The following is a 53,917-nucleotide window of genomic DNA, read 5'->3' as shown; positions in this document are numbered from 1 at the left end:
AAAACAACTGTGGGAGCCAGCCTGCTGGCGATGGCGTGTCAGACACCTTGATGTCGACTGACACACCATCGCCAGCAGGCTGGCTCCCACAGGTTTACGGCGTAAGGCTTAGGACTGCTTTTCGAACTTCAGGTCCCACACGCCATGCCCCAGTCGTTCGCCGCGGCGTTCGAACTTGGTGATCGGCCGTTCGGCCGGGCGCGGTACGCACTTGCCGTCTTCGGCCAGGTTGCGATAACCCGGAGCAACGTTCATCACTTCCAGCATGTACTCGGCGTACGGTTCCCAGTCGGTGGCCATGTGCAGCACACCGCCGACTTTCAACTTGCTGCGCACCAGTTCAGCGAACGACGCCTGAACGATACGACGCTTGTGGTGACGGCTCTTGTGCCACGGGTCCGGGAAAAAAAGCATCAGGCGATCGAGGCTGTTATCGGCCACGCAGCGATTGAGCACTTCGATCGCGTCGCAATCATAGACCCGCAGGTTGGTCAGGCCCTGAGTCAGCACGCCATTGAGCAGTGCACCGACACCCGGACGGTGCACTTCCACGCCAATGAAATCCTGCTCCGGCGAAGCGGCGGCCATTTCCAGCAACGAATGGCCCATGCCGAAACCGATTTCCAGCGAGCGCGGTGCCGAGCGACCAAACACCTGGTCGAAGTCCACCGGCGCATCGGCCAGTGGCAGCACAAACAGCGGCGTGCCCTGCTCCAGACCTTTTTGCTGGCCTTCGGTCATGCGCCCGGCGCGCATCACGAAACTCTTGATGCGGCGGTGTTGGCGCTCATCGCCTTCTTCCGTCTGGACTGGCGTGTCGTTTGATTCAGTCATCAATGGCTCTTACTTGATCAGACCATCCAGCGGCGAAGAGGCGCTGGCATAGAGTTTTTTCGGCATGCGGCCGGCGAGGTAGGCCAGGCGGCCTGCGACGATCGCGTGTTTCATGGCTTCGGCCATCATGATCGGCTGCTGGGCGTGGGCGATGGCCGAGTTCATCAGCACAGCATCACAGCCCAGTTCCATGGCGATGGTGGCGTCGGAGGCTGTACCGACACCGGCATCCACCAATACCGGGATCTTGGCTTCTTCAAGGATGATCTGCAGGTTGTACGGGTTGCAGATCCCCAGGCCCGAACCGATCAGACCGGCCAGCGGCATGACCGCGATGCAGCCGATTTCCGCCAATTGCCGGGCGATGATCGGGTCATCACTGGTGTAGACCATCACGTCAAAGCCTTCCTTGACCAGCGTTTCGGCGGCCTTGAGGGTTTCGATCACGTTGGGGAACAGGGTTTTCTGATCCGCCAGTACTTCCAGCTTCACCAAATTGTGGCCATCGAGCAGCTCGCGGGCCAGGCGGCAGGTGCGCACGGCCTCGATAGCGTCGTAGCAACCGGCGGTGTTCGGCAGGAAGGTGTAGCGATCCGGCGACAGCACTTCAAGCAGGTTCGGCTCACCCTCGATCTGCCCGAGGTTCGTGCGGCGTACGGCGAAGGTGACGATTTCCGCGCCCGAGGCTTCGATGGCCAGGCGGGTTTCTTCCATGTCTCGATATTTGCCGGTGCCTACCAGCAAACGCGACTGGTAAGTACGACCGGCCAGGACGAAAGGCTTGTCGCTACGAACGATGCTCATGAGAAATCCTCTGTAGGGTTGAGGTTCTTGCAGAATAATTCTGTGCCCTTACGGGCCGGGCGACTAGCCGCCGCCGATGGCGTGAACCACTTCGACTGAATCGCCGTCGTTCAGCGTGGTGTCAGCGTGCTGGCTGCGCGGGACGATATCCAGATTGAGCTCGACCGCCACCCGGCGTCCGGTCAGTTCCAGACGGGTCAGCAGGGCCGCAACGGTTTCACCGTCGGGCAGTTCAAGGGATTCGCCGTTCAACTGAATGCGCATGCCGAATGCCGCCATCATTTTTAGGGGGTGGCATTCTAGCCCGATCAGTCTGACTGACCCAAGCCATTCGTCTGTAATGGGACTTTGTAGGAGCGAGCTCGCTCGCGATGGACTTGAAATCGCCTCGGGGGGGGCAGGATTTCAACGTTATCGTTGACGTCCATCGCGAGCAAGCTCGCTCCTACAGGCAGGTCAGGTCAGGTCAGGTCAGACGCCAGGCGGCCAGGCCCAGGCAGAACCAGCCCGCCAGGAACGCCAGGCCACCGAAGGGGGTGATAATCCCGAGCTTGCTGATGCCGGTCATGGTCAGCACGTACAGACTGCCGGAAAACAGCAGGATGCCGATGGCAAAGGATGCACCCGCCCAAGTGATCAAGCGACCTGGAATTTGCGTGGCCAGCAGCGCTACGCCAAACAAGGCCAGGGTGTGCACCAGTTGATAAGTGACGCCGGTATGGAAAATCGCCAGGTATTCGGGCGTCAGGCGGTTTTTCAGGCCGTGGGCGGCGAACGCACCAAGGGCCACGCCGGTGAAGCCGAAAAAAGCGGCCAGCATCAGAAAGCCACGCAGCATGAAGAACTCCAGTCAGCCTCGATCAACAGGGTCTGTATAATGGCCCGCTCAACGGGTTCGGCCAAGCCATCTCTATGCTGCGTTTAATTTTCCGTCGTTTCACGAAGGCCCTGCTCTGGTTCGCGGCGGGCAGCGTCTTGCTGGTGCTGATTTTTCGCGTGGTGCCACCACCGGGAACGACGCTGATGGTCGAACGCAAGGTCGAATCCTGGTTCGACGGCGAGCCCATCGACCTGCAACGCACCTGGAAGCCTTGGGATGAAATCTCCGACGACCTGAAGGTCGCGGTGATTGCGGGCGAGGATCAGAAATTCCCGGAGCATTGGGGTTTTGACCTCGGCGCCATCCGCGCCGCTCTGGCCCACAACGAGCTGGGCGGCTCGGTTCGCGGCGCCAGTACCTTGAGTCAGCAAGTGTCGAAGAACCTGTTTTTATGGTCCGGCCGCAGTTGGCTGCGCAAAGGTCTGGAAGCCTGGTTTACCGGGCTGATCGAAGTGTTCTGGCCCAAGCAGCGGATTCTTGAGGTGTACCTGAACAGCGTCGAGTGGGATGACGGCGTGTTTGGCGCGGAAGCAGCGGCCCGGCATCACTTTGGTATCAGTGCCAAGTCATTGTCCCGGCAGCAAGCGAGCTATCTGGCAGCCGTACTGCCCAACCCGCGGGTTTGGAGTGCGAGCCATCCGACTTCTTATGTCTCGCGGCGGGCCGGGTGGATTCGGCAGCAGATGAGCCAACTAGGTGGCGACAGCTATCTACTGGGCCTCAACGATTCGCGCCGGGCGCCTTGGGCCCAGTAGCCAACCTAAATGCCGAATACACCAAAAAAACTGTGGGAGCGAACCTGCTCGCGATGACGGTCTGACAGTCAACTTGGATGTTGAATATTCAGGCCTCATCGCGAGCAGGCTCGCTCCCACAGGATCTATGATCGGGGCGTTTTTTATTGCCGGTTTGCCGATTAAGCGGCGATCGACAACTTGAGCTTGTTCATCGCGCTCTTCTCGAGCTGACGAATACGCTCGGCCGACACGTTGTACTTCTGCGCCAGGTCGTGCAGCGTGGCTTTCTCTTCAGCCAACCAGCGCTGATAGAGGATGTCACGGCTGCGGTCGTCCAGCACTTCCAGCGCTTCGTGCAGGTTGTGGTTGGAGTTGTCGCTCCAGTCGGCGTCTTCCAGTTGACGGGCCGGGTCATACCGGTGGTCTTCCAGGTAGTTGGCCGGCGACTGGAAAGCACTGTCGTCGTCCGCTTCCGCGGCCGGGTCGAAGGCCATGTCATGGCCGGTCAGGCGACTTTCCATCTCGCGCACTTCACGTGGCTCTACGCCGAGGCTTTCCGCCACACGGTGGACTTCCTCGTTGTTCAGCCAGGCCAGGCGTTTCTTCTGGCTGCGCAGGTTGAAGAACAACTTGCGCTGAGCCTTGGTGGTCGCGACTTTCACGATGCGCCAGTTGCGCAGGATGAACTCGTGAATTTCGGCCTTGATCCAGTGCACGGCGAACGACACCAGGCGCACACCCATTTCCGGGTTGAAGCGTTTCACAGCCTTCATCAGGCCGACGTTGCCTTCCTGGATCAGGTCAGCCTGAGCCAGGCCGTAGCCGGAATAGCTACGGGCGATATGTACGACAAAACGCAGGTGGGCGAGCACCATCTGCCGAGCCGCCCCCAAATCCTGCTCATAATAGAGACTCTCGGCCAGTTCACGCTCCTGCTCCGGCGTCAGCAATGGAATGCTGTTCACGGTGTGCACGTAGGCCTCCAGGTTCGCACCCGGGACCAGAGCATATGCAGGTTGCAAAGAATTGGTCATACGAAAAAACCTCCCACTTACAAACTCGTGCAGTTCAGCACTGCGAAAATTGACCGGAAACCGAAAGACAAGTTCCCAAAAACGCTGAAAGGTCAATACGAGCAAATTGATACTACTTAGGCGCAAGCTCCCTCAGGTGGCGTGCGACTGCAATCCATGCACCGATATACCCTAACAGCACCGCGCCAAGCAAGAGAGACAGACCGTCGGCTACCGGCACGCCGGCCAGCGCAAAATTACTGCCGTACAAACCGGCCAGCCCCACCACTGCCTCGTTCAGCCAGTTCAGGCCAAACGCCAATACACCCCAGGAAAGTATCCCCGCACCAAAGCCATACAGCGCGCCCATGTACAGAAAGGGTCTGCGTACATAGCTGTCAGTACCGCCCACGAGTTTAATCACTTCTATCTCTGTGCGGCGGTTTTCAATATGAAGACGAATGGTATTGCCTATCACCAAAAGTAATGCAGAAACCAGAAGCACGGTCAGGCCGAAGACAAAACGGTCGCCCAGCTTGAGGATGGCGGCCAGACGCTCGACCCAGACTAGATCAAGTTGCGCCTGCTGTACCTTCGGCAGCTCGGAAAGTTTTTGTCTTAATGCTTCAAGCGCGGGCTTGTCGACTTCGTTCGGGGTCACCAGCACCACGCCCGGCAGCGGGTTTTCCGGCAATTCTTTAAGCGCCTCGCCCAGACCGGACTGCTGCTGGAATTCTTCCAGCGCCTGATCGCGACCCACATATTGCGCATCCGCGACTCCGGGCATGCCCTGAATCTGCTCGCGCAGCGATTCGCCCTCGGCAGGGCTGGCCTCGATTTGCAGGTACAGCGAAATCTGCGCCGCACGCTGCCAGGAACCGCCCAGTCGCTCGACGTTACTCAGCAAAAGTGACAGACCCATCGGCAAGCTCAGGGCAACGGCCATCACCATGCAGGTGAAAAAGCTGCCGATGGGCTGCTTGCCCAAACGGCGCAGGCTGTCCATCAGGCTGGCGCGATGGCTTTCAATCCAGGCGCGGAACAGCGTCGCGAAGTCCGGGCCGTCATCATCGTCGCGTTTTTTCTTCTGCGGTTGCGGGTCGGCGGCCTTGGGGGCCACGCGCTCGGAAACCTTGGGGCTACGTGTCGCACTCATTCGCCAGCCTCCCCGTCGCCGATCAGGCGGCCGCGTTGCAGGGTCAGCATGCGATGGCGCATGCGGGCGATCAGCGCCAGGTCGTGACTGGCGATCAGCACGCTGGTGCCCAGACGGTTAATGTCTTCGAATACGCCCATGATCTCGGCCGCCAGGCGCGGATCGAGGTTACCCGTGGGCTCATCCGCCAGCAGCAAAGCGGGACGGTGAACGATGGCGCGGGCAATGCCGACGCGCTGCTGCTGACCGGTGGACAGGTCGCCGGGGTACAAATCGGTCTTGTCCGAGAGTGCCACGCGCTCCAGCGCCGAATCCACGCGCTTGACGATCTCGGCCTTGGACAGCCCGAGAATCTGCAATGGCAGCGCGACGTTGTTGAACACCGTGCGATCGAACAGCAGCTGATGGTTTTGAAACACCACGCCGATCTGCCGGCGCAGGTAAGGGATCTGTGCGTTGCTGATGGTGGCAAGGTCTTGCCCGGCCAGCAGCAATTTGCCCGTGGTGGGACGCTCCATCGCCAGCAGCAGGCGCAATAAGGTACTTTTACCGGCGCCGGAGTGGCCGGTTACAAACAAAAATTCGCCACGACGGACTCGAAAGCTCAGCTCATGCAAGCCGACGTGACCGTTCGGATAGCGTTTACCGACCTGTTCGAAACGAATCATGAACGCTCCCGTTCGGCAAACAGTGCCTGGACAAAGGGGTCTGCTTCAAAAGTACGCAAATCGTCGATGCCTTCACCGACGCCGATGTAGCGGATCGGCAGGCCAAATTGCTTGGCCAGGGCGAAAATCACCCCGCCCTTGGCAGTGCCGTCGAGCTTGGTCAGCGCCAGGCCGGTCAGTTCGACGGTCTGGTTGAATTGTTTGGCCTGGTTGATCGCGTTCTGACCCGTGCCGGCGTCAAGCACCAACAGCACCTCGTGAGGCGCATCGGCGTCGAGCTTGCTGATAACCCGGCGAACCTTTTTCAGTTCTTCCATCAGGTTGTCTTTGGTGTGCAGGCGACCGGCGGTGTCGGCGATCAACACGTCAATGCCACGGGCCTTGGCGGCTTGCACGGCATCGAAGATAACCGAAGCCGAGTCGGCACCGGTGTGCTGGGCGATCACCGGGATCTTGTTGCGCTCGCCCCAGACCTGCAATTGCTCGACCGCCGCGGCGCGGAAGGTGTCCCCCGCCGCCAGCATGACTTTTTTGCCTTCAAGCTGCAGTTTCTTCGCCAGCTTGCCGATGGTGGTGGTCTTGCCGGCGCCGTTGACGCCCACCACCAGAATCACGAACGGCTTGTTCTGCGAATTGATTTTCAGCGGTTGCTCGACAGGCTTGAGCATGGCCGCCAGCTCGGCTTGCAGAGATTTGTACAGCGCGTCGGAATCGGCCAGCTCTTTGCGCGCGACCTTCTGGGTCAGGCGCTGGATGATCACCGAGGTCGCTTCCACACCCACGTCAGCGGTCAGAAGACGGGTTTCGATGTCTTCGAGCAACTCGTCATCGATGGTTTTACGACCCAGAAACAGGCTGGCCATGCCTTCGCCGATGCTGGCGCTGGTCTTGGACAGACCTTGCTTGAGGCGGGCGAAGAAACCGGCTTTGGTTTCTTCGGTGCGAGCAGGCTCTGGCGGGGTTTCGACAGGCGCAACAGGTGCGGTGACGGCAGGAGCAACAGGCGCGGCGACGACGGGAGGGATCACCAGTGCCGGAGCCGGAGCCGGATCTGGCGCTTGCACAACCGGAGCGGCCGGAGCAACAAATGCAGGAATCAAAGGCTCTGGAACAACAGGCGCAGGCTCGGCTTCAACAACCCGCTCAACCACCGGCGCCTGAATCGGCTCAGGCGCAAACGCGGTCGGTGCTGGAATCGGAGGGGTCACGTGCGGCGCCAGGTCATCGACCACCAGCGCCACCGGTTCTTCCGCCACCGGCAAGGTCAGCCAGGGCTCAACGGCCGGTGCCAGCGATGGCTCAACCACCACCTCGGGTTCAACTTCTGCCACCGGTTGCAGCACCGGCTCGGCATTGGGCAACACAATCGGCGCGAGCTCTGCTTCTATGACCGGCGCAGGCGCTAGCTCAGGAAGTGGCTGTGGCTGTTCGACGACGGGTTCCTGCGGCTTTTTGCGCAGCCATCCGAACAGGCTTTTCTTCTCACCAGCCGCAGCTGGGTTCTTCTTGTCGTCGTTGGAACCAAACATGGAGGACGGCTATCTCACGGTAGCGACGCGCCCAAGGACGCCTCGGCAAATAAATATTCGATGCAGAACAGACTGCAATTGACCCAGCTTGTTCACGCGCAACATTTTGTCGAGGCGCAAACAGCGCCTCAAAGGTCGACTAATACGAAGGACTGGAACGGCATCGTCGGCGAAAACGCAGAGTTTAGCTGACAAACTCAACGCCCGAGCCGCGAACCCAAACAACCTGCTGACCGATCAAAGGCCTGATAGGCGTGGCCGCCAGTAAAACGGATCAGTATCCTAGCACCCTCTCGCCCGCTGACGCTAAGAACAAGCGGGCAACCCAACAGGTTTAAAAACGAATGAATGCTCTAGCCCGCCGCGCTGCAGGCCTGCTGTTCAGCACAGTTTGTCTGCCACTTTCAGCCTTCGCTGCCGACCCGCAACCGACCCACGAATTCACCCTCGACAATGGCCTGAAGGTCGTCGTGCGCGAAGATCATCGTGCGCCGGTGGTGGTTTCCCAGGTCTGGTACAAGGTTGGCTCCAGCTACGAGACGCCGGGACAAACCGGTTTGTCCCACGCCCTTGAGCACATGATGTTCAAGGGCAGCGAGAAAGTCGGCCCCGGTGAAGCATCCTTGATCCTGCGCGACCTCGGCGCTGAAGAAAACGCCTTCACCAGCGACGACTTCACCGCCTACTACCAGGTCCTGGCCCGTGATCGCCTGGGCGTGGCTTTCGAACTCGAAGCGGACCGCATGGCCAACCTGCGCCTGCCGGCCGACGAGTTCGCCCGCGAGATCGAAGTCATTAAAGAAGAGCGCCGCCTGCGGACCGACGACAAACCGATGTCCAAGGCGTACGAGCGCTTCAAGGCCATGGCTTACCCGGCCAGCGGCTACCACACGCCGACCATCGGCTGGATGGCGGACCTGGACCGCATGAAAGTCGAAGAGCTGCGCCACTGGTACCAATCCTGGTACGTCCCGAACAACGCCACGCTGGTGGTGGTCGGCGACGTGACCCCGGACGAAGTCAAAACCCTGGCCCAGCGCTATTTCGGCCCGATCGCCAAGCGTGACGTGCCACCGGCAAAAATCCCTCTGGAACTGGCCGAGCCCGGCGAACGGCAGATCACCCTGCACGTTAAAACCCAGCTGCCGAGCCTGATGCTGGCCTTCAACGTGCCGAGCATCGCCACCGCCGAAGACAAGCGCCCGGTCAACGCCCTTCGCTTGATCTCGGCCCTGCTCGACGGCGGCTACAGCGCGCGCATCCCGACGCAACTGGAGCGCGGTGAAGAACTCGTCTCCGGCGGGTCGTCGAGCTACGACGCCTACACCCGTGGCGACAGCCTGTTCACCTTGTCGGCCACCCCCAACTCGCAGAAAGATAAGACCATCGAGCAGGCGGAAGCCGGTTTGTGGAAGCTGCTCGAACAATTGAAAACCACTGCGCCGTCCACTGAAGAGCTGGAGCGCGTGCGTGCGCAGGTCATCGCCGGCCTGGTCTACGAGCGCGACTCGATCACCAGCCAGGCCACGTCCATCGGCCAACTGGAAACCGTCGGCCTGTCGTGGAAGCTGATGGACACCGAACTCGCCGACCTCGAAAGCGTGACGCCGCAAGACATCCAGAACGCCGCCAAACTGTATTTCACCCGCGAACGTCTCAGTGTCGCCCATGTACTGCCGGAGGAGACGACTCATGAGTGAGCGCAAAAAACCACGCCTGGCCCTGATCGGCTTGTTGACTGTCGCACTGATCGGCGCGGGTGCCTTTTATCTGCTGCGTCCCGATGACTCGACGGCCAGCGAAGCCCTCGACAAAGCCAAGTCCAGCCAGAAGCTGCAATCGCTGACCGAACTCGACGGCAAAGCGCCAAGCCACCGCACGCTGGACGTGCAGACCTGGAACACCCCTGAAGGCGCCAAGGTGCTGTTCGTCGAAGCCCGTGAGCTGCCGATGTTCGACATGCGCCTGATCTTCGCCGCCGGCAGCAGCCAGGATGGCGATGCACCGGGCCTGGCCCTGCTGACCAACGCCATGCTCAACGAAGGCGTGGCCGGCAAAGATGTCGGCGCTATCGCCCAGGGCTTCGAAGGCTTGGGCGCAGACTTCAGCAATGGCGCGTTCAAAGACATGGCACTGGCCTCCCTGCGCAGCCTCAGCGCCCCGGACAAACGCGAACCGGCGCTGAAGCTGTTTTCGGAAGTCGTCGGCCATCCGACCTTCCCGGCCGACTCCTTCGCCCGCATCAAGAACCAGATGCTCGCCGGCTTCGAATACCAGAAACAGAACCCCGGCAAGCTGGCGAGCCTGGAGCTGATGAACCGCTTGTACGGCGACCACCCTTACGCGCGTTCCAGCGATGGCACGGCGAAGACCGTTCCGGCGATCACGCTGGCGCAGCTCAAGGCTTTCCACGAGAAAGCCTACGCCGCCGGCAACGTGGTGATTGCGCTGGTGGGCGACCTGTCCCGCGCTGAAGCCGAGGCTATCGCAGCGCAAGTCTCCGGCGCGCTGCCAAAAGGTCCTGCACTGGCGAAAATCCCGCAGCCGCAAGAGCCCCAGGCCAGCATCGGCCACATCGAGTTCCCGTCCAAACAGACCAACCTGATGATCGCGCAACTGGGCATCGACCGCGACGATCCGGACTACGCAGCCTTGTCCTTGGGTAACCAGATCCTCGGCGGCGGTGGTTTCGGTACCCGACTGATGAGCGAAGTGCGCGAAAAACGTGGCCTGGCTTACGGCGTGTACTCGGGTTTCACCCCGATGCAGGCACGCGGCCCGTTCATGATCAACCTGCAAACCCGCGCGGAAATGAGCGAAGGCACCCTGAAACTGGTGCAGGACGTGCTCGCCGACTACCTTAAAACCGGGCCGACCCAAAAAGAGCTCGACGACGCCAAGCGTGAACTGGCCGGCAGCTTCCCGCTGTCCACCGCCAGCAACGCCGACATCGTCGGTCAACTCGGCGCCATGGGTTTCTACAACCTGCCGCTGAGCTATCTGGATGACTTCATGCGTGAGTCCCAGAGCCTGACCGTCGAACAGGTCAAGGCCGCACTGAACAAACATTTGAGCACGGACAAAATGGTCATCGTCAGCGCTGGCCCGACCGTGCCGCAAAAGCCGTTACCGGCCCCATCTGATAAACCTGCCGAGCAGCCGCTCGGGGTTCCGGAGCATTAATGGCCACTCGTCCAAAGAAACCTGTTCACAACGTGCATAACGGCGTGAACCAGCTGCGCATCATCGGCGGTGAATGGGGCAGCCGAAAGCTGAGCTTCCCCGACGCACCGGGCCTGCGCCCGACGCCGGACCGCGTGCGTGAAACCCTGTTCAACTGGCTGGCGCCCTACATCGCCGGCGCCAAGGTCCTTGACCCGTTCGCCGGCAGCGGCGCGTTGTTTCTCGAGGCGTTGTCTCGGGGTGCAGCGATGGGCCAGGCGCTGGACGCCAGCAACATTGCGGTCGCGAGCATCAAGGAACACCTGGGAACGCTGCGCTGCACCACCGGCCAGATCCAGACCGCCGACGCCCTGCGCTTCCTGGAAACCCAGGCCGCCAGCGCTTATGACGTGGTGTTCCTCGACCCGCCGTTCAACCAGGACCTGTTGCCGACTGTGTGCACCCTGCTTGAAGCGCGTCAATGGCTGGCTGACGAAGCCTGGATCTACACTGAAAGCGAAAACGCGCCATCGAGCCTTGGCCTGCCAGGCAACTGGCGCCTGCACCGCGAGCAGAAATCCGGGCGGGTGTATTACGCGTTGTGGCAACGTATGGCAGAGATCGCCGGTTAACCCACCGGCCTGAAAAGGTGCGCATAGGTTGCGCACCGCTGCATCGAGAGCAATCGTGTCCTTTCTGTCAGAACGTTTCACCCCCGCCTTCGGCCTCGGCAATCCACACCTGCAAACCTTGTGGGGACCGCTGTGGCGCACAACCACGCACATCGAACGCCAGCGCGAACGCTTGTGGCTGGACGATGGCGACTTTCTCGATCTGGACTGGCACGGCCCGCACAGCGCCGATGCACCGCTGGTGCTGGTGTTGCACGGCCTGACCGGTTCTTCGAATTCGCCTTACGTGGCCGGGGTGCAGAAAGCGCTCGGGGACCAGGGCTGGGCGAGCGTTGCCTTGAATTGGCGTGGCTGCTCGGGCGAGCCCAATCTGCTGCCGCGCAGCTACCATTCCGGGGCCAGTGAAGACCTGGCCGAAACCATCAGGCACCTTCGGGCCAAACGCCCGCTCGCACCGTTGTACGTCGTCGGGTATTCCCTGGGCGGCAATGTCTTGCTCAAGCATTTGGGTGAGACCGGCAGTGCGAGCGGCGTGCTCGGGGCGGTGGCGGTCTCGGTGCCGTTTCGTCTGGATCAGTGTGCCGACCGCATTGGCCAGGGCTTCTCGAAGGTCTATCAGGCGCACTTCATGCGCGAGATGCTGGCCTACATCAAGAACAAACAACGGCAGTTCCAGCACGATGGTCGCGAGGAAGGCCTCGCGGCACTGGCAGCCCTCGGCTCGCTGGAGAACATGCGGACCTTCTGGGATTTCGACGGCCGGGTGACAGCGCCGCTCAATGGCTTCATCGATGCCGAGGATTACTATCGCCGCGCCTCAAGCCGCTACTTCCTCGGCGAGATTCGCACACCGACCTTGATCATTCAGGCGGCTGACGATCCTTTTGTGTTCCCGCACAGCCTGCCGCAGGCGGACGAATTGTCGTCGTGCACTCAATTCGAATTGCAGGCCAAGGGCGGGCATGTCGGCTTCGTCGATGGCTCGTTCCGGCAGCCGGGTTACTACCTTGAACGACGCATCCCGCAGTGGCTGGCCGCCGTGGGCCGCGAGTAAGTCATGACCAACGATCAGGGCGAGTCGATCCGCTTCTGGCAAACCGCGCCCTTGGCCGGGGTCGAGTTGTTGTCGGCGCGCTACATCGAACACCGCTTCGCGCCCCACGTGCATGATGGTTTTGTGATCGGCATGATCATGGCCGGGGCCCAGCGGTATCGCTATCGCGGTGCCGAACACCTGGCGGGCAGCGGCACGCTGGTGTTGATCAACCCGGACGAACTGCACACCGGCCACAAAGGGACGGAGGATGGCTGGCTGTATCGGGCGTTTTACCCCGACAGCGGGCAGATTCTGGCGCTGCTGGACGAACTGGAATTGCCGACCGCCCACCTGCCCGCCTTTGGCGCCACGCTGTACCGCGACCCGGACCTGGTGAAGGGTTTTTGCCAATTGCATCGGTTGCTGGAAAGTCCGTCCACCGCCCTGCAACAGCAGACAGTCTGGCGGGAAATGATGCTCTCGCTGTTGCAGCGTCATGCGGCGGTCCCGGACGCCGGCAAGCCCGGCAAGGAGCACCGGGCGGTGACACTGGCCAAGGAATTGCTGCAAGCGAAATTGGCCGCGCCACCCTCACTGGAAGAATTGGCCGCAGCGGTGAACCTGTCACCCTTCCACTTCACCCGCGTGTTCCGCCGCGCCACCGGCATGCCGCCGCACACCTGGCTGATGCAGCAGCGCATCGCCCAGGCGCGGGCGTTGTTACAGGGCGGCTGCCTGCCGCTGGAAGTGGCCACGCAATTGGGTTTTGCCGACCAGAGTCATCTGAGCCGGCAGTTCAAACAGGTTTACGGGGTGGGGCCGGGTGCGTATCGCAGTGCGCGGCAACTGCCTGGATATTGAAGACAATGAAGATCTAAATGTGGGAGCGAGCCTGCTCGCGATAGCGGTGTAACAGTCAGCATCAATGCTGAATGCTATGACTTCATCGTGAGCAGGCTCACTCCTATAGGGGATGTGTGTTTACTCGCCGGTGGCGATGCCCCGCGCAGGATCGTTGATCCACTCGCTCCACGACCCGGCATACAGCGAAGCCAACGGATAACCCGCCAGACACAACGCAAACAGGTTGTGACAGGCCGTTACGCCAGAGCCGCAATACGCCACCAGATCCTCAGGTGAACGCTGCTCGAGCTTCGCGGCAAATCGCTGCTTGAGTTGCTCCGCCGGCAGAAAACGCCCGTCGCTGCCAAGGTTCTCGTTGAACGCCGCGCATTGCGCCCCCGGAATGTGCCCGGCAATCGGGTCAATTGGTTCCACTTCACCTTTGAAGCGTGGCAATGCGCGGGCATCGAGCAAAGTCAAAGCCGGCTGGCCAAGGCGTTGCTGAAGCTGTTCGGCGCTCAAAACCAGCGCCTTGTCTGGCGCTCCGCTAAAGGTCCCGCGCGTGATATCGCACGCATCCAGGCTCAGGGGTAAACCGGCCGCATGCCAGGCCTTGAGCCCGCCATCGAGGATGAACACGCCATCGCGCTTGCCCAGCCAGGCCAGCAACCACCAGGCCCGCGCCGCGAATGCACCCGGACCGTCGTCGTACAAAACCACTTCGCTGTCGTTGTTGATGCCCCAGGCTTGCAGTCGTTCGATCAAGTCCTGCGCTTCAGGCAACGGATGGCGGCCGGTCACGCCCTTGATCACTATCCCGCTTAGATCACGTTCAAGATCAGCAAAGCGAGCGCCCGCAATGTGGCCTTCGGCATAGCTGCGCTGCCCGTAATCCGGGTCTTCGAGGGCAAAACGACAATCCAGAATCACCAGCCCTGGCTGGTCCTTTTTCAGGTCCAGTGCTTGCGGGCTGATCAATTGCGCAATCGGCATAACGGGCTCCTGTGATGTCAGCGATGTCTGATCCTAATGCACTTCTTCCAGCGCTTGGGCCAGCGGCACGTAAAACTCTTCGTAAAGGGCATCGACCGCCGCGCGGGACTGATCCGTGACGAAACCGGCCTCAAGCACCAACACCTGATACACCCCGCGTTTAATCGCCTGTTCGCTCAGGTGATTGGAGTTTTCCCGGGTGGTGCACAGAAAACGTACCCAGGACGTGAGGATGATCCACGCATTGAGGGTCAAGGACTCGATCTGCACTTTGTCCATGCACAGGATGCCGGCTTCGACGAAGCCCGCGTAAATATGAGTGCCATGGATCAGGCAGCGCTGGGAAAAGCGCCGATAACGGGCGGCGAGTTCAGGATCGCTGTCGAGCAAGTGCTCCAGATCGCGATGTAAAAACCGGTAGCGCCACATCGCCGCCAGCAGTTCCTTAAGGTAGAAACGCTTGTCGTCCACCGTGGCCGGTCGCCCTTGAGGCGGGCGCAGGAAGCTGTCCACCAGGCTTTCGTACTCACTGAACAGCACGGCGATAATCGCCTGCTTGTTGGGGAAGTGGTAGTACAGGTTGCCCGGAGAAATCTCCATGTGGGCCGCAATGTGGTTGGTGCTGATGCTGCGCTCGCCCTGCTGATTAAACAGCTCAAGGCTGTTCTGCACGATGCGCTCGCTGGTTTTGATCCGAGGGGCCATGGCTTGGGCTTTAATTCAGAGTGCGTTGAGGGGCATCTTACGACCTATCCGCGGGCGGATAAAACAAGTGATCTCAGAATGTCATTTGACTTTATAGAGCATAGACTCTAAAAAGTTCCTCATTACAATAAATCCGGAGCCCACCATGACTGCTGACATTTCCTACCTTCAGAACCTGCAGCAGCCACTGGAAGAACTCCAAACCCTGTTCGACGCTCAGCGTGCCGCCTATGCCGCGAACCCGATGCCGCCCGCCGCCCAGCGCCAGCAATGGCTCAAGGCGTTGCGGGAGTTGCTGAACCAGGAACGCCAGGCCCTGATAGATGCCATCAGCCAGGATTTCAGCCACCGCAGTGCCGACGAAACACTACTCGCCGAGCTGATGCCCAGCCTGCACGGCATCCATTACGCCAGCCAGCACCTCAACGGCTGGATGAAAGCTTCGCGGCGCAAGGTCGGTCTCGCGTTTCAACCTGCTTCGGCCAAAGTTGTCTATCAACCCTTGGGCGTGGTCGGAGTGATCGTGCCGTGGAACTACCCGCTGTACCTGGCCATCGGGCCGTTGGTGGGCGCGTTGTCGGCGGGCAATCGGGTGATGCTCAAACTCAGCGAGTCGACCCCCGCCACTGGCGTGCGGCTAAAGGAATTGCTGGGCCGGATCTTTCCCGAAGATTTGGTGTGTGTGGTGCTCGGCGAGGCCGATATAGGCGTGGCGTTCTCCCGGCTGCGGTTCGATCACCTGTTGTTCACCGGCGCCACCAGCATCGGCAAACATGTGATGCGCGCGGCGGCCGAGAACCTGACCCCGGTGACCCTCGAACTGGGCGGCAAGTCCCCGGCCATCGTTTCCCGCGACGTGCCGCTCAAGGATGCCGCCGAACGCATCGCCTTCGGCAAGACGCTCAATGCCGGGCAAACCTGCGTCGCCCCGGACTACGTGCTGGTGCCGGAAGATCGTGTAGGCGCTTTCGTTGAAGCTTATCGCAAGGCAGTTCACGGGTTTTATCCGACATTGGCGGATAACCCGGACTACACCGCGATCATCAACGAACGACAGCTGGCCCGGCTCAACGGCTACATCAGCGACGCCACCAGCAAGGGCGCGCTGCTGATTCCTTTGTTCGATCAGGGCCAAGGGCGGCGCATGAGCCACAGCCTGCTGCTCAATGTCAGCGACGACATGACGGTGATGCAGGACGAAATCTTCGGCCCGCTGTTGCCAATCGTGCCGTACGCGGACCTGGACGAAGCGTTTGCCTACATCAACCAACGGCCTCGTCCGTTGGCGCTGTACTACTTCGGCTACGACAAGCGAGAGCAAAACCGTGTCCTCCACGAAACTCACTCCGGCGGCGTGTGCCTGAACGACACGCTGCTGCACGTCGCGCAGGACGACATGCCGTTCGGCGGCATCGGTGCCTCGGGCATGGGCCATTACCACGGTCACGAAGGTTTCCTGACATTCAGCAAGGCCAAGGGCGTGCTGATCAAACAGCGTTTCAACGCGGCGAAACTGATCTATCCGCCGTACGGCAAAGCCATTCAGAAAGTGATTCAGAAGCTGTTCATCCGCTAACCATCGTCACCCTCGGGTAATAACAATAATGAGCCCAAGCCTGTCCGATACACCCGCGCTGTCACGTCGCGGCCTGCTCAAATTCAGCCTCGGCGCGACGGCTTTCCTGGCGACGGCCGGATTGGGGGCGAGCCTCAGTGGCTGCTCGTCGAGCGCTGCAGCGAACGGATTTACGACCCTGCGCAGCGGTGATCTGCTGTTTCTGCGGGCGCTGATCCCGGTGATGCTGGACGGCGCTGTAGCGGCCGAAAAAATGCCGGCGGCGATCGATCAGACGCTGCACTGCCTGGATAACGGGCTCGATCATCTGTCTCCGGAAATGCTCAAGCTCACTCGGCAATTGTTCGATGTGCTGGGCATGGCCGTCACGCGCGGGCCACTGACGGGGATCTGGGGCAGTTGGGAAAATGCCAGCGCCGATGAGATCCGGCACTTTCTGGATCGCTGGGAAAACAGCTCATTGAGCCTGTTGCGCATGGGGCACAGCTCGCTGCAGCAACTGGTGATGATGGCCTGGTACAGCCGGGCGGAGTCTTGGGTGCATTGCGGGTATCCCGGACCGCCTACCGTTTAAGACTGTAGGAGCGAGCTTGCTCGCGATGGACGTCAACGATACCGCTGGCAACCTGACACCCCGCGGCGTTTTCAGATCCATCGCAAGCAAGCTTGCTCCTACAGGAACAGCATCCACCCTCACCTAAAAACAATAAGAGAACCTGAAGATGCCCGTACCCGACCTGTTCCGCGATGGCATGGCCCGTGGCTGGAAAACCCACAACGGCGCGCAACTGACCCAGGACCTGACCCTCGAAGCGGACGTGGCAATCATCGGCAGCGGCGCAGGGGGCGGCACGACCGCTGAAATCCTCAGCGCCGCCGGCTACAAGGTGTTGCTGATCGAGGAAGGCCCGCTCAAGACCAGCACCGACTTCAAGATGCTCGAAGACCAGGCGTACACCAGCCTCTATCAGGAAGGCATCGGCCGCATGAGCAAGGACGGCGCGATCACCATCCTGCAAGGCCGGGCGGTGGGCGGCACGACGCTGATCAACTGGACATCGAGTTTCCGCACCCCGTCACCGACGCTGGAACACTGGGCCACGGCGCACGATGTCAAAGGCCACAGCGCGGCCGAAATGGCGCCATGGTTCGAAAAAATGGAACAACGCCTGGGCGTCGCGCCCTGGATGATTCCGCCCAATGCCAACAACGACGTGATCCGCAAAGGTTGCGAACAACTCGGCTATAGCTGGCATGTGATCCCGCGAAACGTACGGGGCTGCTGGAACCTCGGTTACTGCGGCATGGGCTGCCCGACTAACGCCAAGCAGTCGATGATGGTCACAACCATTCCGGCGACGTTGGAAAAGGGCGGCGAACTGCTCTACCTGGCCCGCGCTGAAAAGCTGTCGATCAAGGACGGCAAGGTCACCGGATTACAATGCGTGGCGATGGACGAGCGCTGTGTGGCGCCCACGGGCAAGACCATCACGGTCAAGGCGCGGCATTTCGTGCTGGCCGGCGGCGGCATCAACAGCCCCGCGTTGCTCCTGCGCTCCGACGCGCCCGATCCGCACAAGCGACTGGGCAAACGCACGTTCCTGCATCTGGTCAACATGTCCGCCGGGCTGTTCGACGAAGTAATCAATCCGTTCTACGGCGCGCCGCAGTCCATCTATTCCGACCATTTCCAATGGCAGGACGGCACCACCGGCAAGATGTCCTACAAACTGGAAGTGCCGCCGTTGCACCCGGCGCTGGCCACCACCCTGCTCGGTGGTTTCGGGAAAGAAAACGCCCAGCACATGGAGAATCTGCCCCACACCCACGCAATGCTGGCATTGCTGCGCGACGGTTTTCACCCCGACAGCAACGGTGGCAGCGTCGAATTGCGCGGCGACGGCACACCAGTGCTCGATTATCAGGTCTCGCCTTACGCCTGGGACGGTTTACGCCGGGCGTTCCACAGCATGGCCGAGATCCAGTTCGCCGGCGGGGCCAGCGCCGTGATGCCGATGCACGCGGACGCGCGTTATGTGAAAACCTTGGCCGAAGCGCGCACGCTGATCGACGGCCTGAGCCTTGAGCTCTACCGCACGCGCCTGGGCAGCGCCCATGTGATGGGTGGCTGCGCAATGGGCGAAGACCCGAAAAACGCCGTGACCGACAGCCTCGGCCGGCATCACCAACTCAGCAATCTGTCGATCCATGACGGCTCGCTGTTCCCCACCAGCATTGGCGCAAATCCACAATTGTCGGTCTACGGCCTGACAGCGCAACTCGCCACTTCCCTGGCAGAACGTTTGAAAAACGCATGAAAAGGGAGAATATTCCTATCGTCTATAGTGCTTTCTTACCCAACAGGCGACTTGGCCGACCGGGACGGCTGCGATACCATCCGACTCCCCAACGGACTCCCGCCAGGACGACGCGATGAACCGAGTGTTGTACCCAGGTACCTTCGACCCTATTACCAAGGGCCATGGCGATCTGGTCGAACGCGCCTCGCGCCTGTTCGACCATGTGATCATCGCTGTCGCCGCCAGCCCGAAAAAAAACCCGTTGTTCCCCCTGGAACAGCGTGTGGAGCTGGCCCGCGAGGTCACTAAACATCTGCCGAACGTTGAAGTCGTCGGCTTCTCGACGTTGCTGGCGCATTTTGCCAAAGAGAAGAACGCCAACGTGTTCCTGCGCGGCTTGCGCGCGGTCTCGGACTTCGAATACGAATTCCAGCTCGCCAACATGAACCGTCAGCTGGCGCCGGATGTGGAAAGCCTGTTTCTCACGCCATCCGAGCGTTACTCGTTTATATCTTCAACGCTGGTCCGTGAAATCGCGGCGTTGGGCGGCGATATCACCAAGTTCGTGCACCCTGCCGTGGCAGATGCGCTGACTGAACGATTCAAGAAGTAAATCTGAACTGTAGGAGCGAGTTCGCTCGCAAAGATCGTCAACGATGACGCTATAAGCCTGACACCCCGCGGTGTGCTCAGGTTTTTCGCGAGCAAGCTCGCTCCTACAGCGCCAATGCGGCACAATTGCGTATTGGTTTTTAGCGCCCGGGCCTGCCGCCCCGGCTGGAGTTAGCATGTCCCTGATCATCACCGACGATTGCATCAACTGCGACGTCTGCGAACCCGAGTGCCCGAACGCCGCCATTTCCCAAGGCGAAGAGATCTACGTGATCGACCCGAACCTGTGCACGCAGTGCGTGGGCCACTACGACGAACCTCAGTGCCAGCAGGTTTGCCCGGTGGATTGCATTCCGCTGGATGAAGCGCATCCGGAGACTGAAGAGCAGTTGATGGCGAAGTATCGGGTGATTACCGGTAAGGCTTGAGCCAGGTATTTTTGTTGCGCCTGTGCCGACCTCATCGCGAGCAGGCTCGCTTCCACAGGGGAACTGCGTTGTGACACGCACCGAAAATCTACTGTGGGAGCGAGCCTGCTCGCGATAGGGCCATCAGCCTCATCGACGATCTGACTGGCTTCACTCCCGCTGCTCAAACCCATCCCCGATACACCCCAGGCAACGCACAAACGCCGCTTTCGCCGGATCAACCACCAGCGCCTGCCCGGCATCGCCGACCCCGCCGCCCAGCGCGGTGAACGGCAACGACACCACAAATACCCCGGCACCGATCACGGTCGCCACCACCAGCAACGGTCGGGCAATCAGCAGGTCGCCGATCATGGCGTACGCCGGGGGATTCTGGATCGTGTAGCGCGGGTCGCCACTGCCGTTATTGGACGCCAGCACCGGCGGGCCGACGCTCAGCAGCAGCGCAACAATTAAAACGCGAAACAGGTTCATGGCGCGGTCCTTCGGCTAGGCAGTCAGAACACTGACTATAGACCGTAGGCGTTTCAGCTCTGGCAGCGAGGGCAAAAGACGCTGGCGCGCTGCCCCAGTTTCACTTCACGCAGCTCAGTTCCGCAGACCTTGCAGTGCTCACCGCCGCGCCCGTACACGAACAGTTCCTGCTGGAAGTACCCTGGCTGACCGTCACCCCCGATAAAGTCCCGCAACGTCGTGCCGCCCCGTTCGATGGCCGCCGACAGGATGCGTTTGATCTCGATGGCCAGCTTCAGGTAACGCGCCCGGGAAATGCCCTTGGCTTCACGGCGCGGGTCGATTCCGGCGGCGAACAGGGCTTCGGTCGCGTAAATATTGCCGACCCCGACCACCACCGCGTTGTCCATGATGAACGGCTTGACCGCCATGGAGCGATTGCGGGACTGCTGGAACAGGCGCTCACCGTCGAACAGGTCGGTCAAAGGCTCGGGCCCGAGGCGAATCAGCAGTTCGTGGTTGAGCGGGTCGAGGCTCCAGAGCATTGCGCCAAACCGGCGCGGGTCGGTATAGCGCAGCGCCAGGCCGGATTCGAGTTCGATGTCCACGTGCTCATGCTTGGCGGCCGGCAGGCCGGCTTCCACCAGACGCAAATTGCCTGACATGCCCAAATGGCTGATCAACGTGCCGACTTCGGCGTTGATCAACAGGTACTTGGCGCGTCGCTCCACCAGCACAATGCGCTGGCCCGAGAGCCGCACATCCAGGTCTTCCGGAATCGGCCAGCGCAGGCGACGATCACGCACGATCACCCGGCTGACGCGCTGGCCTTCCAGGTGCGGGGCAATGCCACGGCGGGTGGTTTCGACTTCCGGCAGTTCAGGCATGGGGCTCTCGAGTCAGGCTAGCCGTTGCTCAGCGATGAGCCCCGAGGTCGCGAATCGTTTGTTTGAGTGTTTCGAAATCGTAATCCGAGAGACCGACGTAATCGAGCACCAGGTGGCTGATGCTGTTCCATTCGTGGTCTTCGTTCTGATTGCCCAGCACCCGGTATGACGCACAGATGTGCTCGGCCATTTTCAGGATCGCCAGCAGGTTTTTCAGCTGGCTGTTGCGTGACGACTCATCGCTGAAGATGGCCAGCGCATTGTGGTGGTTGGCAATCGCGTTGCTGACATGTTCCGGCAGGCGCCAGGACTTGGCAGTGTAGTACCCGACCACCGCGTGGTTGGTGTTAAACACGCGGTTTTCGGTGTCGACCACTCGACAATCGGCGCTGGCGTTGGCATAGGCCTCTTCCAGGGTCGCCATGTAATCGGGGAAACGCTGCAGCATCAGCGGCACGCCGCAGTCGTGGAACAGCCCGAGTGCGTAGGCTTCGTCCCCCGCCTGCGCACCGATGCGTTTGGCCAAGGTCAGGCAGGTCATCGCCACATCCTGGGCGGTGTCCCAGAAACGGTTCAGGGTGACGATGGTGTCGTCGTTCATCTCGCCCTTGATCGACTGCGCGTTGATCAGGTTGATGATCGAACGGCTGCCCAGCAGATTCACCGCGCGCTGGATCGACGCGATCTTGTTGCTCAAGCCGTAATACGGCGAGTTGACGATCTTGAGCAAGGCCCCGGAGAGGCCCGGGTCCTGGGAGATCAGCTTGGCGATCACCTCCAGGTCCGGGTCCGGCATGTACTGTTCCATCTGCAAATCCACCATGATCTGCGGCTGCGCTGGCACGCTGATGCCTTGCAGGGACTGTTGAATCTGTTCGGTGGTCAGCTCTTGGGACATAAGTACACACTCTGGGACAGGCGGCGATTCTAACCTTTATAAAGTTGGATCCGACATACCAGCCGACATTTCGCCTTGAAGTTTCATCAAATCCAATCATCGACCGTACACCTTCCTGTGGCGAGGGAGCTTGCTCCCGCTCGGCTGCGAAGCAGACGCAAGTCCAGCGAATGCTGGTTTCCCTGATATACGGCAACTGCTGATTTTAGGACGGCTGCGCCGCTCAGCGGGAGCAAGCTCCCTCGCCACATGTCCACTTGCCAGCCTATCCCGGACGTCAACACGCTATACTCCCGCTCTTTTTTCCGGAGCGACGTCATGTCCCTGCCTAGCCTGCGCCTCAAAGCCAACGCCGACCGTCGCCTGCGCAACGGCCACTTGTGGGTCTACAGCAACGAAATCGATGTAGCGGCCACCCCTTTGCACGGCTTCAAGGCCGGTGACCAGGCGATCCTCGAAGCCGCCGGCGGCAAGCCGCTGGGCATCGTTGCCATGAGCCCGAACAACCTGATCTGTGCCCGCCTGCTGTCGCGTGACATCAAGTTGCCGCTGGACAAGTCGCTGCTGGTGCACCGTCTGAACGTCGCCCTGTCCCTGCGCGATCGCCTGTTCGACAAGCCGTTCTATCGCCTGGTCTACGGCGACTCCGACCTGCTGCCGGGCCTGGTGGTCGACCGTTTCGGCGACATCCTGGTGGTGCAGATCGCTTCGGCGACCATGGAAGCCCATAAAGAAGACGTGATCGCCGCGTTGACCCAAGTGCTCAAGCCAAGCGGCATCCTGTTCAAGAACGACTCCGCCGCCCGTGACGCCGAAGGCCTCAACCGCTACGTCGAAACCGTGTTCGGCCTGGTGCCGGAGTGGGTTGCGCTGGAAGAGAACGGCGTGAAATTCGAAGCACCGGTCATCCAGGGCCAGAAAACCGGCTGGTTCTACGACCACCGCATGAACCGTGCACGCCTGGCCCCTTACGCCAAAGGCAAACGCGTGCTCGACCTGTACAGCTACATCGGCGGCTGGGGCGTGCAAGCGGCCGCGTTCGGCGCCAGTGAAGTGTTCTGCGTCGATGCGTCGGCCTTCGCCCTCGACGGCGTCGAGCGCAACGCGGCACTGAACGGCTTCGCAGAGAAAATGACCTGCATCGAAGGCGACGTCTTCGAAGCCCTGAAAGAGCTGAAAGCCAGCGAAGAACGTTTCGACGTGATCGTGGCCGACCCGCCGGCATTCATCAAACGCAAGAAAGACATGAAGAACGGCGAAGGCGCCTACCGTCGCCTGAATGAGCAAGCCATGCGCCTGCTCAGCAAGGACGGCATCCTGGTCAGCGCCTCGTGCTCGATGCACCTGCCGGAAGACGACCTGCAGAACATCCTGCTGACCAGCGCCCGTCACCTGGACCGTAACATCCAGATGCTGGAACGCGGCGGCCAGGGCCCGGACCACCCGGTCCACCCGGCCATCGCTGAAACGCGCTACATCAAGAGCATCACCTGCCGGTTGCTGCCGAACAGCTAACACCCTGCCTCTGTAGGAGCGAGCACGCTCGCGATGGTCGTCAACGATAACGCTGGAAGCCTGACACCCAGCGGCGTCTTTGAAACCATCGCGAGCGTGCTCGCCCCTACAGGGCGCATGTCACATCCTGATCCATTGCCAAAGCGACAACCTCCCGTCCCACGCCTACCGTTTCCCTTCCAACCACAGAAGAGGACAACGGAATGTCCAGCAAGCCAAAAGCTCATCGGTTACGTACCGGCCGTCACTCGGAATCCGGCCGGATCTATCTCCTGACTGCTGTCACTCACGAGCGGCAACCGATCTTCAATGATTTTTACCTTGGCCGCCTGGTAGTGAACGAATTCAGAAGAGCTCAGGAAGCCGGTAACGCCACCTCAATTGCCTGGGTCGTCATGCCGGACCACTTTCACTGGCTGGTTGAATTGCATAACGGGGATTTGCCGAAACTGATGCAAGCCACCAAAGCCCGAAGTGCCCGTGCTACTAACCTCAAACGAGACCAGCCCGAGAGGGTATGGCAAAAAGGTTACTTTGACCGAGCACTGCGCCGGGAGGAGGACGTGAAGTTCGCCGCTCGGTACATCATCGCCAACCCTCTACGCGCAGGCCTCGTCGACCATATCGGCGACTATCCACTTTGGGACGCCATGTGGATGTAGGAGCGAGCACGCTCGCGATGGACTATCGAGCGACGCGGGGGTGTCAGGCCGCCCGCGTTATCGTTGACGACCATCGCGAGCATGCTCGCTCCTACAGGGGGTGGAGCTTATTTGTCTGGTGGGTGGCCATTCCCTCCAGCCGCCAGCCGTGTAGAATCGCGACATTCATCGCCAGTCATCCCCCGGCGGGTTTATGAGCTCAAGCTGAAGCGCGCGGCGATCCCGCAAAGTTATCGGCAACTTCCGGACACACGGCCATTTCTGAGTGTTCCAGACGTCAATAGAAGCTCACTTCCCTTTTGATACCTGATTAGCCGCCCGGAGTGCTTCATGCCTGATTACCGCTCGAAAACATCCACCCACGGCCGCAACATGGCCGGTGCCCGCGCTCTGTGGCGCGCCACGGGGATGAAAGATGACGACTTCAAAAAGCCGATCATCGCCATTGCCAACTCGTTCACCCAGTTCGTACCGGGCCACGTCCACCTCAAGGACCTGGGCCAACTGGTCGCCCGCGAAATCGAACGCGCCGGCGGTGTAGCCAAAGAATTCAACACCATTGCCGTGGATGACGGCATCGCCATGGGCCACGACGGCATGCTGTATTCTCTGCCGAGCCGCGAGATCATCGCCGACTCCGTCGAGTACATGGTCAACGCCCACTGCGCCGACGCCATCGTCTGCATCTCCAACTGCGACAAGATCACCCCTGGCATGCTGATGGCGGCCCTGCGCCTGAACATCCCGGTGATCTTCGTGTCCGGCGGCCCAATGGAAGCCGGCAAGACCAAACTGGCCAGCCACGGTCTCGACCTCGTCGACGCCATGGTGATCGCCGCCGACTCCAGCGCTTCTGACGAGAAAGTCGCTGAGTACGAGCGCAGCGCCTGCCCGACGTGCGGTTCGTGCTCCGGCATGTTCACCGCCAACTCGATGAACTGCCTGGTTGAAGCCCTGGGCCTGGCGTTGCCGGGCAACGGTTCGACCCTGGCCACCCACAGCGACCGCGAACAGCTGTTCCTGCAGGCCGGTCGCACCATCGTCGAGCTGTGCAAGCGTTACTACCACGACAACGACGAGTCGGTATTGCCGCGCAACATCGCCAACTTCAAGGCGTTCGAAAACGCCATGACGCTGGACATCGCCATGGGCGGTTCCACCAACACCATCCTGCACTTGCTGGCCGCTGCCCAGGAAGCCGAGATCGATTTCGACCTGCGCGACATCGACCGCCTCTCCCGCCACGTGCCGCAACTGTGCAAAGTCGCGCCGAACATCCAGAAGTACCACATGGAAGACGTGCACCGTGCCGGCGGGATCTTCAGCATCCTCGGTTCGCTGGCCCGTGGCGGCCTGCTGCACACCGACCTGCCGACCGTGCACAGCAAGACCATGGCCGAAGGCATCGCCAAGTGGGACATCACCCAGACCGACGACGAAGCGGTGCATCACTTCTTCAAGGCCGGCCCGGCGGGCATCCCGACGCAAACCGCGTTCAGCCAGTCGACCCGCTATGAAACCCTGGACGACGACCGTGAAAACGGCTGCATCCGCAGTGTCGAACACGCGTACTCGAAAGAAGGCGGCCTGGCCGTTCTCTACGGCAACATCGCGCTGGATGGCTGCGTGGTGAAAACCGCGGGCGTCGACGAGTCGATCCACGTGTTCGAAGGCAACGCAAAAATCTTCGAAAGCCAGGACAGCGCCGTACGCGGCATCCTCGCGGATGAAGTGAAGGCCGGCGACATCGTGATCATCCGTTACGAAGGCCCGAAAGGCGGCCCGGGCATGCAGGAAATGCTGTACCCGACGTCGTACCTGAAATCCAAAGGCCTGGGCAAAGCCTGCGCCCTGCTCACCGACGGCCGTTTCTCTGGCGGCACCTCGGGCCTGTCCATCGGCCACGCTTCGCCAGAAGCCGCTGCCGGTGGCGCGATTGGCCTGGTGCAGGACGGCGACAAAGTGCTGATCGACATTCCGAACCGCTCGATCAACCTGTTGATCAGCGACGAAGAAATGGCCGGTCGCCGCGCCGAGCAGGATCAGAAAGGCTGGAAGCCTGTGGAAAAACGTCCACGCAAGGTAACCACCGCACTGAAAGCCTACGCCCTGTTGGCAACCAGCGCCGACAAGGGTGCTGTGCGTAACAAGGCGATGCTCGACGGGCTGTAAGGCTTAACCGTTGCCCATAAAAATGCCCCGCCAAGTGCGGGGCATTTTTGTTTGCGACGATCCCTTGTAGGAGCGAGCTTGCTCGCGATGGTCATTAACGATAACGCTGGAAACCTGGCACCCAGCGGCGTCCTCAGGTTTTTCGCGAGCAAGCTCGCTCCTACAAAGGCGTTAACCCTGCGGATCGAGGTTATCCAGCGCCTGATTCACGGCCAGCTCACCCATGGTAATGATCTGCGCAATCGCCAGCATCGTGCTGCGTTGCGTGCCTTCCAGCTGTCCAGCGAAATCGCTGGCCATGACATTCGCCGACGCCAGGGATTCACAGGCATGGGCCAAGAGGGTTTCGGTGTCGATGCCGGGGGTGATCATGAACATTCTGCTGGGCTTGCGCGGGGTGGCGTTGACGCGGGCGGAGAGGTTTTCGGAATCGGGGGGATCGGGGGTGATTTTTTTCATTGATGAATCTCCTGGATAAACAAGGAGCCATCACCCTCGCTACCAAACGATGGGTGGCGGCCATACGCAGGTTGGTAGACCGGTCCAGGAAACCCGGCGCACTCGAAAGTGCCCTACGCATGACCACCATAAAAGCAGGGCCGAAGTCACTGCAAAAAGGTTGAGCCATACGCCTGGAAAATCCGGGCTACCAAACCCGATCACTGATATTCAGCGACAGGTAAACGGTAAGTCCCGGGAGCAAGGCGCACAAGCCGGCGGATTCTGAAGCACGCGTAGTCCGCTACGCAAGAATGTGTAGCCTGCGAGAATGTCTGGAGATGTTTTTTAAACAGATTCTTCCAATGCGACCCATGGCCCCATCGCCAGCAGGCTGGCTCCCACAGGGATCTTTGGTGTTCACATAATCTGTGTTTCACCTGAAACCTTGTGGGAGTGAGCCGGCTCCGGGCGGCGTTCCGACGATTGGAGCGCCTCGGTCTTACTGGATTTCTTCAGGTTTCACGATCACCCAGTTCTTGTCCGCCGTGACCGGCAACCCTTCCTTGGCCTGGGCCGCAGCGTGCTTGGCCATCATGCCGTTGATCTGGGTCATGTATTTGTCTTTGCGGTTGACCCACAAGTGGATGCCGCCCTTGGCCACGTCGACGCTGTGGAACAGCATGTAGCCGTCGCTGCTCGGGGTGTCGCCGCCGACCAGTACCGGTTTTTTCCACTCATCGATATAGGTCAGGATCGCCGCTTGTTTGCCCGCCATCCAGGTCGCCGGGGTCCAGAGGTAAGGGGTCAGCTCAAGGCCCAGGTTGGCCTTCTCGTCATACTTGCCCGCCGTGATCTGCTTGCGCGCGGTGGTCAGCTCGCCGGACTTGGGGTCCTTGAGCAGCAGGCTCACGCCGATGACGTTTTGCGGTTTGACGTTGTAGCCGTACTTCGGATCGGCAGCGACCATGCGCACCAGCTCTTCGGAGGCGGCGGTCATCACGTAGACCTCGATGCCGTTCTCCATCAGCTTGTTGTACAGCTCGGCCTGGCCGGTGAAGACTTTCGGCGGGTTGACGTCGAGGTTCTTGACCACGTCGCCGTCGTAGTAGGTGGCAGGTACCGGTTTGCCGGACGCCATCAACTCGTCAACGTAGCCTTTGAGCTCTTGCAGCGTGAAGCCGGAGAACACCTGGGCGACCCATGGGTAGCAGACCATGTCGTCGATTTCGCAGAGGCGATAGTAATAGCTGAACAGGCTTTCCTTGTGGTCGGCGGTGTCCTTGAACGGGATCAGTTTCAGGGAGGGGTCGAGTTTCTCGCGGGTGATCAGGCCCTTGTTCTCCATGAACGGCAGCAGTGACTCTTCGAGGTCGTAGCGGTAACTGGTGTTGTCCATGTCGAACACCGCGTAGTTACCCTTGTTGGCGTTGGCCGCAATCATTGCGTCCAGCGCCTTGGCCTGATCGGCTGGCCAGTGTTTCAAGTCCGTGGCACAGGCTTGGCCGGCAAGACCAAGGCACAGTGCGGCCGCCAGAAATTTCGGTGCGAGTTTCATCGGCATGCTTCCCTTTAAAAGACCCTGATTGAAAGACATCGACGCTAACAAATTAGTGTGACAGTCCCCGTCTGTCTGCGACCGCGAACGTACCTATTGCGCCAGCTGCATCCCCGACAGCGACATCGGCTTATTCCAAAAACGACAGTCGTCAGACTTTTTCGGTATTAAATCATTGAAAATCAAGCTGTTAGGCTTGCCGGTTCGCAGCCGCCCCGGAAGGTGGCTGGCACAAGTCTTATCGGAGTCCTTATGAATCTGCCGCTGATTCTCAATCTGCTGGTGTTCCTCGCCCTGCTCTTTGGCCTGGCGCAAACCCGTCACACCTCGTGGAGCCTGGCCAAAAAAGTCCTGCTCGCTCTGGTGCTGGGCGTGGTGTTCGGTGTGGCGTTGCACACCGTTTACGGTGCCGGCAACCCGGTGCTAAAAGCTTCGATCGGCTGGTTCGATCTGGTGGGCAACGGTTACGTGCAGTTGCTGCAAATGATCGTGATCCCGCTGGTGTTCGCTTCGATCCTCAGCGCCGTGGCCCGTCTGCACAACGCCTCGTCGCTGGGCAAGATCAGCTTCCTGACCATTGGCACGCTACTGTTCACCACCGCGATTGCGGCGCTGATCGGCATCGGCTTGACCAACCTGTTCGGCCTGACCGCCGAAGGTCTGGTGGCCGGCACCCAGGAACTGGCTCGTCTGCAAACCATTCAGACAGACTATGCAGGCAAGGTCGCCGACCTGAATGTGCCGCAGCTGCTGCTGTCGTTCATCCCGCAAAACCCGTTCGCCGACCTGGCCCGCGCCAAGCCGACGTCGATTATCAGCGTGGTGATTTTTGCGGCGTTCCTTGGGGTCGCCGCGCTGCAATTGCTGAAAGACGACGTTGAAAAAGGTCAGAAAGTGATCAACGCCATCGACACCCTGCAAGCCTGGGTAATGCGCCTGGTGCGTTTGGTGATGAAGCTGACCCCGTACGGCGTGTTGGCGCTGATGACCAAAGTGGTCGCCGGTTCCAACCTGCAAGACATCATCAAGCTCGGTAGTTTCGTGGTGGTGTCCTACATCGGCCTGGCACTGATGTTTGTGGTCCACGGCGTGCTGGTGTCGGCGGCCGGGATCAACCCGCTGCGCTTCTTCCGCAAGATCTGGCCGGTGCTGACGTTTGCCTTCACCAGCCGCTCCAGCGCCGCGACGATTCCGTTAAGCATCGAAGCGCAGACCAGCCGTTTGGGCATTCCGCAGGCTATCGCCAGTTTCGCCGCTTCGTTCGGCGCGACTATTGGCCAGAATGGCTGCGCGGGTTTGTATCCGGCGATGTTGGCGGTGATGGTTGCACCGACCGTGGGCATCAATCCGCTGGACCCGCTGTGGATCGCGACGCTGGTGGCGATTGTGACGCTGAGTTCGGCGGGTGTGGCGGGCGTCGGCGGGGGTGCAACCTTTGCTGCGCTGATCGTGCTGCCGGCGATGGGGTTGCCGGTGTCATTGGTGGCGTTGCTGATCTCGGTCGAGCCGCTGATTGATATGGGCCGCACGGCGTTGAACGTGAGCGGTTCGATCACGGCGGGCGCGATTGCCAGCCAGGTCATGCAGCAGACAGATAAAGCGTTGCTGGATGCGGATGAGCATTCGGCGTTGGCGCAGGCCTAAATTCTTTAGCGCCTGATCGGGCCTCATCGCCAGCAGGCTGGCTCCCACAGGGGTTATGGGTGTTGGCACAAGCTGTGTTTCACCTCAAACCCCACAGGGTATTTTGGGTGTTCACAAATTCTGTGTTCACCTCAAACCCACTGTGGGAGCCAGCCTGCTGGCGATGCTTTTAGGCTTTTTCCCAGACCTCGAAGCTGTACGCCGGCTTGTCGCCTTCCGCCGGGTTCGGTACATCCGACACCAGTTTCCACTCCTTCAAATCAAACTCCGGAAACCACGCATCCCCTTCCGGGCTCAACGCCACGCGCGTCAAATACAACCGGTCCGCCTGCGCCAACCCTTGCGCGTACAACTGCGCGCCGCCAATCAGCATCACCTCGTCGACGCCCTGCTCGTTCGCCCATTCCTGCGCCCGAACCACCGCCGCCTCCAGCGACGGATAGACTTCCGCGCCTTCCAGCACCAGATCCGCCTGGCGACTGACCACCAGGTTCAAGCGACCCGGCAACGGGCGACCGAGGGAATCCCAGGTCTTGCGACCCATGATGATCGGCTTGCCCAAGGTGGTGGCCTTGAAGTATTTGAAGTCCCCCGGCAAGTGCCAGGGCATGCTGTTGTCGACGCCGATCACACGGTTTTCACCTAGGGCTGCGATCAGGCTGAGGGGGAGTGATTTAGTCATGCCGGCGAGGATACCAGAGCCATCCATACCCCGATAAGCGCCACAGCGGTTATGCTCACAGCTCAATTGAGCGACGGGATGCCGCGTGACTGAACTGACTCCGCTGCAAAACCTCTGGCTGACCGAAACCGTGCGCCTGCGTGAAGAACATGCCGGGCCGCTGGAGGACGTGGAAGCCAACCGACTGGCCCGCACCGCCGGCGGTGATCTGCCGGCACGGATACAGCGCCGCGCGCTGTGGCTGGCCGAACGTGATGGTTTGGCAGGCGCACTCAAACACTGGCTGCAAGGGGCGCGATTGGCGCTGCTGGTGTTGGCGATACTGGCCGTGGTGAGCGGCGCCGGCCTGGCATTCGCCGCGTTGGGCGACGGCCAAACCCCGGTCAATGTGTTTTGGGCCTTGGGCAGCCTGCTCGGGCTGAACCTGATTCTGCTACTGAGCTGGGCGTTGGGCTTGATGTTCGCGGGTGAACACGGCGCCACGCTCGGGCGCTTGTGGCTGTGGCTCAGCGAAAAACTCGCCCGCGATGCCCAAGCCGTGCAACTGGCGCCGGCCCTGCTGCTGTTATTGCAACGACAGAAACTCAATCGCTGGGCGATTGGCGTGTTGGTCAACACGTTGTGGCTGCTGGCGATGCTCAGCGCCCTGACCATTCTGCTGACACTGATGGCGACCCGACGCTACGACTTCGTCTGGGAAACCACCCTGCTCAGTGCCGACACTTTTGTCGCCATGACCCAGGCCCTCGGCGCCCTGCCAGCCCTGCTGGGGTTCAACGTGCCAACGGTGGAAATGATCCGCGCCAGTGGCGACGCCGCGCTGAACATCGAAAGCGCCCGTCAGGCCTGGGCCACGTGGCTGGTCGGCGTGCTGGTGGTGTACGGCGTTGTGCCGCGCTTGCTGCTGGCGCTGTTCTGTCTGTGGCGCTGGAAATCCGGTCAGGCGTCTTTGCACCTGGACCTGAACCTGCCCGGCTACGCCCAACTGCGCGAACGATTGATGCCCACCAGCGAACGCCTGGGCATCAGCGATGCCGCGCCCGAGCAACTGCATCGTGTAGAAAGTGGCACCAGCGAACGGGAAAGCGAGGGCGCGTTGTTGGTCGCGATCGAACTGGACGATCAACGTTCGTGGCCGCCGGTACTGCCGCAAAACGTGAACGACGCCGGCATCCTCGACAGCCGCGAATCGCGCAACAAACTCCTGGAACAACTCAGTCGTTTCCCACCGGCGCGGCTGGCCATCGCCTGCGATCCAAGACGCTCACCGGATCGCGGCAGCCTGGCGCTGATCGCCGAACTGGCGCGCAATGCCAGCGCCACCCGCGTCTGGCTGCTGCCGGCACCGCCCGGTGAAGCGCTGGACGCTGAGCGCCTCGGCGACTGGCACCTCGCGCTGCAACAGCTTGAATTGCCCTTCGCCGACTGCGCGCCGATGAACTGGCTGGAGACGGGTCATGACTAAGCCGTGGAAACCGCCCTTGATGCTGGCCGTGGTCGGGCACACCAATGTCGGCAAAACGTCGTTGTTGCGCACCCTGACCCGTGACGTCGGTTTCGGCGAAGTCTCCCACCGGCCCAGCACCACACGCCACGTCGAAGGTGCGCGGCTGTCGGTGGACGGCGACCCGTTGCTCGACCTGTTCGACACCCCGGGTCTGGAAGACGCCATCGCCCTGCTCGACTACCTCGAACGCCTGGAGCGGCCCGGTGAGCGCCTCGACGGGCCGGCACGGATTGCGCGATTCCTTGAAGGCAGCGAGGCGCGGCAACGTTTCGAGCAAGAGGCCAAAGTGCTGCGACAACTGCTCGCCTGCGATGCCGGCCTGTACGTAATCGATGCCCGCGAACCGGTGCTCGCGAAATACCGTGACGAGCTGGAAGTGCTGGCCGGCTGCGGCAAACCGCTGCTGCCGGTGCTGAATTTCGTCAGCAGCGCCAATCACCGCGAACCGCAGTGGCGTGAAGCACTCGCGCGTCTGGGTTTGCATGCCTTGGTGCGTTTCGACAGTGTGGCGCCGCCGGAGGATGGCGAACGCCGGCTCTATGAAAGCCTCGCCTTGCTGCTGGAAAATTCCCGCGAGCAACTGGAGCGCCTGATCGCCGATCAACAGGCCCAACGCCTGGCGCGACAGCAAAGTGCAGCGCGGCTGATTGCTGAATTGCTGATCGATTGCGCCGCGTGCCGACGCAGTGTGGTCAGCGATGCAGAGCAAGAACAGCGCGCCATCAGCGAATTGCGCAAAGCGGTTCGCCAACGGGAACAGCGCTGCGTCGAAGCGCTGCTCAAGCTCTACGCCTTCCGCCCGCAAGACGCTTCGGCCAGTGATTTACCGCTGCTCGATGGGCGTTGGGGAGATGACCTGTTCAACCCCGAAACCCTCAAGCAACTCGGCGTGCGGGTCGGCGGTGGTATCGCGGCTGGCGCGGCGGCCGGGGCCGGGGTGGATTTTCTGGTGGGCGGCCTGACCCTCGGCGCCGCAGCACTGGCCGGCGCGATTGCCGGCGGCGCCCTGCAAACCGCGCGCAGCTATGGCAGCCGGTTGCTGGGCAAGATCAAAGGGCAACGGGAATTGACGGTCGATGACAGTGTGTTGCGGCTGTTGGCGTTGCGTCAACGCCAGCTGCTTCAGGCACTTGAGGTGCGCGGGCACGCGGCGATGGACAGCATCCAGGTCGCCACGCCGCAGGACAAGAGCTGGCGCGAAGGCAAACTGCCCGAGGCCTTGAACAAGGCCCGGGCGTATCCGCAGTGGTCGTCGCTCAATCCACAGGCGAAGTTGAATCAGGCGGAGCGGCAGGAGCAGATCGAGGTGTTGGCGCAGCAGCTTTGAATTCTGTGGTGACTGGGGCGGCCCCATCGCGAGCAGGCTCACTCCCACATTGGATCTGTGGCCGACACAAATCCCTTGTGGGAGTGAGCCTGCTCGCGATGGGCGCAACTCGGTTACAGGTGTCTATGCCGCCAACAGGCGCAACGCCTTGCCCTTCAAGATGCCAAGATCAATCACCGGCACCCGCATCTCCTTCGCCAACTCATCCCACTGCCGCATGCGCAAACTCACCGCGCACAACGGGTCCTGCTCGAAGGCTTCAGCCTCGGCCTCAGTCATCACTCCGCCCTGATACTCCAGGGTCCGGCGGCTGGCCTCGCTCAATCGCTCGTAGTACCCGGGCTCCTTGAGCGTCAGGTAGCGCTTGGCCTGAACGTGGTACTCCACCAGCCGCGCCATGCGTTCGCTGAAACCTGCGCGCCGCAAATAATCGGCGCCCAGCCGTTCATGGCTGACCACGCCGAAACCGCCCATGTTCTCGGCGCTGTCGGCACAGATATGGCCGATGTCGTGGAAGAACGCCGCCAGCACCACTTCATCATCGAAACCTTCGGCCATGGCCAGTTCCGCCGCCTGGGACATGTGCTCGATCTGCGACACCGGCTCGCCGATGTAATCGCTGTCGCCGAAGCGCTCATACAGGCCAAACACTTCGGCGATCACTTGCGCATTACGGTCCATCAACATTCCCCCAGTACAGTCGCGACGTTACGCTCGGCCATTGCCGGCCCGACGCTCATGCCGACGCCGGTGTGCATCAGCGCGACGCTCACCCCCTGCATCGGCCGCAGGAATGAGAACGGTGCCGGCCCCCGTGAACCATAGACGCCCTGCCAGCGTTCGACCACTTGCACCTTGCAGCCCAGCGTCTGCTCGGCCAGTTCAATCATCCAGTCATCGACCTGTTCAGCGTTGAACGGTGACGGATCGCTGCCGTAATGGTGGGAGTCGCCGATGATCAATTCACCGTAGGGCGTCGGGCTGATCAACAGGTGAATGCCGTTTTCATGCAGGTGCGGTTGCTCGCGCAGGATATGCGCCTGCACCGCCGCCGCTTCCGGCAGATCGGCAAACGCGCCGTAGTGCACGCAACTCAAACCGGTGAGCAACGCGTGTTGCAGGTTGAGGTTGACCTGCGGGCGGGCGCGGAGCATTTGCAGGCGACAGATTTGCGGGTTGAGCGCGGCAATCGGCTCGGCCAGCAAGGTCTGATAATCGTGGCCGGAACACACGATGATCTGCTCGGCGCTGAAGCTGCCGGCGGTGCTGTGCAAACGGCCGGGCTCGATGTCGCGCACCAGCGTGGAGAAGTGAAACTCGACGCCGAGGTCGCGACGCAGGTAGTCGATCAGCGCCGGAATGGCTTCGCGCGAATACAGCTGTTGATCGTCCAACCCGTGCAACGCCGCGCGATGATGACGGAACTGGCCACTGTACAGATCGCGCAAGGCCGCGCCGCGCAGCAGGTCGACGCGGTAACCGTGTTCCACGGCGCGTCCGGCGCAAAATGTTTCCAGCAGGTGTTCTTCGGCTTCGGTGCGGGCAAACAGATACGAGCCGTTGCGCTTGAGTTGCAGGCCGGCCAGTTGCGCCCATTGGCCCCAGATATCTCGGCTGGCCTTTGCCAGTTCGAGCATCGGGCCCGGCGGTTGGCCGGTGACGAGGGCCTGGCCGAAGTTGCGCACCGAAGCACCCAAGGGTGTTTCGCTGCGTTCGAAAACGGTGACTTTCAAACCGCGTTTGGCGGCGGCATAGGCGTGGGACAAACCGAGGATGCCGGCGCCTACGATCAGCATGTCGTTGTGTTGGGTCATTCAGATAATCCCGCTTTTGTGGCGAGGGAGCTTGCTCCCGCTGGGCTGCGAAGCGGCCCCAAAAGAAGGCCTGCTACGCAGTCTAGCGGGAGCAAGCTCCCTCGCCACAGGGTTGTGCGTTGTTTACTTGGCAGCCACTTTCTCGGACTTGCCGTCATAGCGCTTGCGCCACTCGGTCAGGATCTCGTCGCGATTCTTCGAGGCCCAGGCAAAGTCGTTCTTGATCAGACGCTGCTCATAATCCGCCGGCAATTCGGTCTGCGGCTTGGCGATGCCAGGCTGGGCGAGCACGGCGAAGTTCTCTTTATAAAGGTCCATTGCCGCCGGGCTGGCCGAGAAGTCAGCCAGTTTCTTCGCCGCGTCTTCATGCTGCGTGCCCTTGATCACGGCGGTCGCTTCGATCTCCCAGCCCAAGCCTTCCTTCGGCAGGATGATGTCCAGTGGCGCGCCTTGACGCTTCAGCTGAACTGCCGGGTATTCGAAGGAAATACCAATCGGGAACTCGCCCGCCGCTGCCAGTTTGCAAGGCTTGGAACCGGAGTGAACGTACTGGCCGATGTTCTGGTGCAGGTCGTCCATGTACTGCCAGCCCTGCTTCTCGCCGAAGGTTTGCAGCCAGGCGCTGACGTCGAGGAAACCGGTGCCGGACGAGGCCGGGTTCGGCATGACGATTTTGCCTTTGTACTCAGGCTTGGTCAGGTCTTGCCAGCTCACGGGCTTGGTCAGGCCCTGCTTTTCGGCTTCGACGGTGTTGAAGCAAATGGTGGCGGCCCAGACGTCCATGCCGACCCAGGCTGGCGGGTTGGCGGCGTCGCGGTAGTTGCCGCCGATTTTGCCGAGGTCCTTCGGCGCATAGCTTTGCAGCATGCCTTGTTGATCGAGGATCGCCAGGCTCGACGCGGCCAGGCCCCAGACGGCGTCTGCCTGTGGGCGTTCTTTTTCGGCCAGCAGCTTGGCGGTGATGATGCCGGTGGAGTCACGTACCCACTTGATCTCGACGTCCGGGTTGGCTTTTTCGAAGGCTTCTTTGTAGGTCTTCAGTTGTTCCGCTTCGAGCGCGGTGTACACCGTCAACTCGGTTTTCGCCGCGAAGGCGTTCAGGCTGAAAGCGGTGAGGACAGCAGCGGCCAGGGCCAGGGGCTTGAACATGATCTTTTCCTGTTTTGAGTTGAGGTTGCGGGAGTGGAAATCAGTGACCGGGCGCGGTCTGCCGCCAGGCCTGGGAGCGGCGCAGCAAACCGCGCGAAGCCCAGGCCAGCAGCAGGGACACGCCCGCCGAGGTGAACAGAATCAGGGTCGACATCGCCGCCGCGCCGCCGACGTTGCCGGCGTCATCCATGTTCAGCACCGCCACCGCCGCGAGGATGGTGTCGGGGCTGTAGAGAAAGATCGCCGCCGAGACGGTGGTCATGGCCGAGACGAACAGGTAGCGCACGATATCCAGCAGCGCCGGCAGGCAGATCGGCACCGTGACGCGCAGGTAATGGCGGTACAGCGGTGCCTTGAGCGACAGCGCAGCGGCTTCGAACTCGGCGTCGAGTTGGCGCAATGCGGTGGTCGCAGTCATTTGTGCGGTGGTCAAATAGTGAGCAATGGTGCAGACCACCAACAACGTCATGGTCCCGTAGAGCACGTGCAGCGGGTTACCGTTGAGGTTGAAGAAGAAGACGTAACCCAGGCCCAACACCAGCCCCGGCACCGCCATCGGCACGAAACTGAGCATGCGCAAGGTCAGGTTCAGCCCGCGCTGGCCCTTGGTTTTTTCCATCAGGTAAGCGCCGGTGAAGATCAGCACGCTGCCGATCAACGCCGTGCTCAGGGCCATCTTCACGCTGTTGCCGTAGGCCAGCCAACCGCCGCCCGCCGTGTCGTTGAACTGGTAGTGGTTGAGCGACAACGACAGGTTGTACGGCCAAAATTTCACCAGCGACGAGAACACCGCCATGCCGAACACCAACAGCAACGCCGCACAGATCAACAGCACAATCGCCAGGTAGCAACCGTCCCGCAGTTTCGATGGCGCCGGTTTGAACACTTGGGCACGGCCGCTCATGGAGTCGCCGTGACGTCGACGCAACCAGGCATCAACCCCGAAGCTGAATAGCGCCGGCAGCAACAGGACCATGCCGATCAAGGCGCCGCGACCGAATTGTTGCTGGCCGACCACCGCTTTGTAGGCTTCCAGTGCCAGGACCTGATAGTCGCCCCCCACCACAACGGGCACGCCGAAATCGGTGATGGTCAACGTAAAGACCAGGCAGAACGCAGCGAACACAGCCTGACGCGTCGCCGGCCAGGTGATGCTGCGGAAGGCTTTCGCCGGGCTGGCGCCCATGCTTGAAGCGGCATCGAACAGACGCGCATCCGCCAGGGACAACGCCGACAGCAAAATCATCAAGGCGTGTGGGAAGGTGTAGATGACCTCGCCCAGCACAATGCCCCAGAAGCCGTAGATATTGTCCGAGAGCAAACCGCGCAACATGCCCTGGTTACCGAACAGATAAACCAGCGCGATGCCCGGCAGCATCGACGGCGCCATCAGTGGCAACAGCGACATCCCGCGCCAGATGGCTTTGCCCGGAATCAACGTGCGTTGCAGGGCGTAGGCAAACAGGTAGGCCAGCGGTACGACAATCGCCGCAACGCTGAGGGACACTTTCAAACTGTTGCCGAGCAGCCAGTGGAAGTTCGCACTGGTGACCAATTCACGGGCCGCGACCAAACCACCGCCCTGCCCGGCCTCGGAGCTGAAGCCGCGCCAGAAGATCGCCAGCAGCGGCATCAAAACCGCGACGCCAAGCAATACCAGCAACAGGACTTTGCCGCCGACCACAAACACCCGGTCGCCGATCTCGGCACGGGAGGTCTGCCGAACCTGCTTGTGCGGTATCGGCAGCGCGATGTTCGCGCTCATCAGGCAAACACCTGCAGGCTGCGCGGCGGCAAGGCGACCATGATCTGCTGCGCACCGAGGCGTGGCATGGCTTCGGGTGCCAGCTCTGCGAGCAATGCGTGGCCGGGCAATTGATCGAGTTCGAAGCTCATGCGGCAGCGGTTGCCGAGGAAGGTGATCTCGCGAACCTTGGCCGGGAACAGGTTTTCTTCATGCACCGGCGGGTTGACGTTGATGGCCTCGGGGCGACAAAACAAGCGGCCCGACGCTGTTTTAGCGCTGCCATCGGCCAGGCGCATGCTCATCCCGCCGACCTGGGCGTGACTGTCGCTGCTGCGCTGGAACGGCAGCCAGTTGCCCTGACCGACAAACTCCGCGACGAACGGCGTGGCCGGGCGGTCGTAGATTTCCTGTGGCGTGGCGTACTGCTCGACCTTGCCGTTGTTCATGACGGCGATGCGGTCGGCCATCAGCATGGCCTCGTCCTGATTGTGGGTAACCATCAGGGTGGTGATGCCGAGGCTGCGTTGCAGTTGGCGCAGCTCGGTGCACAGATGCTCGCGCACTCGGGCATCGAGGGCGGACATCGGTTCGTCCAGCAGCAACAACGAGGGCGCCGGGGCCAAGGCGCGGGCCAGGGCGACCCGTTGCTGTTGGCCGCCAGACAACTGGCCGGGGTACTTTTTCTCACTGCCGATCAAGCCGACCAGTTCCAGCATCTGACCGACGCGCTTGCGCATTTCGTCGCGACCGCTGCCGGCCAGGCCGTAGGCAATGTTCGCTTCGACGGTGAGATTGGGGAACAGCGCGTAGGACTGAAACAGGATTCCGTAGTCCCGAGCCTGGGGCGCGAGGTCGGACACATTGCGATCACCGAGGTACAACTCGCCGCTGTCCTGTTTCTCCAGACCGGCGATGCAGCGCAGCAAGGTGGTTTTGCCACAGCCCGACGGGCCCAGCAGACACACCAGCTCGCCGGCCGCGACGTCGAGGGAAACGTTATCCAGCGCGGTGAACGCGCCAAAGCGTTTCTGTACGCCGCGCACTTTCATCGGGGCGCCGGGGTTGGTCAGGGCAGTTGCGATCGAGTGGTTCATGGACAGACCTCATCAAGCAGATGAAGGCCATCCTAGGGAGGTAATGCGTCCGTCATGTGGCAGTAAGGCAAAAACGGCTGATAGTGGTATTCGGGGATTTGGGTTGGGGTAAATGGTTGTATCAATGGAGAACCTGTGGCGAGGGAGCTTGCTCCCGCTGGACTGCGCAGCAGGCCCATTTTTTGGGGCCGCTTCGCTGCCCAGCGGGAGCAAGCTCCCTCGCCACAGGGATCTACGCAGGGGCCATTTCCTGCGCCAACCCCAGAAACGCCGCCGGCAGCCGCGCGCCTTTGCGCTCCTTGAGGCAATACAAGTACTCGGGAATCTGCGGCGCATTTTCGATGGTCAGCACGCGCAACTGCGGGTCATGCGGCACTTCCTGGCGGGCGATGATGCTGATGCCGATGTTGCGCAGCACCGCTTCGCGAATCGACTCCCGGCTGCCAATCTCCAGCAACGGCCCGAAACTCACGCCGGCGCTGGCCAGCAATTCCTCGGTCAACCGCCGGGTGGTCGAGCCCGACTCGCGCATTAACAAGGTGTGTCCGGCCAATGCAGTGAGCGGCACATGATCGTGCACCGCCAGCGGATGATTGCGATGCACCGCCAGCACCAGCGGATCACTGCCAAGCACCCGGCGAATCAGCCGTGCATCGTCGAGCAATTGCGAGGACGCGGCGACATCGACCCGGTAATCCTCCAACGCTTCGAGCACTTGCTGGGAATTGCCGATTTCCACCGACACTTCCACCTGCGGCAAGCGTTCGCGGAAGGTCTTCACCAGATCGAGGATGTAATACGGTGCCGTGGCGGCGATGCGCAATGTGCCCTGAACCTGGCCGCTGTTGCGCAGGAAAAACTCGATGTCGGCTTCCTGCTGCAACAACGCCTTGACCATCGGCAGCAAGCGCGCGCCTTCATCGCTGACGGTGAGGCGTCGGCCGCCACGGTAGAACAGTTCAACCGAGTACTGGCTTTCCAGATTGCGGATCTGCGTCGTCACGGTGGGTTGGCTCAGGCCGAGTTTTTTCGCCGCCAGGGTGATGCTGCCCAGGCGGGCCACCATGTAAAACGCCTTCAGCTCGGCACTCAGCACACCCGTCCCTCATCGTTTACTTGCGCAACAGGCGCAAACCGTTGAACACCACCAGCAGGCTCACGCCCATGTCGGCGAACACCGCCATCCACATGGTGGCCACCCCTGCGAAGGTTACCCCAAGAAAGATCGCCTTGATGACCAAAGCGAGGGCAATGTTCTGTTTGAGGATGCTCGACGTCTGCCGCGACAGGCGGATGAACGCCGGGATTTTGCGCAGATCGTCGTCCATCAGCGCGACATCGGCGGTCTCGATGGCGGTATCGGTGCCGGCGGCGGCCATGGCGAAACCGATCTCGGCCCGCGCCAGCGCCGGGGCATCGTTGATGCCGTCGCCGACCATGCCGACAGTGTGGCCCTGCGCGTACAGCGCTTCGATGGCTTGGAGTTTATCGGTCGGCAGCAGATCGCCCTTGGCTTCGTCGATGCCGACTTGTGCGGCAATCGCCTGGGCGGTGTGGACGTTGTCGCCAGTGAGCATCAGGGTTTTGATACCCAGATCGTGCAGTTGCCGGATCGCTTCTCGGCTGGATTCCTTCACAGTGTCGGCCACGGCGAACAGTGCCAGCGGGCCGGATTTGTCGAGCAACAGCACCACAGACTTGCCCTGTTTTTCCAGGGCGAACAGCTTTTCTTCCAGCGCGGGCGAGCACAGGTTCAGCTCTTCCACCAAACGGTGGTTGCCCAGGTGATAGACCTGACCGTTGATCTCGCCGCGCACCCCGCGACCGGCCAGGGCTTCGAAGTTATCCACAACGTGCGGCGCAGAATGTTTATCCACAGCCGCGTTGGCAATGGCCAGCGACACCGGGTGATCCGAACGCCCGGCCAGCGCTGCCGCAATGACCGGAGCGGTTGCGTCAGCCGTTGGGTCAAGTGACAGGTAATCGGTTTGCACCGGTTTGCCGTGGGTGATCGTCCCGGTTTTATCCAGCGCCAGGTAATCGAGCTTGTAACCGCCCTCCAGGTAGACGCCGCCCTTGACCAGAATCCCTTTGCGCGCCGCTGCCGCAAGGCCGCTGACGATGGTCACGGGCGTGGAAATCACCAGCGCGCACGGGCACGCCACCACCAGCAACACCAGCGCCCGGTAAATCCAGTCGAACCAGATTGCGCCCATGAACAACGGCGGAATGATCGCGACGGCCAAGGCCAGGGCAAATACGGCGGGCGTGTAGATTTTTGAAAACTGGTCAACGAAGCGCTGGGTTGGCGCCCGTGCCCCTTGAGCCTGCTCAACGGCGTGGATGATTCGCGCCAGCGTCGAATTGTTGGCTGCGGCGGTCACGGCGTATTCAAGAGAACCGGCCTGATTGATGGTGCCGGCGAAGACCTTATCGCCGACGGTCTTCTCCACGGGCAGGCTTTCGCCGGTGATCGGCGCCTGATCGATGGTTGAACTGCCCGTCAGCACTTCACCGTCCAGCCCGATCCGCTCACCCGGCCGCACCCGCACACGCGCGCCCAGCTCGATAGTTTTGACATCTTGCTCGACCCAGCGGCCATCAGCCTGCTGCACCGTGGCCTGTTCCGGGGTCATCTGCATCAAACCGCCGATGGCATTGCGCGCCCGGTCCAGGGATTTGGCTTCGATCAACTCAGCCACGGTGAACAGGAACATCACCATCGCCGCTTCCGGCCACTGCCCGATCAGGATCGCGCCGGTCACCGCGATGCTCATCAGCGCGTTGATGTTCAGGTTGAGGTTTTTCAGGGCGATCCAGCCCTTTTTATAGGTGCCGAGGCCGCCGCTGAGGATGGAAATCAGCGCAACCACCGCCACCACCCAGTTGGGCGCTGCATCGGTGAAGTGGATCACTTCGGCGGCGAGCGCGGTCACACCGGACAACACCAGCGGCCACCAAGGCTTTTTCTCCGCTGCTGGGGCGGGTGCTTCGACGCCCTGCTCCAGCGGTTCGGCAACCATACCCAGCGATTTGATCGCGTCGATGATCGGCGCCGTGCTCGTCAGGTCGTGAGTGACGCCGAGCACGCGGTTGATCAGGTTGAACTCCAGTTGCTGCACGCCCGCCAGTTTGCCGAGTTTGTTCTGGATCAGCGTCTGCTCGGTCGGGCAGTCCATGGCGTCGATGCGGAAACTGCTCAGCCGTGCACCGTCGGTCGGCGTTGCGCTCAACTTGACCAGCGACGGCGCCGCCACTTTGGCGGAACAGCAGGAATTGCCGTGGCCGCCATGGTTATGCGGGGCGACAGGCTGCAGCTTGTGGCTGTGGCCCGCCTCGTGTGTGTGATCGTGCCGTGAATCGCTCATTGGGTGCGTCCATGAAGGTGCCTGTTGCCAAGTAAAGACCCTGTAGCCACTATAGGGTCAAGCACCCATTTGGAGATCGCCGTCATGAAGATCGGAGAATTGGCAAAACTCACCGATTGCGCCGTGGAAACCATCCGGTACTACGAGCGCGAAAACCTGCTGCCGGAACCGGCCCGCAGCGACGGCAACTACCGCGTCTACACCCAGGCCCACGCCGAGCGCCTGACCTTCATCCGCAACTGCCGCACCCTCGACATGACGCTCGAGGAAATCCGCAGCCTGCTGGCCTTGCGCGACAGTCCGCAGGATCAGTGTGAAAGCGTGAATGCGTTGATCGACGAGCATATTCATCACGTGAAGGCGCGGATCGACGGGTTGCTGGCGTTACAGGCACAACTGCTCGACCTGCGCCAACGCTGTGGCGAGGGGCCGGATATTGAACAGTGCGGGATTTTGCAGCGGCTGGAAGTGAGTGGCGGGGTTGTGGCGACGGAGGTGGAGCATTCACATGTAGGCCGCAGTCACGGCCATTAAGAACACCGCCGCCCCTGTAGGAGCGAGCTTGCTCGCGATGGTCGTTAACGATAACGCGAGGCATCTGGTGCCCCGCAGCGATCTTGAGTTTTTCGCGAGCAAGCTCGCTCCTACAATGGGGGGCGCGTCTGGCTTCAGACGGCCATCGGCGCGGTCATTGGCGGGTGGTGCTCATAGCCTTCCAGCGAGAAATCGCTCGGCTCGATCAACTCCAGCCACTCCGGTTGATACACGCCTGTCTTGGCAAACTCCGGCACACGATCACTGATCACCAGTTTCGGCATCGGGAACGGCTCGCGCTGGAGCTGTTCGTTGAGCATGTCCAAATGGTTTTCGTAGACGTGCGCGTCACCGATGAAATAGGTGAACCAGCGCGGCGTGTAACCGGTCAGGCGACCGATCAGGCTCAGCAGCGCAGCGCCTTCGGTGAGGTTGAACGGCGTGCCCAGGCCCAGGTCGTTGGAGCGGATGTAGAGGGTCAGGGAAATTTCCTTGGTCTCGACATTCGGGTGGAACTGATACAGCAAGTGGCACGGCGGCAAGGCCATTTCATCAAGCTGCGCGACGTTCCAGCCGTGGAACAGAATGCGCCGGCTGCCCGGGTCCTTGATGATGGTGTCCACGCATTGGCGGATCTGGTCGATCGCCTTGTACAACACCACGTAGGCCTGGCCGTCTTCTTCGCCTTCAGCGATCTGGCGATAGCCTTGCTTCAGGGTCTGCTCGATGGCTGCCTGGTTGCTGACCGGGATCTGCTTGTACGCCGGCCATTTGCGCCATTGCACGCCGTAGATCTCGCCCAGGTCGTCTTCACCCTGACGGAACGGGTTGGCCAGCCACTGCGCGTTTTCGTTGGCGTTCTGATCCCAGACCTTGCAACCCAGCGCACGGAATTCGGCGGCGTTGTTCACCCCACGCAGAAAACCACACATTTCGCCGATGGCCGATTTGAAAGCCATCTTGCGCGTGGTGATCGCCGGGAAACCTTCTTTCAGGTCGTAGCGCAGCATCGCGCCCGGAAAGCTGATGGTGTTCACGCCGGTGCGGTTGGCCTGCTTGGTGCCGTTCTTGATGACGTGGGCGACCAGTTCGAGATATTGCTTCATGAGTTACCTGTGTCCTTGAACCCGGAAACCGTCGCCCCCGGGGTTCGAATTTATACAGCCGCTGCTGGAGCCGCCGGAGCGCGTTTATACGCCAGCCAGATCAGGAACAGACCGCCGACGATCATCGGTACGCACAGCACCTGGCCCATGGTCAGCCAGTTCCAGGCCAGATAGCCCAGTTGCGCGTCCGGTACGCGGACGAACTCCACGATGAAACGGAAGATGCCGTAGAACAGCGCGAACATCCCGGACACCGCCATGGTCGGCCGCGGCTTGCGCGAGAACAGCCACAAGATCAGGAACAGCGCGACGCCTTCCAGCGCGAACTGATACAGCTGCGAGGGGTGGCGCGGCAACTGCGCCGGATCGCTGAACGGCGGGAAGATCATCGCCCACGGCACGTCGGTCGGCTTGCCCCACAACTCGGCGTTGATGAAGTTACCGATGCGCCCGGCGCCCAGGCCGATCGGCACCATCGGTGCGACAAAGTCCATCAACTGGAAGAACGACTTGTTGTTCTTCTTGCCGAACCACAACGCCGCCAACATGACGCCGATAAAGCCGCCGTGGAACGACATGCCGCCCTTCCACACTTCGAAAATCAGCGTCGGGTTGGCCAGGTAGGCACTCAGATCGTAGAACAGCACGTAACCCAGTCGGCCGCCGACGATGACGCCCATCGACATCCAGAAGACCATGTCGGAGAGTTTCTCCTTGGTCCAGGTCGGATCAAAACGGTTGAGCCGGCGCGACGCCAGCAGCCACGCACCGCCGATGCCAATCAGGTACATCAGGCCGTACCAGTGGATTTTCAGCGGACCGATGGCCAGGGCCACCGGGTCGATCTGCGGGTAAGGCAGCATTGCGACTCCTCGTTAGAGTTGAAACCTTCAAAATTCCCGGGCGACGCTGCCACCTCAGGATTAAGCCAGGATTGCGACGCGTGTCAGAGCAGGAAGCTCAGGCCAACGCAGAACAGCAAAGCGGCAAACAGTCTTTTTAGCAACTTCGGCGACAGGCTGTGGGCCAGTCGCGCGCCGAGACGGGCGAACACCATGCTCGTCAGAGCGATGCCCAGCAGCGCCGGCAAGTAGATAAAACCGAGACTATGGGCCGGCAGCAACGGATCGTGCCAGCCCAGAATCATGAAACTTAAGGCACTCGCCAACGCAATTGGCAGACCGCACGCCGACGAGGTGGCCACGGCTTGCTGCATCGGCACGCTGCGCCAGGTCAGGAACGGCACGGTCAGCGAACCGCCACCAATCCCGAAAATCGCCGAGGCCCAGCCAATCACGCTGCCGGCCAGGGTCAGACCGAGTCTCCCCGGCACCGTTCGGCTGGCCTTGGGTTTGACGTCCAGCGCCAGCTGCGCGGAGATGACCAAAGCGAATACGCCGATGATTTTCTGCAGGTTCGGTCCGGAAATCGCTTCGGCCGTCAGCGCGCCGAAACCGGCGCCGATCAGAATGCCGACGGTCATCCAGACGAAAATCGGCCAGCGCACGGCGCCGCGCCGATGATGCTCGCGCACCGCATTGACCGAGGTAAAGATGATCGTCGCCAGCGACGTACCGACTGCCAAGTGAGTCAGGATCGAGGCATCAAAGCCCTGCAAGGTGAAACTGAACACCAGCACCGGGACGATGATGATCCCGCCGCCAACTCCGAACAGCCCGGCCAGCACGCCTGCGCAAGCGCCAAGCGCCAGATAGAGCAGAAATTCCATGGCCGATCCCCAAATAAGTGCGGCATGGTAACGGATGCACCACCTCCAGCTCCACCATGTGGCGATGGATCGACGGACGATGACTGCGTAGAGTGGGCAAAAAACACACAAGGACCACCTTATGTGCCTGATTGTTTTCGCCTGGCGACCGGGTCACGCCCAACCGCTGATCGTTGCGGCCAACCGTGACGAATTCTACGCCAGGCCCAGCCTGCCCCTCGCGCAATGGGCGCATGCCCCGCACGTCCATGCCGGTCGCGACCTTGAGGCCGGAGGCACCTGGCTCGGCATCGGCGCCAACGGCCGCTTCGCCGCGCTGACCAATATCCGTGACCCGCATCAGCCGCCGTCGCGCAAATCCCGGGGTGAGCTGGTGGCGGGCTTTCTCACGGGCGAGCTGCCGATAGAGGATTATTTAAGCGACGTTGTCCGGCGTTCGGTCGAATATGCCGGGTTTAACCTGCTGATCGGCAATACCCATGAGCTGTGGCATTTCAATTCTCGAGAGTCTGAAGCGGTGCTGCTGCCGGCCGGGGTGTACGGGTTGTCGAACGCGGGGCTGGATACGCCGTGGCCGAAGCTGATCAAGGCGCGGGCGGCGCTGGAAGAGGTGCTGGGAGATCCTCAACCCCAGGCGCTATTGGCGTTGCTGAGCGATTCCCAGACTGCAGCGTTTACCGAGCTGCCGGACACCGGTGTCGGGTTGGCGACCGAGACGTTGTTGTCGAGTGTGTTCATTGCCAGCCAGAGTTACGGGACTCGGGCGAGTACGGCGCTGATTGTTCAGGCGGATGGGACGCGGCAGATGGTCGAACGGAGTTTCGGGCCGTATGGCGGACATCTTGGGGAAGTGGAGATCAGAATTTAGCATTGTCTGATCTGGCCTCATCGCCAGCAGGCTGGCTCCCACAGGGGATTTACGTCAAACACAAATCCAATGTGGGAGCCAGCCTGCTGGCGATGAGGCCATTAGCGTTTTAGAGGGCTTTGACCGCCGCCGGATTGACCATCTTCGCCAACCCAAGGTTCTTCAGCGCCAATTGCAGCGAGCTGTGGATCACTTGCGGGTTGTCGATGGTCATCAGCTCGGCGAGCAGTTCCCTGGATTTGCTCAGGTTGATCTGACGCAGCATCCACTTCACTTTCGGCAAGTTGGTGGCGTTCATCGACAGGCTGTCGAAACCCATCGCCATCAACAGCACCGCAGCCGCCGGATCACCGGCCATTTCACCGCAGATGCTCACCGGCTTGCCTTCGGCATGGGCGTCACGCACCACATTTTGCAAGGCTTGCAGCACCGCCGGGTGCAGGTAGTCGTACAGATCGGCCACCCGAGGGTTGTTGCGGTCCACGGCCAGCAAGTACTGGGTCAGGTCGTTGGAGCCGACCGACAGGAAGTCCACCTGCCGCGCCAGTTCCTTGGTCTGATACACCGCCGCCGGAATCTCGATCATTACGCCAATCGGCGGCATCGGCACATCGCAGCCTTCGTCGCGGACTTCCCCCCAGGCCCGGTGAATCAAATGCAGGGCTTCTTCCAGCTCATGAGTGCCGGAGATCATCGGCAGCAAAATGCGCAGGTTGTTCAAGCCTTCGCTGGCCTTGAGCATCGCGCGGGTCTGGACCAGGAAGATTTCAGGGTGGTCGAGCGTCACGCGAATGCCGCGCCAGCCGAGGAACGGGTTGTCTTCCTTGATCGGGAAGTACGACAGCGACTTGTCGCCGCCGATGTCCAGGCTGCGCATGGTCACCGGTTGCGGATGGAACGCCGCAAGCTGTTCGCGATAAATCGCCAGCTGCTCTTTTTCGCTCGGGAAACGCTGGTTAATCATGAACGGCACTTCGGTGCGGTACAGGCCGACGCCCTCGGCGCCGCGCTTCTGTGCCCGCGCCACGTCCGCCAGCAGTCCGGTGTTGACCCACAGCGGCATGCGATGGCCATCAAGGGTCACGCACGGCAGGTCGCGCAGGGAATCGAGGCCGAGCGCCAGTTGTTTCTCTTCCTCCACCACCTCGGCGAACTGCTTGCGCAGTACGTCGCTGGGGTTGGTGTAGACCTCGCCGCGATTGCCATCGACGATCAGTTCGATGCCGTCGACCTTGGCATAAGGCAGGTCGACCAGGCCCATCACCGTCGGGATGCCCATCGCCCGAGCGAGGATCGCGACGTGGGAGTTACCCGAGCCGAGGACCGAAACCAGGCCGACCAGCGTGCCTTCCGGCACCTCGCCGAGCATTGCCGGCGTCAGTTCTTCGCTGACCAGAATGGTTTTTTCCGGGTAGACCAGGTTCTGCTGGCGCTCTTCCTGCAAATAGGCGAGCAGACGGCGACCAAGGTCCTTGACGTCCGATGCGCGCTCACGCAGGTAAGCATCGTCCATCAGTTCGAAACGATTGACGTGATCGGTCACCACCTGACGCAACGCGCCCTGGGCCCACTGGCCGGTCTTGATCACGGTGGTGACTTCGCTGCCCAGCGCGGCATCGTCGAGCATCATCAGGTAGACGTCGAACAGCGCGCGCTCTTCCGGGCGTAGCTGGGTCGCCAGTTTGGCGGACAGCGCGCGCATGTCGGCGCGCACGCCTTCGATGGCGGTCTTGAACAACGCCAGTTCGGCGTCGATGTCGGTGATGGTCTTGTCGGGCACCACGTCCAGGTCGGCCGGTGGCAGCATGACCACCGCCGTACCGACCGCCGCACCCGGCGAACCCGGCACACCGACGAACTTGGCTTCCTGAATACCCTTGCCCTGACGACCCAGCCCCCGGATCGAACCGGTGGCCTCGGCGTGGGCGATAACGCCGGCGAGCTGCGCGCTCATGGTCACGAGGAAGGCTTCTTCACCTTCGTCGAACTGACGGCGCTCCTTTTGCTGAATGACCAACACGCCGACGACGCGGCGGTGGTGGATGATCGGCGCACCGAGGAATGAGGCGTAACGCTCTTCACCCGTCTCGGCGAAGTAGCGGTAGCGCGGGTGATCCGCGGCGTTTTCGAGGTTCAGGGGTTCTTCACGCGTGCCGACCAGGCCAACCAGACCTTCGTTGGGCGCCATGCTGACCTTGCCGATCGAGCGCTTGTTCAAGCCCTCGGTGGCCATCAGCACAAAGCGGTTGGTTTCCGGGTCAAGCAGGTAGACCGAGCAGACCTGGCTGCCCATGGCCTCTTTGACGCGCAACACAATAATCCCCAACGCCGCCTTGAGATCCTTGGCGGAGTTAACTTCCTGGACGATCTTGCGCAGCGTATTGAGCATGGCTCGGGGTCGAACTCCGTCGTCAGTCGCGCGTTAAAAGGCGCGGGGCAAGCTCTTTGAGAGCGCGTCGATACACCTCGCGCTTGAATGTCACCACCTGGCCCAACGGATACCAATAACTGACCCAGCGCCAGCCATCGAATTCCGGTTTACCGGTCAAATCCATCCGCACCCGCTGCTCGTTGGAGATCAGGCGCAGGAGAAACCATTTCTGTTTCTGGCCGATGCACAGCGGCTGGCTGTGGGTACGGACCAGACGTTGCGGCAAACGATAGCGCAACCAGCCCCGGGTGCAGGCGAGAATTTCAACATCTTCGCGCTCAAGACCCACTTCTTCATTCAACTCGCGGTACAAGGCGTCTTCCGGCGTCTCCTGGGGGTTGATCCCTCCCTGTGGAAACTGCCAGGCATCTTGATTGATACGGCGAGCCCATAGCACCTGTCCGGCATCATTCGTGAGAATGATCCCGACATTGGGGCGGAAACCATCGGGGTCGATCACGGCAACAACCTCGCAAACGCATGTCGCCGCATTGTTCCACAAAGGTTGTGAAGGCAGCAACGAGCCGGCCAACCTTATGTGCACTCTTGTGAAAAGTCCGTATTCTGGGCGCCTTTCTACAGACTTTTCAGCGAGTAACTGCAATGCGGCTGGCTTTATTCGACTTGGACAACACACTTCTGGGCGGCGACAGCGACCACGCCTGGGGCGATTACCTGTGCGAGCGCGGCTTTCTCGATGCCGTCGCCTACAAGACGCGCAACGACGAGTTCTATCAGGACTACCTGGCCGGCAAGCTGGATAACGCCGCCTACCTGAACTTTTGCCTGGAAGTCCTCGGCCGCACCGAGATGGCCACGCTGGCGCAATGGCACAGCGATTTCATGCGCGATTGCATTGATCCGCTCATGTTGCCGAAGGCCATCGAACTGCTGGCCAAGCACCGCGATGCCGGCGACAAGCTGGTGATCATCACCGCGACCAACCGTTTTGTGACCGGGCCGATTGCCGAGCGCTTGGGCGTTGAAACCCTGATTGCTACCGAATGCGAAATGGTCGATGGCCGTTATACGGGGCGCAGCACTGATGTTCCGTGCTTCCGTGAAGGCAAGGTCACGCGGCTGAATCGCTGGCTGGAAGAGACCGGGTATTCGCTCGAAGACAGTTACTTCTACAGCGACTCGATGAATGATTTGCCGTTGCTGGAGCAAGTGGTGAATCCGGTGGCGGTTGATCCGGACCCGAATCTGCGGGCCGAGGCCGAGAAGCGTGGCTGGCCGGTGATCAGTCTGCGCGACTGACCACCGTATTTGTAGGAGCGAGCTTGCTCGCGATGGTCGTTAACGATAACGCGGGATGCCTGATACCCCGTAGCGATCATGGGTTTTTCGCGAGCAAGCTCGCTCCTACACAGGCTTCGCGCCCATCAACCCGGCAATCGCGACGAAGCAAACAAAACTGAACAACGCCAACGCAAAGGTAAATTTACCCACGCCGCCCGGCGTCTTGCGGGCTTTGTTCAGTCGCACCAGCAACCAGAACAACGCCAGCGCCGCCACGGTGTACAGCACGCTCGACGCCAGCAGCCACGTCTGCCCCAACGGCCAGCCCACCAGGTGCACCATCCACCAGCCGGTGAACGGCATGCTCAGCAGCGCCAGGCCCATCAACAGCCAGATGAACACGCGCGGCCGTTGCAACGTGCGGCTGCCCGCCGTTGCGTCACCCTGACGCCGAGTTCGCCAGACCCAGATCCCCAGGCCCAGCGCACACGCCAGCAACACGACGGTTGCCACCATGTGCGCCATTTTCAGGGCAGTTAACGTTTCCATTGTCCGATTTCCTTATGACCTGCCCATCAGCGTAGCCGCTCAGCCAAGAAACAGCAGATAGGCCGGGTTGTCGCTTTCGTCCCAGTACGGGTAGCCGATTTCCTCGAGTGCCGCAGGAACCAGGTGCCGTTCTTCGTGGGGCACTTGCAGGCCCGCCACCACTCGACCATCTGCCGCGCCGTGGTTGCGGTAGTGGAACATCGAGATGTTCCAGCGCCCGCCCAGCTTGTTGAGGAAGTTGAACAACGCCCCCGGACGCTCCGGGAATTCGAAGCGCAGGATGACTTCATCGACGACATGCGCCGCACGACCGCCGACCATGTGGCGGATGTGCAACTTGGCCAGTTCGTTATCGGTCAGGTCCAGCACCGGGAAACCCTGCTCGCTGAGGCTGGCAATCAACGCACTGCGCGGGTCGTTTTCCGGGTGCGTCTGCACGCCGACGAAGATGTGCGCTTCGCTGCCGGTGTTGTAGCGGTAGTTGAATTCGGTGATCTGACGCTTGCCGACGGCTTCGCAGAACGCCTTGAAGCTGCCCGGCTTCTCCGGGATGGTCACGGCGATGATGGCTTCGCGGCCCTCACCCAGTTCGGCGCGCTCGGCGACGTGGCGCAGGCGATCGAAGTTGACGTTGGCACCGGAGTCGATGGCCACGAAGGTGTGCCCGGTGACGCCATTCTGCTCGACATACTTCTTGATCCCGGCCACGCCCAAGGCGCCGGCAGGTTCGGTGATCGAGCGGGTATCGTCGTAGATGTCCTTGATCGCCGCACAGATTTCATCGGTGGTCACGGTGATCACGTCATCGACGTAGTCTTTGCAGATGTCAAAGGTGTGCTGGCCGATCTGGGCCACCGCGACGCCATCGGCGAAGATGCCCACGGTCGGCAGCACCACACGCTCGCCGGCCGCCATGGCCGCCTGGAGGCAATTGGAGTCGTCCGGCTCGACGCCGATGATCTTGATGTCGGGACGCAGGTATTTGACGTACGCCGCAATGCCGGCGATCAGGCCGCCACCACCCACCGGCACGAAGATCGCGTCCAGACGCCCCGGGTGCTGGCGCAGGATCTCCATGGCCACCGTACCTTGCCCGGCAATGGTGTGGGGATCGTCGTAGGGGTGAATGTAGACGTAGCCTTTTTCGTCGACCAGTTTCAGCGAATAGGCCAGGGCTTCCGGGAACGAATCCCCGTGCAGCACCACTTTGCCGCCACGGGAACGCACGCCTTCGACCTTGATCTCGGGGGTGGTCTTGGGCATGACGATGGTGGCTTTGACGCCCAGCACTTTCGCCGCCAGGGCCAGGCCCTGCGCATGGTTGCCCGCCGAAGCGGTCACGACGCCACGGGCGCGCTCTTCATCGCTCAACTGGGTGAGCTTGTTGTAAGCGCCGCGAATCTTGAACGAGTACACCGGCTGCAAGTCTTCGCGCTTGAGCAAAATACTGTTGCCCAGCCGCTCGGAGAGCTGGCGAGCAGTTTGCAAAGGGGTTTCTACGGCAACGTCATAAACGCGCGAGGTGAGGATCTTTTTGACGTACTGTTCGAGCATCGGAAAGCATCACTGAGCGGGTTGGGCGGGACCAAGGAGTCTAACCCGGCTTTTGGGCGGGCGACCACACTAAACAGGTGGTTTTAACCCCGCCGGAGAAGATCATCACCTGTAGGAGCGAGCTCGCTCGCGAAAAACTCAAGGGCACCGCTGGGTATCTGGTTTTTCGCGCTATCGTTCACGTCCATCGCGAGCAAGCTCGCTCCTACAGTTATTGAGGGAGCAGGCAGCTGCCAATCGGGCAATGACCTTCCTCGCCCCGAAGCCTATAATGCCGGCCTTTCGTTTCCTCTCTTCGGCACCTCGGAGCCCGCATGACCCAGGATCAACTCAAACAGGCAGTGGCTCAGGCCGCGGTCGACTTCATCCTTCCGAAACTCGACGACAAAAGCATCGTCGGGGTCGGCACCGGCTCCACCGCCAACTGCTTCATCGACGCCCTGGCCCAGCACAAAGGCGCGTTCGATGGCGCGGTCGCCAGTTCCGAAGCCACCGCTGCGCGCCTCAAGGGCCACGGTATTCCGGTGTATGAACTGAACACTGTCAGTGACCTGGAGTTCTACGTCGACGGCGCCGATGAAAGCGACGAGCACCTGAACCTGATCAAGGGCGGCGGCGCAGCCCTGACTCGCGAGAAAATCGTGGCGGCCGTGGCCAAGACCTTCATCTGCATTGCCGACGCCAGCAAACTGGTGCCGGTGCTCGGCGCATTCCCGCTTCCGGTGGAAGTGATCCCGATGGCCCGCAGCCACGTGGCCCGCGAGCTGGTGAAACTCGGCGGCGACCCGGTTTACCGTGAAGGCGTGCTGACCGACAACGGCAACATCATCCTCGACGTGTTCAACATGCAGATCACCCACCCGGTGGAGCTGGAGAAACAGATCAACGCAATCGTTGGCGTCGTCACCAATGGCTTGTTCGCGGCACGTCCGGCGGATCTGCTGTTGCTGGGCACCAGCGAAGGCGTGAAAACCCTGCGCGCTCAGTAAGCCCGAGAACACCGCAAAACCTGTGGGAGTGAGCCTGCTCGCGATGACGGTGTGTCAGTCGATGAAGATGTTGGCTGACACACCGTCATCGC

51 protein-coding genes and 1 pseudogene are annotated in these 53,917 nt (G+C 61.3%); 21 read left to right on the top strand and 31 right to left on the bottom strand.

Annotated elements, in window-relative coordinates; genetic code table 11:
* Positions 1 to 108: 108 nt before the first annotated feature.
* From trmB to EJA72_RS16850, 4 genes are all read right to left on the bottom strand, one after another.
* Positions 109 to 834, bottom strand: a complete 726-nt coding sequence (trmB, locus tag EJA72_RS16865; RefSeq protein ID WP_157712562.1) for a tRNA (guanosine(46)-N7)-methyltransferase TrmB — start codon at positions 832 to 834, stop codon at positions 109 to 111.
* Positions 835 to 843: 9 nt separating this feature from the next.
* Positions 844 to 1,638: a thiazole synthase gene (locus EJA72_RS16860; RefSeq protein WP_032884143.1), complete on the bottom strand. Its 795-nt coding sequence runs from the start codon at positions 1,636 to 1,638 to the stop codon at positions 844 to 846.
* A 63-nt stretch (positions 1,639 to 1,701) separates the two neighbouring features.
* Complete coding sequence (gene thiS, locus EJA72_RS16855; RefSeq protein WP_008026157.1) at positions 1,702 to 1,902, bottom strand: sulfur carrier protein ThiS; 201 nt, start codon at positions 1,900 to 1,902, stop codon at positions 1,702 to 1,704.
* 202 nt (positions 1,903 to 2,104) lie between these two features.
* Positions 2,105 to 2,476, bottom strand: a complete 372-nt coding sequence (locus EJA72_RS16850) for a DUF423 domain-containing protein (protein ID WP_157712561.1) — start codon at positions 2,474 to 2,476, stop codon at positions 2,105 to 2,107.
* Between the two features lie 74 nt (positions 2,477 to 2,550).
* Here EJA72_RS16850 and mtgA point away from each other — a divergent pair, with 74 nt between their 5' ends.
* On the top strand, positions 2,551 to 3,273 hold the full coding sequence (gene mtgA / locus EJA72_RS16845; protein ID WP_157712560.1) for a monofunctional biosynthetic peptidoglycan transglycosylase: 723 nt from the start codon (positions 2,551 to 2,553) through the stop codon (positions 3,271 to 3,273).
* Positions 3,274 to 3,434: 161 nt separating this feature from the next.
* Here mtgA and rpoH read toward each other — a convergent pair whose 3' ends face one another.
* From rpoH to ftsY, 4 genes are all read right to left on the bottom strand, one after another.
* A complete protein-coding gene (gene rpoH, locus EJA72_RS16840) occupies positions 3,435 to 4,289 on the bottom strand; it encodes an RNA polymerase sigma factor RpoH (protein WP_007897890.1) in 855 nt (284 codons plus the stop codon).
* Between the two features lie 112 nt (positions 4,290 to 4,401).
* The gene (ftsX, locus tag EJA72_RS16835) at positions 4,402 to 5,424 is read right to left on the bottom strand and encodes a permease-like cell division protein FtsX (protein WP_157712559.1); all 1,023 of its coding nucleotides are present in this window, start codon (positions 5,422 to 5,424) and stop codon (positions 4,402 to 4,404) included.
* Positions 5,421 to 6,092, bottom strand: coding sequence for a cell division ATP-binding protein FtsE (ftsE, locus tag EJA72_RS16830; RefSeq protein WP_027926547.1), 672 nt, complete (start codon positions 6,090 to 6,092; stop codon positions 5,421 to 5,423). The genes ftsX and ftsE overlap by 4 nt, the downstream gene beginning before the upstream one ends.
* Positions 6,089 to 7,621: a signal recognition particle-docking protein FtsY gene (ftsY, locus tag EJA72_RS16825; RefSeq protein WP_157712558.1), complete on the bottom strand. Its 1,533-nt coding sequence runs from the start codon at positions 7,619 to 7,621 to the stop codon at positions 6,089 to 6,091. Before ftsY ends, ftsE begins: the two co-directional genes overlap by 4 nt.
* A 344-nt stretch (positions 7,622 to 7,965) precedes the next feature.
* On the opposite strand from ftsY, the gene EJA72_RS16820 reads away from it, so the two are divergent.
* Genes EJA72_RS16820 through EJA72_RS16800 form a run of 5 tightly spaced genes read left to right on the top strand, consistent with a single transcriptional unit; the run spans position 7,966 to position 13,312 of the window.
* Positions 7,966 to 9,321 carry a pitrilysin family protein gene (locus tag EJA72_RS16820; RefSeq protein ID WP_157712557.1) on the top strand — a complete coding sequence of 452 codons (1,356 nt, stop codon included), beginning with the start codon at positions 7,966 to 7,968 and terminating at the stop codon, positions 9,319 to 9,321.
* Positions 9,314 to 10,804, top strand: a complete 1,491-nt coding sequence (locus EJA72_RS16815; RefSeq protein ID WP_157712556.1) for a pitrilysin family protein — start codon at positions 9,314 to 9,316, stop codon at positions 10,802 to 10,804. Before EJA72_RS16820 ends, EJA72_RS16815 begins: the two co-directional genes overlap by 8 nt.
* Complete coding sequence (rsmD, locus tag EJA72_RS16810; protein ID WP_157712555.1) at positions 10,804 to 11,415, top strand: 16S rRNA (guanine(966)-N(2))-methyltransferase RsmD; 612 nt, start codon at positions 10,804 to 10,806, stop codon at positions 11,413 to 11,415. The genes EJA72_RS16815 and rsmD overlap by 1 nt, the downstream gene beginning before the upstream one ends.
* Positions 11,416 to 11,470: 55 nt before the next feature.
* Positions 11,471 to 12,469: a hydrolase gene (locus EJA72_RS16805; protein ID WP_178129399.1), complete on the top strand. Its 999-nt coding sequence runs from the start codon at positions 11,471 to 11,473 to the stop codon at positions 12,467 to 12,469.
* Between the two features lie 3 nt (positions 12,470 to 12,472).
* Complete coding sequence (locus tag EJA72_RS16800; protein ID WP_157712553.1) at positions 12,473 to 13,312, top strand: AraC family transcriptional regulator; 840 nt, start codon at positions 12,473 to 12,475, stop codon at positions 13,310 to 13,312.
* A 120-nt stretch (positions 13,313 to 13,432) separates the two neighbouring features.
* On the opposite strand, the gene EJA72_RS16795 is transcribed toward EJA72_RS16800, so the two are convergent.
* Positions 13,433 to 14,287 (bottom strand): sulfurtransferase, encoded by an 855-nt coding sequence (locus EJA72_RS16795; protein ID WP_157712552.1) that lies wholly within the window; start codon positions 14,285 to 14,287, stop codon positions 13,433 to 13,435.
* 33 nt (positions 14,288 to 14,320) lie between these two features.
* Positions 14,321 to 14,992, bottom strand: coding sequence for a TetR/AcrR family transcriptional regulator (locus EJA72_RS16790; RefSeq protein ID WP_157712551.1), 672 nt, complete (start codon positions 14,990 to 14,992; stop codon positions 14,321 to 14,323).
* 145 nt (positions 14,993 to 15,137) lie between these two features.
* Between EJA72_RS16790 and EJA72_RS16785 the strand changes: the two genes are divergently transcribed.
* The 5 genes from EJA72_RS16785 (at position 15,138) to EJA72_RS16765 (ending at position 19,908) form a co-directional block, all read left to right on the top strand.
* Positions 15,138 to 16,568 (top strand): coniferyl aldehyde dehydrogenase, encoded by a 1,431-nt coding sequence (locus tag EJA72_RS16785; protein ID WP_157712550.1) that lies wholly within the window; start codon positions 15,138 to 15,140, stop codon positions 16,566 to 16,568.
* A gap of 28 nt (positions 16,569 to 16,596) precedes the next feature.
* The gene (locus tag EJA72_RS16780; RefSeq protein ID WP_157712549.1) at positions 16,597 to 17,142 is read left to right on the top strand and encodes a twin-arginine translocation pathway signal protein; all 546 of its coding nucleotides are present in this window, start codon (positions 16,597 to 16,599) and stop codon (positions 17,140 to 17,142) included.
* Positions 17,143 to 17,290: 148 nt separating this feature from the next.
* Positions 17,291 to 18,886, top strand: coding sequence for a GMC family oxidoreductase (locus EJA72_RS16775; protein WP_157712548.1), 1,596 nt, complete (start codon positions 17,291 to 17,293; stop codon positions 18,884 to 18,886).
* 115 nt (positions 18,887 to 19,001) lie between these two features.
* Positions 19,002 to 19,481 carry a pantetheine-phosphate adenylyltransferase gene (coaD, locus tag EJA72_RS16770; protein ID WP_045059801.1) on the top strand — a complete coding sequence of 160 codons (480 nt, stop codon included), beginning with the start codon at positions 19,002 to 19,004 and terminating at the stop codon, positions 19,479 to 19,481.
* Positions 19,482 to 19,656: 175 nt separating this feature from the next.
* Positions 19,657 to 19,908, top strand: a complete 252-nt coding sequence (locus tag EJA72_RS16765) for a YfhL family 4Fe-4S dicluster ferredoxin (protein WP_048722619.1) — start codon at positions 19,657 to 19,659, stop codon at positions 19,906 to 19,908.
* 150 nt (positions 19,909 to 20,058) lie between these two features.
* Here EJA72_RS16765 and EJA72_RS16760 read toward each other — a convergent pair whose 3' ends face one another.
* The 3 genes from EJA72_RS16760 to EJA72_RS16750 are packed head-to-tail and all read right to left on the bottom strand — an operon-like array spanning position 20,059 to position 22,092.
* Positions 20,059 to 20,382: a multidrug transporter gene (locus EJA72_RS16760; RefSeq protein ID WP_157712547.1), complete on the bottom strand. Its 324-nt coding sequence runs from the start codon at positions 20,380 to 20,382 to the stop codon at positions 20,059 to 20,061.
* Positions 20,383 to 20,435: 53 nt separating this feature from the next.
* Complete coding sequence (gene mutM, locus EJA72_RS16755) at positions 20,436 to 21,248, bottom strand: bifunctional DNA-formamidopyrimidine glycosylase/DNA-(apurinic or apyrimidinic site) lyase (protein WP_157712546.1); 813 nt, start codon at positions 21,246 to 21,248, stop codon at positions 20,436 to 20,438.
* Positions 21,249 to 21,276: 28 nt separating this feature from the next.
* Entirely contained in the window at positions 21,277 to 22,092 is an 816-nt protein-coding gene (locus EJA72_RS16750; RefSeq protein ID WP_178129400.1) for an HDOD domain-containing protein, read from the bottom strand.
* A gap of 372 nt (positions 22,093 to 22,464) precedes the next feature.
* Between EJA72_RS16750 and EJA72_RS16745 the strand changes: the two genes are divergently transcribed.
* The 3 genes from EJA72_RS16745 to ilvD all read left to right on the top strand — a co-directional run bounded on the left by EJA72_RS16745 (position 22,465) and on the right by ilvD (position 26,495).
* On the top strand, positions 22,465 to 23,661 hold the full coding sequence (locus EJA72_RS16745) for a class I SAM-dependent rRNA methyltransferase (protein ID WP_157712544.1): 1,197 nt from the start codon (positions 22,465 to 22,467) through the stop codon (positions 23,659 to 23,661).
* Between the two features lie 203 nt (positions 23,662 to 23,864).
* A complete protein-coding gene (locus EJA72_RS16740) occupies positions 23,865 to 24,323 on the top strand; it encodes a transposase (protein WP_157712543.1) in 459 nt (152 codons plus the stop codon).
* A 330-nt stretch (positions 24,324 to 24,653) separates the two neighbouring features.
* Positions 24,654 to 26,495, top strand: coding sequence for a dihydroxy-acid dehydratase (ilvD, locus tag EJA72_RS16735; protein WP_157712542.1), 1,842 nt, complete (start codon positions 24,654 to 24,656; stop codon positions 26,493 to 26,495).
* Between the two features lie 171 nt (positions 26,496 to 26,666).
* Here the strand turns inward: ilvD and EJA72_RS16730 are convergent, their stop codons facing one another.
* Positions 26,667 to 26,954: a DUF6124 family protein gene (locus tag EJA72_RS16730; protein WP_157712541.1), complete on the bottom strand. Its 288-nt coding sequence runs from the start codon at positions 26,952 to 26,954 to the stop codon at positions 26,667 to 26,669.
* A 481-nt stretch (positions 26,955 to 27,435) separates the two neighbouring features.
* A complete protein-coding gene (locus EJA72_RS16725) occupies positions 27,436 to 28,491 on the bottom strand; it encodes a haloacid dehalogenase-like hydrolase (RefSeq protein WP_157712540.1) in 1,056 nt (351 codons plus the stop codon).
* 252 nt (positions 28,492 to 28,743) lie between these two features.
* Between EJA72_RS16725 and EJA72_RS16720 the strand changes: the two genes are divergently transcribed.
* A complete protein-coding gene (locus tag EJA72_RS16720; RefSeq protein ID WP_157712539.1) occupies positions 28,744 to 30,135 on the top strand; it encodes an L-cystine transporter in 1,392 nt (463 codons plus the stop codon).
* A gap of 169 nt (positions 30,136 to 30,304) precedes the next feature.
* Here the strand turns inward: EJA72_RS16720 and EJA72_RS16715 are convergent, their stop codons facing one another.
* The gene (locus EJA72_RS16715) at positions 30,305 to 30,817 is read right to left on the bottom strand and encodes a dihydrofolate reductase (RefSeq protein ID WP_157712538.1); all 513 of its coding nucleotides are present in this window, start codon (positions 30,815 to 30,817) and stop codon (positions 30,305 to 30,307) included.
* Between the two features lie 85 nt (positions 30,818 to 30,902).
* Here EJA72_RS16715 and EJA72_RS16710 point away from each other — a divergent pair, with 85 nt between their 5' ends.
* Both EJA72_RS16710 and EJA72_RS16705 read left to right on the top strand, forming a co-directional pair.
* Entirely contained in the window at positions 30,903 to 32,282 is a 1,380-nt protein-coding gene (locus tag EJA72_RS16710) for a DUF2868 domain-containing protein (protein WP_178129398.1), read from the top strand.
* On the top strand, positions 32,275 to 33,651 hold the full coding sequence (locus tag EJA72_RS16705; RefSeq protein ID WP_157712537.1) for a GTPase/DUF3482 domain-containing protein: 1,377 nt from the start codon (positions 32,275 to 32,277) through the stop codon (positions 33,649 to 33,651). Before EJA72_RS16710 ends, EJA72_RS16705 begins: the two co-directional genes overlap by 8 nt.
* 123 nt (positions 33,652 to 33,774) lie before the next feature.
* Here the strand turns inward: EJA72_RS16705 and EJA72_RS16700 are convergent, their stop codons facing one another.
* The 8 genes and pseudogenes from EJA72_RS16700 to EJA72_RS16670 all read right to left on the bottom strand — a co-directional run bounded on the left by EJA72_RS16700 (position 33,775) and on the right by EJA72_RS16670 (position 42,823).
* Complete coding sequence (locus EJA72_RS16700; RefSeq protein ID WP_157712536.1) at positions 33,775 to 34,332, bottom strand: phosphonate degradation HD-domain oxygenase; 558 nt, start codon at positions 34,330 to 34,332, stop codon at positions 33,775 to 33,777.
* The gene (locus EJA72_RS16695; RefSeq protein ID WP_157712535.1) at positions 34,332 to 35,465 is read right to left on the bottom strand and encodes a TIGR03364 family FAD-dependent oxidoreductase; all 1,134 of its coding nucleotides are present in this window, start codon (positions 35,463 to 35,465) and stop codon (positions 34,332 to 34,334) included. Before EJA72_RS16695 ends, EJA72_RS16700 begins: the two co-directional genes overlap by 1 nt.
* A gap of 123 nt (positions 35,466 to 35,588) precedes the next feature.
* Positions 35,589 to 36,614 carry a putative 2-aminoethylphosphonate ABC transporter substrate-binding protein gene (locus EJA72_RS16690; RefSeq protein ID WP_157712534.1) on the bottom strand — a complete coding sequence of 342 codons (1,026 nt, stop codon included), beginning with the start codon at positions 36,612 to 36,614 and terminating at the stop codon, positions 35,589 to 35,591.
* A 40-nt stretch (positions 36,615 to 36,654) separates the two neighbouring features.
* Positions 36,655 to 38,379 carry a putative 2-aminoethylphosphonate ABC transporter permease subunit gene (locus EJA72_RS16685; protein WP_157712533.1) on the bottom strand — a complete coding sequence of 575 codons (1,725 nt, stop codon included), beginning with the start codon at positions 38,377 to 38,379 and terminating at the stop codon, positions 36,655 to 36,657.
* Entirely contained in the window at positions 38,379 to 39,455 is a 1,077-nt protein-coding gene (locus EJA72_RS16680) for a putative 2-aminoethylphosphonate ABC transporter ATP-binding protein (RefSeq protein WP_157712532.1), read from the bottom strand. Before EJA72_RS16680 ends, EJA72_RS16685 begins: the two co-directional genes overlap by 1 nt.
* 132 nt (positions 39,456 to 39,587) lie before the next feature.
* Positions 39,588 to 39,683, bottom strand: a pseudogene (locus EJA72_RS29745) (N-acetyltransferase); the annotation flags it as partial.
* Positions 39,684 to 39,687: 4 nt separating this feature from the next.
* The gene (locus EJA72_RS16675) at positions 39,688 to 40,551 is read right to left on the bottom strand and encodes a LysR family transcriptional regulator (RefSeq protein ID WP_178129397.1); all 864 of its coding nucleotides are present in this window, start codon (positions 40,549 to 40,551) and stop codon (positions 39,688 to 39,690) included.
* A gap of 16 nt (positions 40,552 to 40,567) precedes the next feature.
* On the bottom strand, positions 40,568 to 42,823 hold the full coding sequence (locus tag EJA72_RS16670; protein WP_157712530.1) for a heavy metal translocating P-type ATPase: 2,256 nt from the start codon (positions 42,821 to 42,823) through the stop codon (positions 40,568 to 40,570).
* 84 nt (positions 42,824 to 42,907) lie between these two features.
* Here EJA72_RS16670 and cadR point away from each other — a divergent pair, with 84 nt between their 5' ends.
* Positions 42,908 to 43,357: a Cd(II)/Pb(II)-responsive transcriptional regulator gene (cadR, locus tag EJA72_RS16665; protein WP_157712529.1), complete on the top strand. Its 450-nt coding sequence runs from the start codon at positions 42,908 to 42,910 to the stop codon at positions 43,355 to 43,357.
* 134 nt (positions 43,358 to 43,491) lie between these two features.
* Here the strand turns inward: cadR and EJA72_RS16660 are convergent, their stop codons facing one another.
* The 3 genes from EJA72_RS16660 to EJA72_RS16650 all read right to left on the bottom strand — a co-directional run bounded on the left by EJA72_RS16660 (position 43,492) and on the right by EJA72_RS16650 (position 46,192).
* On the bottom strand, positions 43,492 to 44,463 hold the full coding sequence (locus EJA72_RS16660; protein ID WP_157712528.1) for a thymidylate synthase: 972 nt from the start codon (positions 44,461 to 44,463) through the stop codon (positions 43,492 to 43,494).
* Between the two features lie 50 nt (positions 44,464 to 44,513).
* Positions 44,514 to 45,326 carry a prolipoprotein diacylglyceryl transferase gene (lgt, locus tag EJA72_RS16655; RefSeq protein WP_157712527.1) on the bottom strand — a complete coding sequence of 271 codons (813 nt, stop codon included), beginning with the start codon at positions 45,324 to 45,326 and terminating at the stop codon, positions 44,514 to 44,516.
* Between the two features lie 83 nt (positions 45,327 to 45,409).
* Positions 45,410 to 46,192, bottom strand: a complete 783-nt coding sequence (locus EJA72_RS16650; RefSeq protein ID WP_157712526.1) for a sulfite exporter TauE/SafE family protein — start codon at positions 46,190 to 46,192, stop codon at positions 45,410 to 45,412.
* A 121-nt stretch (positions 46,193 to 46,313) separates the two neighbouring features.
* Here EJA72_RS16650 and EJA72_RS16645 point away from each other — a divergent pair, with 121 nt between their 5' ends.
* Positions 46,314 to 47,060 (top strand): NRDE family protein, encoded by a 747-nt coding sequence (locus EJA72_RS16645; RefSeq protein WP_157712525.1) that lies wholly within the window; start codon positions 46,314 to 46,316, stop codon positions 47,058 to 47,060.
* Between the two features lie 109 nt (positions 47,061 to 47,169).
* Here EJA72_RS16645 and ptsP read toward each other — a convergent pair whose 3' ends face one another.
* Both ptsP and EJA72_RS16635 read right to left on the bottom strand, forming a co-directional pair.
* Positions 47,170 to 49,449 (bottom strand): phosphoenolpyruvate--protein phosphotransferase, encoded by a 2,280-nt coding sequence (ptsP, locus tag EJA72_RS16640; RefSeq protein ID WP_157712524.1) that lies wholly within the window; start codon positions 49,447 to 49,449, stop codon positions 47,170 to 47,172.
* Positions 49,450 to 49,471: 22 nt separating this feature from the next.
* The gene (locus tag EJA72_RS16635; protein WP_007945562.1) at positions 49,472 to 49,951 is read right to left on the bottom strand and encodes an RNA pyrophosphohydrolase; all 480 of its coding nucleotides are present in this window, start codon (positions 49,949 to 49,951) and stop codon (positions 49,472 to 49,474) included.
* A gap of 143 nt (positions 49,952 to 50,094) precedes the next feature.
* On the opposite strand from EJA72_RS16635, the gene EJA72_RS16630 reads away from it, so the two are divergent.
* The gene (locus tag EJA72_RS16630; protein ID WP_157712523.1) at positions 50,095 to 50,751 is read left to right on the top strand and encodes an HAD family phosphatase; all 657 of its coding nucleotides are present in this window, start codon (positions 50,095 to 50,097) and stop codon (positions 50,749 to 50,751) included.
* A 105-nt stretch (positions 50,752 to 50,856) separates the two neighbouring features.
* Here EJA72_RS16630 and EJA72_RS16625 read toward each other — a convergent pair whose 3' ends face one another.
* Together EJA72_RS16625 and ilvA are read right to left on the bottom strand one after the other, a co-directional pair.
* On the bottom strand, positions 50,857 to 51,282 hold the full coding sequence (locus EJA72_RS16625) for a DUF2269 domain-containing protein (RefSeq protein ID WP_157712522.1): 426 nt from the start codon (positions 51,280 to 51,282) through the stop codon (positions 50,857 to 50,859).
* A gap of 39 nt (positions 51,283 to 51,321) precedes the next feature.
* Positions 51,322 to 52,836, bottom strand: coding sequence for a threonine ammonia-lyase, biosynthetic (ilvA, locus tag EJA72_RS16620; RefSeq protein ID WP_157712521.1), 1,515 nt, complete (start codon positions 52,834 to 52,836; stop codon positions 51,322 to 51,324).
* A 314-nt stretch (positions 52,837 to 53,150) separates the two neighbouring features.
* Between ilvA and rpiA the strand changes: the two genes are divergently transcribed.
* Positions 53,151 to 53,825: a ribose-5-phosphate isomerase RpiA gene (gene rpiA, locus EJA72_RS16615; RefSeq protein ID WP_157712520.1), complete on the top strand. Its 675-nt coding sequence runs from the start codon at positions 53,151 to 53,153 to the stop codon at positions 53,823 to 53,825.
* Positions 53,826 to 53,917: the final 92 nt, after the last annotated feature.

Origin of the sequence: Pseudomonas sp. PB120 (assembly GCF_009761815.1) — a bacterium.
GTDB lineage: Bacteria > Pseudomonadota > Gammaproteobacteria > Pseudomonadales > Pseudomonadaceae > Aquipseudomonas.
Note: the sequence above shows the minus strand (reverse complement) of the source record. Positions and strands in the feature narration are given on the sequence as shown.

Coding starts and splice junctions, on each gene's coding strand:
- ilvA (WP_157712521.1), bottom strand. CDS start 52,836: ATGCTCGAACAGTACGTCAAAAAGATCCTCACCTCGCGCGTTTATGAC.
- EJA72_RS16740 (WP_157712543.1), top strand. CDS start 23,865: ATGTCCAGCAAGCCAAAAGCTCATCGGTTACGTACCGGCCGTCACTCG.
- EJA72_RS16705 (WP_157712537.1), top strand. CDS start 32,275: ATGACTAAGCCGTGGAAACCGCCCTTGATGCTGGCCGTGGTCGGGCAC.
- EJA72_RS16775 (WP_157712548.1), top strand. CDS start 17,291: ATGCCCGTACCCGACCTGTTCCGCGATGGCATGGCCCGTGGCTGGAAA.
- EJA72_RS16690 (WP_157712534.1), bottom strand. CDS start 36,614: ATGTTCAAGCCCCTGGCCCTGGCCGCTGCTGTCCTCACCGCTTTCAGC.
- EJA72_RS16670 (WP_157712530.1), bottom strand. CDS start 42,823: ATGAGCGATTCACGGCACGATCACACACACGAGGCGGGCCACAGCCAC.
- EJA72_RS16850 (WP_157712561.1), bottom strand. CDS start 2,476: ATGCTGCGTGGCTTTCTGATGCTGGCCGCTTTTTTCGGCTTCACCGGC.
- EJA72_RS16780 (WP_157712549.1), top strand. CDS start 16,597: ATGAGCCCAAGCCTGTCCGATACACCCGCGCTGTCACGTCGCGGCCTG.
- EJA72_RS16660 (WP_157712528.1), bottom strand. CDS start 44,463: ATGAAGCAATATCTCGAACTGGTCGCCCACGTCATCAAGAACGGCACC.
- coaD (WP_045059801.1), top strand. CDS start 19,002: ATGAACCGAGTGTTGTACCCAGGTACCTTCGACCCTATTACCAAGGGC.
- rpoH (WP_007897890.1), bottom strand. CDS start 4,289: ATGACCAATTCTTTGCAACCTGCATATGCTCTGGTCCCGGGTGCGAAC.
- EJA72_RS16695 (WP_157712535.1), bottom strand. CDS start 35,465: ATGACCCAACACAACGACATGCTGATCGTAGGCGCCGGCATCCTCGGT.
- mutM (WP_157712546.1), bottom strand. CDS start 21,248: ATGCCTGAACTGCCGGAAGTCGAAACCACCCGCCGTGGCATTGCCCCG.
- EJA72_RS16790 (WP_157712551.1), bottom strand. CDS start 14,992: ATGGCCCCTCGGATCAAAACCAGCGAGCGCATCGTGCAGAACAGCCTT.
- rsmD (WP_157712555.1), top strand. CDS start 10,804: ATGGCCACTCGTCCAAAGAAACCTGTTCACAACGTGCATAACGGCGTG.
- EJA72_RS16745 (WP_157712544.1), top strand. CDS start 22,465: ATGTCCCTGCCTAGCCTGCGCCTCAAAGCCAACGCCGACCGTCGCCTG.
- EJA72_RS16720 (WP_157712539.1), top strand. CDS start 28,744: ATGAATCTGCCGCTGATTCTCAATCTGCTGGTGTTCCTCGCCCTGCTC.
- EJA72_RS16760 (WP_157712547.1), bottom strand. CDS start 20,382: ATGAACCTGTTTCGCGTTTTAATTGTTGCGCTGCTGCTGAGCGTCGGC.
- ftsE (WP_027926547.1), bottom strand. CDS start 6,092: ATGATTCGTTTCGAACAGGTCGGTAAACGCTATCCGAACGGTCACGTC.
- EJA72_RS16860 (WP_032884143.1), bottom strand. CDS start 1,638: ATGAGCATCGTTCGTAGCGACAAGCCTTTCGTCCTGGCCGGTCGTACT.
- EJA72_RS16730 (WP_157712541.1), bottom strand. CDS start 26,954: ATGAAAAAAATCACCCCCGATCCCCCCGATTCCGAAAACCTCTCCGCC.
- EJA72_RS16630 (WP_157712523.1), top strand. CDS start 50,095: ATGCGGCTGGCTTTATTCGACTTGGACAACACACTTCTGGGCGGCGAC.
- EJA72_RS16800 (WP_157712553.1), top strand. CDS start 12,473: ATGACCAACGATCAGGGCGAGTCGATCCGCTTCTGGCAAACCGCGCCC.
- ptsP (WP_157712524.1), bottom strand. CDS start 49,449: ATGCTCAATACGCTGCGCAAGATCGTCCAGGAAGTTAACTCCGCCAAG.
- EJA72_RS16680 (WP_157712532.1), bottom strand. CDS start 39,455: ATGAACCACTCGATCGCAACTGCCCTGACCAACCCCGGCGCCCCGATG.
- EJA72_RS16645 (WP_157712525.1), top strand. CDS start 46,314: ATGTGCCTGATTGTTTTCGCCTGGCGACCGGGTCACGCCCAACCGCTG.
- EJA72_RS16815 (WP_157712556.1), top strand. CDS start 9,314: ATGAGTGAGCGCAAAAAACCACGCCTGGCCCTGATCGGCTTGTTGACT.
- EJA72_RS16715 (WP_157712538.1), bottom strand. CDS start 30,817: ATGACTAAATCACTCCCCCTCAGCCTGATCGCAGCCCTAGGTGAAAAC.
- ilvD (WP_157712542.1), top strand. CDS start 24,654: ATGCCTGATTACCGCTCGAAAACATCCACCCACGGCCGCAACATGGCC.
- lgt (WP_157712527.1), bottom strand. CDS start 45,326: ATGCTGCCTTACCCGCAGATCGACCCGGTGGCCCTGGCCATCGGTCCG.
- EJA72_RS16820 (WP_157712557.1), top strand. CDS start 7,966: ATGAATGCTCTAGCCCGCCGCGCTGCAGGCCTGCTGTTCAGCACAGTT.
- rpiA (WP_157712520.1), top strand. CDS start 53,151: ATGACCCAGGATCAACTCAAACAGGCAGTGGCTCAGGCCGCGGTCGAC.
- EJA72_RS16685 (WP_157712533.1), bottom strand. CDS start 38,379: ATGAGCGCGAACATCGCGCTGCCGATACCGCACAAGCAGGTTCGGCAG.
- trmB (WP_157712562.1), bottom strand. CDS start 834: ATGACTGAATCAAACGACACGCCAGTCCAGACGGAAGAAGGCGATGAG.
- EJA72_RS16795 (WP_157712552.1), bottom strand. CDS start 14,287: ATGCCGATTGCGCAATTGATCAGCCCGCAAGCACTGGACCTGAAAAAG.
- thiS (WP_008026157.1), bottom strand. CDS start 1,902: ATGCGCATTCAGTTGAACGGCGAATCCCTTGAACTGCCCGACGGTGAA.
- EJA72_RS16700 (WP_157712536.1), bottom strand. CDS start 34,332: ATGGACCGTAATGCGCAAGTGATCGCCGAAGTGTTTGGCCTGTATGAG.
- EJA72_RS16765 (WP_048722619.1), top strand. CDS start 19,657: ATGTCCCTGATCATCACCGACGATTGCATCAACTGCGACGTCTGCGAA.
- EJA72_RS16650 (WP_157712526.1), bottom strand. CDS start 46,192: ATGGAATTTCTGCTCTATCTGGCGCTTGGCGCTTGCGCAGGCGTGCTG.
- EJA72_RS16785 (WP_157712550.1), top strand. CDS start 15,138: ATGACTGCTGACATTTCCTACCTTCAGAACCTGCAGCAGCCACTGGAA.
- cadR (WP_157712529.1), top strand. CDS start 42,908: ATGAAGATCGGAGAATTGGCAAAACTCACCGATTGCGCCGTGGAAACC.
- mtgA (WP_157712560.1), top strand. CDS start 2,551: ATGCTGCGTTTAATTTTCCGTCGTTTCACGAAGGCCCTGCTCTGGTTC.
- EJA72_RS16625 (WP_157712522.1), bottom strand. CDS start 51,282: ATGGAAACGTTAACTGCCCTGAAAATGGCGCACATGGTGGCAACCGTC.
- ftsY (WP_157712558.1), bottom strand. CDS start 7,621: ATGTTTGGTTCCAACGACGACAAGAAGAACCCAGCTGCGGCTGGTGAG.
- ftsX (WP_157712559.1), bottom strand. CDS start 5,424: ATGAGTGCGACACGTAGCCCCAAGGTTTCCGAGCGCGTGGCCCCCAAG.
- EJA72_RS16725 (WP_157712540.1), bottom strand. CDS start 28,491: ATGAAACTCGCACCGAAATTTCTGGCGGCCGCACTGTGCCTTGGTCTT.